General features: G+C 67.4%; 42 protein-coding genes and 1 pseudogene (1 of these 43 cut by a window edge). 21 read left to right on the top strand and 22 right to left on the bottom strand.

Going from position 1 to position 44,604, the window contains the following annotated elements; all coding sequences use genetic code 11:
• Positions 1-125 (bottom strand): annotated as a pseudogene (locus DDE23_RS17540) (electron transfer flavoprotein subunit beta/FixA family protein); the annotation flags it as partial.
• Between the two features lie 226 nt (positions 126-351).
• Here DDE23_RS17540 and DDE23_RS17535 point away from each other — a divergent pair.
• Complete coding sequence (locus tag DDE23_RS17535) at positions 352-1,218, top strand: hypothetical protein (protein ID WP_107753476.1); 867 nt, start codon at positions 352-354, stop codon at positions 1,216-1,218.
• On the opposite strand, the gene DDE23_RS17530 is transcribed toward DDE23_RS17535, so the two are convergent.
• The 7 genes from DDE23_RS17530 to DDE23_RS17500 all read right to left on the bottom strand — a co-directional run bounded on the left by DDE23_RS17530 (position 1,215) and on the right by DDE23_RS17500 (position 9,240).
• Positions 1,215-1,787: a cob(I)yrinic acid a,c-diamide adenosyltransferase gene (locus tag DDE23_RS17530; RefSeq protein ID WP_107753474.1), complete on the bottom strand. Its 573-nt coding sequence runs from the start codon at positions 1,785-1,787 to the stop codon at positions 1,215-1,217. The two genes, DDE23_RS17535 and DDE23_RS17530, sit on opposite strands and share 4 nt — an antisense overlap.
• A gap of 3 nt (positions 1,788-1,790) precedes the next feature.
• The gene (locus tag DDE23_RS17525; RefSeq protein ID WP_107753500.1) at positions 1,791-1,994 is read right to left on the bottom strand and encodes a twin transmembrane helix small protein; all 204 of its coding nucleotides are present in this window, start codon (positions 1,992-1,994) and stop codon (positions 1,791-1,793) included.
• Positions 1,995-2,078: 84 nt separating this feature from the next.
• A complete protein-coding gene (locus DDE23_RS17520) occupies positions 2,079-2,915 on the bottom strand; it encodes an SDR family NAD(P)-dependent oxidoreductase (protein ID WP_107753472.1) in 837 nt (278 codons plus the stop codon).
• Positions 2,912-4,306 carry a sigma-54-dependent transcriptional regulator gene (locus DDE23_RS17515; protein ID WP_107753470.1) on the bottom strand — a complete coding sequence of 465 codons (1,395 nt, stop codon included), beginning with the start codon at positions 4,304-4,306 and terminating at the stop codon, positions 2,912-2,914. Before DDE23_RS17515 ends, DDE23_RS17520 begins: the two co-directional genes overlap by 4 nt.
• Positions 4,303-4,602, bottom strand: coding sequence for an Hpt domain-containing protein (locus DDE23_RS17510; RefSeq protein ID WP_157958062.1), 300 nt, complete (start codon positions 4,600-4,602; stop codon positions 4,303-4,305). The genes DDE23_RS17515 and DDE23_RS17510 overlap by 4 nt, the downstream gene beginning before the upstream one ends.
• Before the next feature lie 225 nt (positions 4,603-4,827).
• Positions 4,828-6,720: a propionate-CoA ligase PrpE gene (gene prpE, locus DDE23_RS17505; RefSeq protein WP_107753466.1), complete on the bottom strand. Its 1,893-nt coding sequence runs from the start codon at positions 6,718-6,720 to the stop codon at positions 4,828-4,830.
• A 225-nt stretch (positions 6,721-6,945) separates the two neighbouring features.
• Entirely contained in the window at positions 6,946-9,240 is a 2,295-nt protein-coding gene (locus DDE23_RS17500) for an NADP-dependent malic enzyme (protein WP_107753464.1), read from the bottom strand.
• Positions 9,241-9,377: 137 nt separating this feature from the next.
• Here DDE23_RS17500 and DDE23_RS17495 point away from each other — a divergent pair, with 137 nt between their 5' ends.
• The 7 genes from DDE23_RS17495 to DDE23_RS17465 all read left to right on the top strand — a co-directional run bounded on the left by DDE23_RS17495 (position 9,378) and on the right by DDE23_RS17465 (position 16,210).
• Complete coding sequence (locus DDE23_RS17495; RefSeq protein ID WP_107753462.1) at positions 9,378-10,466, top strand: cupin domain-containing protein; 1,089 nt, start codon at positions 9,378-9,380, stop codon at positions 10,464-10,466.
• A gap of 209 nt (positions 10,467-10,675) precedes the next feature.
• A complete protein-coding gene (locus tag DDE23_RS17490) occupies positions 10,676-11,080 on the top strand; it encodes a cytidine deaminase (RefSeq protein WP_107753461.1) in 405 nt (134 codons plus the stop codon).
• Entirely contained in the window at positions 11,080-12,381 is a 1,302-nt protein-coding gene (locus DDE23_RS17485; RefSeq protein WP_107753459.1) for a thymidine phosphorylase, read from the top strand. The genes DDE23_RS17490 and DDE23_RS17485 overlap by 1 nt, the downstream gene beginning before the upstream one ends.
• Positions 12,378-13,589 carry a phosphopentomutase gene (locus DDE23_RS17480; RefSeq protein WP_107753457.1) on the top strand — a complete coding sequence of 404 codons (1,212 nt, stop codon included), beginning with the start codon at positions 12,378-12,380 and terminating at the stop codon, positions 13,587-13,589. Before DDE23_RS17485 ends, DDE23_RS17480 begins: the two co-directional genes overlap by 4 nt.
• Positions 13,586-14,584 (top strand): adenosine deaminase, encoded by a 999-nt coding sequence (locus DDE23_RS17475; RefSeq protein WP_107753455.1) that lies wholly within the window; start codon positions 13,586-13,588, stop codon positions 14,582-14,584. Before DDE23_RS17480 ends, DDE23_RS17475 begins: the two co-directional genes overlap by 4 nt.
• The gene (gene upp, locus DDE23_RS17470; protein WP_107753453.1) at positions 14,581-15,213 is read left to right on the top strand and encodes a uracil phosphoribosyltransferase; all 633 of its coding nucleotides are present in this window, start codon (positions 14,581-14,583) and stop codon (positions 15,211-15,213) included. Before DDE23_RS17475 ends, upp begins: the two co-directional genes overlap by 4 nt.
• A gap of 67 nt (positions 15,214-15,280) precedes the next feature.
• Positions 15,281-16,210, top strand: a complete 930-nt coding sequence (locus DDE23_RS17465) for an SPOR domain-containing protein (RefSeq protein ID WP_107753451.1) — start codon at positions 15,281-15,283, stop codon at positions 16,208-16,210.
• Here DDE23_RS17465 and DDE23_RS17460 read toward each other — a convergent pair whose 3' ends face one another.
• From DDE23_RS17460 to DDE23_RS17450, 3 genes are all read right to left on the bottom strand, one after another.
• Complete coding sequence (locus tag DDE23_RS17460) at positions 16,211-16,645, bottom strand: PACE efflux transporter (protein WP_107753449.1); 435 nt, start codon at positions 16,643-16,645, stop codon at positions 16,211-16,213. It abuts the gene before it with no gap.
• Positions 16,646-16,767: 122 nt separating this feature from the next.
• Entirely contained in the window at positions 16,768-17,790 is a 1,023-nt protein-coding gene (locus DDE23_RS17455) for a hypothetical protein (RefSeq protein ID WP_107753447.1), read from the bottom strand.
• 108 nt (positions 17,791-17,898) lie between these two features.
• The gene (locus DDE23_RS17450) at positions 17,899-19,521 is read right to left on the bottom strand and encodes an AMP-binding protein (RefSeq protein ID WP_107753445.1); all 1,623 of its coding nucleotides are present in this window, start codon (positions 19,519-19,521) and stop codon (positions 17,899-17,901) included.
• An 80-nt stretch (positions 19,522-19,601) separates the two neighbouring features.
• Between DDE23_RS17450 and DDE23_RS17445 the strand changes: the two genes are divergently transcribed.
• Both DDE23_RS17445 and DDE23_RS17440 read left to right on the top strand, forming a co-directional pair.
• Entirely contained in the window at positions 19,602-20,513 is a 912-nt protein-coding gene (locus tag DDE23_RS17445) for a DMT family transporter (RefSeq protein ID WP_107753443.1), read from the top strand.
• 143 nt (positions 20,514-20,656) lie between these two features.
• Complete coding sequence (locus DDE23_RS17440) at positions 20,657-21,352, top strand: Hint domain-containing protein (protein WP_157958061.1); 696 nt, start codon at positions 20,657-20,659, stop codon at positions 21,350-21,352.
• A 141-nt stretch (positions 21,353-21,493) separates the two neighbouring features.
• Here the strand turns inward: DDE23_RS17440 and DDE23_RS17435 are convergent, their stop codons facing one another.
• From DDE23_RS17435 to DDE23_RS17395, 9 genes are all read right to left on the bottom strand, one after another.
• On the bottom strand, positions 21,494-23,689 hold the full coding sequence (locus DDE23_RS17435; RefSeq protein WP_107753440.1) for a 3-hydroxyacyl-CoA dehydrogenase NAD-binding domain-containing protein: 2,196 nt from the start codon (positions 23,687-23,689) through the stop codon (positions 21,494-21,496).
• Entirely contained in the window at positions 23,686-24,180 is a 495-nt protein-coding gene (locus DDE23_RS17430) for a cupin domain-containing protein (RefSeq protein WP_107753438.1), read from the bottom strand. Before DDE23_RS17430 ends, DDE23_RS17435 begins: the two co-directional genes overlap by 4 nt.
• Positions 24,180-25,391, bottom strand: a complete 1,212-nt coding sequence (locus DDE23_RS17425) for an acetyl-CoA C-acetyltransferase (protein WP_107753437.1) — start codon at positions 25,389-25,391, stop codon at positions 24,180-24,182. The genes DDE23_RS17430 and DDE23_RS17425 overlap by 1 nt, the downstream gene beginning before the upstream one ends.
• A gap of 10 nt (positions 25,392-25,401) precedes the next feature.
• Entirely contained in the window at positions 25,402-26,040 is a 639-nt protein-coding gene (locus DDE23_RS17420; protein ID WP_107753435.1) for a glutathione S-transferase family protein, read from the bottom strand.
• Between the two features lie 331 nt (positions 26,041-26,371).
• Positions 26,372-27,526: an acyl-CoA dehydrogenase family protein gene (locus DDE23_RS17415; protein WP_238150037.1), complete on the bottom strand. Its 1,155-nt coding sequence runs from the start codon at positions 27,524-27,526 to the stop codon at positions 26,372-26,374.
• A gap of 30 nt (positions 27,527-27,556) precedes the next feature.
• Entirely contained in the window at positions 27,557-27,769 is a 213-nt protein-coding gene (locus DDE23_RS17410; protein ID WP_107753433.1) for a hypothetical protein, read from the bottom strand.
• The gene (locus DDE23_RS17405) at positions 27,769-28,215 is read right to left on the bottom strand and encodes a GFA family protein (protein WP_107753431.1); all 447 of its coding nucleotides are present in this window, start codon (positions 28,213-28,215) and stop codon (positions 27,769-27,771) included. Before DDE23_RS17405 ends, DDE23_RS17410 begins: the two co-directional genes overlap by 1 nt.
• Before the next feature lie 20 nt (positions 28,216-28,235).
• Entirely contained in the window at positions 28,236-30,014 is a 1,779-nt protein-coding gene (locus tag DDE23_RS17400) for an acyl-CoA dehydrogenase C-terminal domain-containing protein (RefSeq protein ID WP_107753429.1), read from the bottom strand.
• A gap of 32 nt (positions 30,015-30,046) precedes the next feature.
• Entirely contained in the window at positions 30,047-30,439 is a 393-nt protein-coding gene (locus DDE23_RS17395) for a MerR family transcriptional regulator (RefSeq protein WP_107753427.1), read from the bottom strand.
• A 227-nt stretch (positions 30,440-30,666) separates the two neighbouring features.
• Between DDE23_RS17395 and DDE23_RS17390 the strand changes: the two genes are divergently transcribed.
• Positions 30,667-30,972 carry a hypothetical protein gene (locus tag DDE23_RS17390; protein ID WP_107753425.1) on the top strand — a complete coding sequence of 102 codons (306 nt, stop codon included), beginning with the start codon at positions 30,667-30,669 and terminating at the stop codon, positions 30,970-30,972.
• A gap of 381 nt (positions 30,973-31,353) precedes the next feature.
• Positions 31,354-33,363, top strand: coding sequence for a M3 family metallopeptidase (locus DDE23_RS17385; RefSeq protein WP_107753423.1), 2,010 nt, complete (start codon positions 31,354-31,356; stop codon positions 33,361-33,363).
• Here DDE23_RS17385 and DDE23_RS17380 read toward each other — a convergent pair.
• A complete protein-coding gene (locus DDE23_RS17380; RefSeq protein WP_107753421.1) occupies positions 33,335-34,060 on the bottom strand; it encodes a helix-turn-helix transcriptional regulator in 726 nt (241 codons plus the stop codon). The two genes, DDE23_RS17385 and DDE23_RS17380, sit on opposite strands and share 29 nt — an antisense overlap.
• 72 nt (positions 34,061-34,132) lie before the next feature.
• On the opposite strand from DDE23_RS17380, the gene DDE23_RS17375 reads away from it, so the two are divergent.
• The gene (locus tag DDE23_RS17375) at positions 34,133-34,735 is read left to right on the top strand and encodes a glutathione S-transferase family protein (RefSeq protein ID WP_107753420.1); all 603 of its coding nucleotides are present in this window, start codon (positions 34,133-34,135) and stop codon (positions 34,733-34,735) included.
• Between the two features lie 73 nt (positions 34,736-34,808).
• A complete protein-coding gene (locus DDE23_RS17370) occupies positions 34,809-35,300 on the top strand; it encodes a DUF1993 domain-containing protein (RefSeq protein ID WP_107753418.1) in 492 nt (163 codons plus the stop codon).
• A gap of 354 nt (positions 35,301-35,654) precedes the next feature.
• Here the strand turns inward: DDE23_RS17370 and DDE23_RS17365 are convergent, their stop codons facing one another.
• A complete protein-coding gene (locus DDE23_RS17365) occupies positions 35,655-36,617 on the bottom strand; it encodes a cation diffusion facilitator family transporter (protein ID WP_107753416.1) in 963 nt (320 codons plus the stop codon).
• Positions 36,618-37,031: 414 nt separating this feature from the next.
• Here DDE23_RS17365 and DDE23_RS17360 point away from each other — a divergent pair, with 414 nt between their 5' ends.
• From DDE23_RS17360 to DDE23_RS17330, 7 genes are all read left to right on the top strand, one after another.
• Positions 37,032-39,002, top strand: a complete 1,971-nt coding sequence (locus DDE23_RS17360) for an AMP-binding protein (RefSeq protein ID WP_238150036.1) — start codon at positions 37,032-37,034, stop codon at positions 39,000-39,002.
• 11 nt (positions 39,003-39,013) lie between these two features.
• Positions 39,014-39,835, top strand: a complete 822-nt coding sequence (locus DDE23_RS17355; RefSeq protein WP_107753413.1) for an ABC transporter ATP-binding protein — start codon at positions 39,014-39,016, stop codon at positions 39,833-39,835.
• The gene (locus tag DDE23_RS17350; RefSeq protein WP_107753411.1) at positions 39,828-40,814 is read left to right on the top strand and encodes a branched-chain amino acid ABC transporter permease; all 987 of its coding nucleotides are present in this window, start codon (positions 39,828-39,830) and stop codon (positions 40,812-40,814) included. The genes DDE23_RS17355 and DDE23_RS17350 overlap by 8 nt, the downstream gene beginning before the upstream one ends.
• Positions 40,815-40,818: 4 nt before the next feature.
• The gene (locus tag DDE23_RS17345; protein ID WP_107753409.1) at positions 40,819-41,895 is read left to right on the top strand and encodes a branched-chain amino acid ABC transporter permease; all 1,077 of its coding nucleotides are present in this window, start codon (positions 40,819-40,821) and stop codon (positions 41,893-41,895) included.
• A 57-nt stretch (positions 41,896-41,952) separates the two neighbouring features.
• Positions 41,953-43,242 (top strand): ABC transporter substrate-binding protein, encoded by a 1,290-nt coding sequence (locus DDE23_RS17340; protein WP_420330170.1) that lies wholly within the window; start codon positions 41,953-41,955, stop codon positions 43,240-43,242.
• Positions 43,243-43,306: 64 nt separating this feature from the next.
• The gene (locus DDE23_RS17335; protein ID WP_107753407.1) at positions 43,307-44,131 is read left to right on the top strand and encodes an ABC transporter ATP-binding protein; all 825 of its coding nucleotides are present in this window, start codon (positions 43,307-43,309) and stop codon (positions 44,129-44,131) included.
• Positions 44,132-44,192: 61 nt separating this feature from the next.
• Positions 44,193-44,604, top strand: the 5' portion of a protein-coding gene (locus DDE23_RS17330) for a phenylacetate--CoA ligase family protein (RefSeq protein WP_107753405.1). 809 nt of this gene lie beyond the right edge of the window; 412 of the gene's 1,221 nt are visible here — the first part of the coding sequence; the start codon lies at positions 44,193-44,195; its stop codon lies off the right edge, out of view.

Raw genomic sequence — 44,604 nt, 5'->3', positions numbered from 1 at the left:
GCGATCTCGTCGAAGGGGTTCATCGACATCTTCACGTTCGCAAGGTCAACACCAGACCCGTCCGCCTTCACGCGAACCTTCACGTTGTAGTCGATAACCCGCTTCACGGGCACCAGGATTTTCATGGGCGTCCTCTCCCTTTCTCGTGGTCCGTCCGGCCGGGGCCGACGGGCGCATGGCTGCTGCCCCGTTTCCTAGCCTCTCTGCGGCGCGGAAAACAGGGGAAAAACGACCCTCGACCGCCGAGGGACGCCGCGTCGGCCTGCTGTTAGCGGCATCGTGAGCGGGCGCGGTTGAACCGGGTGCGGGGCCGGGGCGACCCATGGCAACGCAAGCCGAAAGGGACTTCCGATGGCGACCCTGACCGAAAGCGACCTCGACCACGCCCTGCGGGTGCTGCAGGGCTTCGCCCCCGACCGCCTCGGTCCGCTGGCGCTGATCTGCACCTGTGACCAATGCCTGCCGCCCGAGGTTCTGCTCTGCCTGGAGACACGGCCGCTTGCCGCCATCCCGCCCGAGGCGGTGAGCCACTGGTTCGCCGCGGCGGCCGCGCATCACGCCGACGGGCGGCCGATCGGTCCTCTGTCCACGGATCGCGCCCAGGATCACGCGGCCGAGGGATTTGCCATGCTGGTCAAGGTGCTTGAGGCGCTGGCGGCCGAGATGCTGCAGGCGGGGCCGGGCCTGTCGGCGCTGCGCCGCGACTGGTGGTTCGTCGAGCCCGCCGCCTGGACCCGGCGGTTGCTGGCCTGCGGCCTGCCGGGGGCGCTGCCGGAACCGGCGCGCCGGGCGCTCGACCGCGCCTTGATGGCGCTGGTGGACGAGGCGCTGGCGACGGGGTCGGCCCGGCTGCTCGACACGCTCGAATACCTCGGCACTTTCGGCCGGGGCCTGCCGGCGCTGATGGCCTGGGTCGAGGATCAGCCGCTCAGGGCGCAGCTGTCGTTCTGGGCGCAGGTTCTGGCCGGGCGCGCCTGCGCCCCCGACGCCCGCGCCGGTCGCAGTTGGGAGGATTTCCGCACCGCCACGCGGATCATGCCCCGAGCGATGGCCGAGCGGATGAACCTGGCGGTGATGAACCCGCGGCTGGGGGATCTGATGTTCCGCGCGGCGCTGCGGCTCAGGGATCCGATGAGCCGCGAGATGGCCGAATGCGGCTATGTGCTGTGGGAGAATTCGGTGGCGGCGATGCGTCTGCCCGCCGGGCCCCGCGGTTAGCGGTTCTTGCCCGGCACCCAGAGCACATCGCCCGCGCCGTTGCCGTTGGCCGCGCGCGAGGCGACGAAGAACCAGTCGGACAGCCGGTTGAGGTATTTCACCGCCGCGGGGTTGGTGTCGCCTTCGCGCGCCAGCGCCACGGCCAGCCGCTCGGCCCGGCGGCTCACGGTCCGGCACAGGTGCAGATGCGCGGCCAGCGCCGAGCCGCCCGGCAGGACGAAGCTGCGCAGCGGCGCAAGCGCCGCGTTCATCGCGTCGATCTCGGCTTCCAGCCGGTCGACCTGCGCGTCGATGATCCTGAGCGGGGGGTATTCGGCCGTCGCATCGCCCGCCAGATCGGGGCGGCACAGGTCCGCGCCCAAATCGAAGAGGTCGTTCTGGATGCGCATCAGGGCCGCATCCATCTCGCCCCCGGCATGGAGCCGGGCCATGCCGACGGTGGCATTCGTCTCGTCCACGGTGCCGTAAGCCTCGACCCGCAGGTCGTCTTTCGGCACGCGAAAGCCGTTACCCAGCGCGGTATCGCCCTTGTCGCCGGTGCGGGTGTAGATCTTGTTCAGCACAACCATCTGTCAGCCCCTCGACCGCAGCCAGGCATAGGTGACGATCAGCACCACGGCGACGAATTGCGCGCCGAGCCGCCAGCGCATGATCTTGTTGGCGTTGCGCTTGTTGAACTCGCCGCCCTTGGCGAAGCTCCCGATGCCGAACATCAGGATGGCCAGCACGATCAGCGAGGCGATCGCGGCGGTGATGAACAGGGGGTCGGTCAGCAGCATGGGGCCCTCCGGGGTCTGGGTGCCGTCAGCCTTTCGTTTAGCGCAGCGCGCGGACAAAGGCAGCAGGCAAAGCGCCGCGCCCTATTGCCGCGCAAGAAAGCGCGCGACCCAGCGTTCAGGGAACAGACGCATGACGACGCCCATCACCCTGGTGGGCGTCGTCACCTTGTAGCTGGGGCGGGGCGAGGGATGGTCAAGGGCGGTGATGAGCGCCTTGGCCACCGCCTCGGGGCCCAGTTCCCAGCGGTCCTTGGGGCCGGGCTGGTAGAGGCGGCGCAGAAGGTCGCCTTCGTATTGCGCGCGGCGCGGGCTGGCGCGCCAGTCGACCCAGCGCTCGAAATGCGGGATCGAATTGACCCGGATCTTCGAGGTGACGGGGCCGGGCTGGATCAGCACCACCTTGATCGGCGTGTCCGACATCTCCAGCGCCAGAATGCGCGTCAGCCCCTCCAGCGCGAATTTGCTGGCGCCGTAAGCGCCGCGCCAGCGGTAGGGGACGAAGCCCAGCACGCTGGAACAATTGACGATCCGCCCGTGGCCCTGCGCCCGCATCACCGGGATCACCCGGCGCGTGAGTTCATGCCAGCCGAAGACATTGACCTCGAAAATCTCGCGCAGGGCCTCGGTCGGCAGATCCTCGACCGCGCCGGGGCAGGCGTGCGCCCCATTGTTGTAAAGCGCGTCCAGCGTGCCGCCGGTGGCAGTCAGAACCTCGGCCAGCCCGGACTCGATACTGGCGGGATCGGCGTAATCGAGGCGCGGGCTCTCGAACCCTTCAGCGCGGAGGCGGGCGCAATCCTCTTCCGACCGGCACGAGGCAAAGACCCGCCAGCCGCGCGCGCGCAGCGCCTGCGCGCAATGATAGCCGATCCCGGACGAGGCACCGGTAATCAGGATCGAACGGCTGGCAGGGGTCATTTCTTGCGGTCGGCCTTTTCCCACGCTTCCCGCTTGCGATAGAGGGTCGAGGCCGAGACGTCCAGTTCGCGCGCCGCCTTCGGCACCGAATCGCCATGGCGGGCCAGCGCATCCTCGATGACGATCCGCTCGATCTGGGCCAGCGTGCGGCCGCTCAGATCCAACATCGTCACCTGAGGCCGTTCCTCGGGTGCCGGGGCCGGGGTCGGTCGGTCGGCCAGCAGATCGGGCGGCAGCATCTCGACCGTGACCTGTGGCCCCTCGTTCAGCACGACAACGTTGCGCAGGACGTTGATCAGCTGGCGCACGTTGCCCGGCCAGGGCAGCGAGCGGAACAGGTCCTTCACCCGCGGCGCCAGCGAGGTGAAGACATGCCCCTCCTCGCGCGCCATCTGCACGATCAGCCGCTCGGAAATCTCGATCACATCCTCGCCGCGGTCGCGCAGCGGTGGCAGATGGACCGGCACGACGTGCAGGCGGTAATAGAGATCCTCGCGGAAGCGGCCGCGGCGGACCTCTTCCAGCGGGTTGCGGTTGGTGGCGCAGATGATCCGCACATTGACCTTGCGGGGCTTGGTCGCGCCGACCGGCGTGATGGTCGAGGTCTGCAGGAACCGCAGGAGCTTGGTCTGCAGGTTCAGGTCCATCTCGCAGATTTCATCGAGGAACAGCGTGCCCCCGTCCGCTGCCGCCGCCGCGCCGATCTTGTCGTTGATGGCGCCGGTGAAGCTGCCGCGCAGATGGCCGAAGACCTCGGATTCCAGCAGGTCCACCGGGATCGCGCCGCAGTTCAGCGCCACGAAGGGACCGCCCGCCCGGGCCGAGGTCTGGTGCACCGCCTCGGCGCAGAGTTCCTTGCCGGTGCCGCTTTCGCCGGTGATGAACACCGTCGCCATCGAGCGCGCGACGGAGCGGATCTTGTCGTACACCTCCAGCATGGTCGGCGAATGGCCGATGAAGGGCGCCAGCACCGGCACCGCCGAGACATCGCGCGGCGCCTGCGGCCGGTGGCGCAGCGCCTTGCGCGCGTTCTCGATCGCGGCCAGCAGGCGCTGGTCGTCGAAGGGTTTGACCAGGAATTCATGCGCGCCCGCGCGCATCATCTCGACCGCCTTGTTGATCGAGCCATTGGCGGTGATGACGATGACGCAGGTCTGCGGCGCCTCGCGCAGGATGTCTTCCATCACCTCGAGCCCGGTGCGGTCGGGCAGCATCAGGTCCAGCAGCACGATCTGCGAATTGAGCCGGTGGAAGGCGGCCATGCCCTCGGCCGCGGTGCCGCAGCATTCGACGGCATAGCCCGCCCGCATCAGCGCCGCCCGGTAGATCATTTGCAGCGAGGGCGTATCCTCGACCAGGAGGATCGTTTCGGAATCTGGTTTCAAGGTCATGGGCGAGGCGTGTCCGCGACAACCTCAGCCAGAGAGATCAGCACCGCCGAGATTTCGGCCTTGAGCGGCGCTGTCACCGCGGCCAGCGCGACGGTGGAAAGACCCTGGGCCACCGCATCGACGCTGCGCGCCATATCTGCCAGGCGCGCGGCACCGACGGTCGCGGCCAGGCCCTTGAGTTCGTGCGCGGCACGGCCGACCTCGTAAGGCGTGCCGTCCTCCAAGACGGCCCGCAACCGCGCGAAATCCGCCTCGAGCTGCGCGCCGAGGGCGGCACGCAACGTTTCATCACCCATGGCGAAGAGGGCTTCTAACACAGCCCTGTCAAGGGCCGGCGGCATGGTGTCTGGCGAGCCCATGAGAAAGCAGTCTTCCATAGTCGTTTGTTATTACTCTTTTTACCGATACACGCCTTAGATTGCGGCGGAACGGGGACACAATCAAGGGATGAAATCCACCAACGGATGCAAGACGCCCCGTCGGCGGTGCGGCGGGGCGTCGTGAACACGTGAAATTTTGCTTCAGCTACGGGCATATCCCAGTGTTTGGAGTGCCGTGCGAATTTCCTCCAGAATGGCCGGATCGTCGATCGTCGCCGGCATCTTGAAGGCCTCGCCATCGGCAATCTTGACCATCGTGGCCCGCAGAATCTTTCCCGAGCGGGTTTTGGGCAGCCGGTCGACGACGCAGGCCAGCTTGAAGGCCGCCACCGGACCGATCTGGTCGCGCACCAGCCCGACGCATTCCTTGACGACCTCGGCATGGGGGCGGTTGATACCCTTGTTGAGGCACAGGAAGCCCATCGGCAGCTGGCCCTTCAGCTCGTCCGCGACGCCGATCACCGCGCATTCGCCGACATCGGGATGCGAGGCCAGCACCTCTTCCATGGCGCCGGTCGACAGCCGGTGCCCGGCGACGTTGATGACGTCATCGGTGCGGGCCATGATGTAGACATAGCCGTTGTCGTCGATATAGCCCGCGTCGCCCGTTTCGTAATATCCCGGAAAGGTGTTGAGATAGGATTTGCGGAACCGCTCTTCGGCGTTCCACAGGGTCGGCAGCGTGCCGGGGGGCAGGGGCAGCTTGATGGCGATGGCGCCCAGCTGACCGGCGGGCAGCGGGTGACCGCCCTCGTCCAGCACCTGCACGTCATAGCCCGGCATGGCGACGGTGGGCGAGCCCACCTTGACCGGCAGCAGCTCGATCCCCATGGGGTTGCCGGCGATGGCCCAGCCGGTCTCGGTCTGCCACCAATGGTCGATGACCGGCACGCCCAGATGCTGCTGCGCCCATTCGATGGTGGCGGGATCGGCCCGTTCGCCGGCGAGGAACAGCGCCTGCAGGTTCTTCAGGTTGTATTCCTTGATGAAACTGCCCGAGGGATCCTCGCGCTTGATCGCGCGCAGCGCGGTCGGCGCGGTGAAGAAGCTCTTCACCTTGTGGTTCTGGATCACCCGCCAGAAGGTCCCGGCATCGGGGGTGCCGACGGGTTTGCCCTCGAAGACGATGGTGGTGGCCCCGGCAATCAGCGGCCCGTAGCAGATATAGGAATGCCCCACGACCCAGCCCACGTCCGAGGCGGCCCAGAACACGTCGCCCGCCTCGATCTTGTAGAGGTTGGTCATGGTCCAGTTCAGCGCCACCAGATGCCCGGCGGTCGGCCGGATCACGCCCTTGGGCTGGCCGGTGGTGCCCGAGGTATAGAGCACATAGGCCGGGTGATCGCCCGAGACCGGGACGCATTCGGCGGGCTCGACCCCATACTGGAAGGTGTGCCAGGCGACGTCCCGGCCCTCGATCAGCTTGGCCACTTCCTGTTCGCGCTGGAAGATCACCGTGAAGGCGGGTTTGTGCTTTGCGCCGTCGATGGCGGCATCCAGCAGCGGCTTGTAATGCACCACGCGGCCGGGTTCGAGGCCGCAGGAGGCGGCGATGATCGCCTTGGGCTTGGCGTCGTCGATGCGCACCGCCAGCTCATGCGCGGCAAAGCCGCCGAACACGACCGAATGGATGGCGCCGAGACGGGCGCAGGCCAGCATCGCCTCCAGCGCCTCGGGGATCATCGGCATGTAGATGATGACGCGGTCCCCCTTTTCCACGCCCTTGGCCCGGAGCGCCCCGGCGAGGCTGGCCACCCGGTCGCGCAGCTCGCGATAGGTGATGCCCTTGGTGGAATGGGTGATCGGGCTGTCGTGGATGATCGCCAGCTGTTCGCCGCGCCCGGCCTCGACATGGCGGTCGACCGCGTTCCAGCAGGTGTTGACCTGCGCGTCCTTGTACCATTCGTAGAGGGGGGCATTCTCGGCGAAGAGCGCGCGCGACGGGGCCGACACCCAGTCGATCGCCTGCGCCTGTTCCATCCAGAACCCTTCCGGGTCGGTGATCGAGCGGCGATACACGTCTGCGTAGCTCATGAAAACATCCTCCTCATCCTGCGCCTGAATTACGCCTCTCGCAGCGCGTCACGCAACTCTGTTACCGAATGTCAGCAAGGATGCAGGTGCAGAAATTTGCAGAACAGGACCGAATGTCGCAGCAAACCTTTGCAAATCTGGCCGAGATCGGCCCTGAAAGCCAAGAGGAGAGGCAGGTTTGCAAACCGGCCTCTCCTCTGTCTTTGCAGCTGTCGCGGCCTCGACTCAGCCGTAATGCGACACCGGGGTCCCGGCGATGGCCGCCACGTTCAACAGGCCGCGGGCGGTGATCGAGGGGGTGACGATATGCGCCCGGTTGCCCATGCCCATCAGGATCGGCCCGACCTCCAGCCCCTGCGCGCGGGTCTTGAGGATGTTGCGCACGGCGCTTGCCGCGTCGGTATTGGCGAAGACCAGCACGTTGGCCGCCCCCTCCATCCGCGATTGCGGCATGATCCGCTCGCGCACCGCCGGGTCCAGCGCCGAATCCACATGCATCTCGCCCTCGTATTCGAAGTCGAGGCCCATCTGGTCGAGGATCTCCAGCGCGTCCCGCATCCTGCGGCCCGAGGTGGTGTCCATCGTGCCGAATTGCGAATGCGAACACAGCGCCACTTTCGGCACCACGCCAAAGCGCCGCGCATGGCGGGCGGCGCCGATCACGTTGTCGGCGACCTGCTGCGGGGTCGGTTCGGGGTTCACCTGGGTGTCGGCGATGAACAGCGGCCCGGCCTCGGGCAGGATCATCAGGCTCAGCGCGCCGACCGGGCGCAGCCCGTCACGGGCCAGCACCTGCCGGACGTAGTTCAGATGCCACGAGAATTGCCCGAAGGCGCCGCAGATCAGGCTGTCGGCCTCGCCCCGGTGCACCATGATCGCGCCGATGGCGGTGGTATTGGTGCGCAGGATGGCGCGTGCCGTATCCGGGGTGACGCCGCGCCGGGCCATCAGCCCGTGGTACGTCTCCCAGTAATCGCGGTAGCGGGGGTCGTTTTCCGGGTTCACCACCTCGAAATCGCGGCCCGGCTTGATCGGCAACCCGTAACGCTCCAGCCGCCGCTCGATCACCTCGGGGCGGCCGATCAGGATCGGCACCTCGGTGGTTTCCTGCAACACGGCCTGGGCCGCGCGCAGCACGCGCTCATCCTCGCCCTCGGCAAAGACCAGCCGGCGCGAGGCGGCGCGGGCGGCCTGGAACACCGGCCGCATCAGCAGCGCCGAGCGGAACACCGAATGGTCGAGGCTGTTCTTGTAGGCCGCGAGATCCTCGATCGGCCGGGTGGCGACGCCCGTCTCCATCGCCGCCTTCGCCACGGAGGAGGCGACGACGCCGATCAGCCGCGGGTCAAAGGGCTTGGGGATCAGGTAGTCGCGCCCGAAGGTCAGCGTCTCGCCCTGATAGGCCGCCGCCGTCTCGGCCGAGGTCGTGGCGCGGGCGAGTTTCGCGATCCCCTCGACGCAGGCCACTTCCATCTCGTCGTTGATGGTCGTGGCGCCGACATCCAGCGCGCCGCGGAAGATGAAGGGGAAGCACAGGACGTTGTTGACCTGGTTGGGGAAATCCGACCGTCCGGTGGCCATGATCGCGCCCGGGGCCACGGCGTGCACCTCGTCCGGCATGATCTCGGGCGTGGGGTTGGCCAGCGCGAAGATGATCGGATCGGCGGCCATCTGCGCCACCATCTCGGGGTTCAGGACCCCCGGGCCGCTGAGGCCCAGGAACAGGTCGGCGCCCTCGATCACCTCGGCCAGGGTCCGCTTGTCGCTGGACTGGGCGAAGGCGGCCTTTTCCGGGTTCATGTCCTCGGTCCGGCCCTCGTAGACCAGCCCGTGGATGTCGCACAGCCAGACATTCTCGCGCTTGACGCCGAGTTTCAGCAGCATGTTGAGGCAGGCGATCCCCGCCGCCCCGCCGCCGGTCGAGACGACCTTGATATCGGCGAATTCGCGGTTCGAGAGTTTCAGCGCATTGACCGCCGCGGCGCCCACGACGATGGCGGTGCCGTGCTGGTCGTCGTGGAACACCGGGATCCCCATCCGCTCGCGGCAGATCCGTTCAACGATGAAGCAATCGGGCGCCTTGATGTCCTCAAGGTTGATGGCGCCGAAGGTCGGTTCCAGCGCGCAGACGATATCGGCCAGCTTGTAGGGGTCGGGCTCGTTCAGCTCGATGTCGAAACAGTCGATATTGGCGAATTTCTTGAAGAGGACCGCCTTGCCCTCCATCACCGGTTTTGACGCCAGCGCGCCGATATTGCCCAGCCCCAGCACGGCGGTCCCGTTCGAGACGACGGCGACCAGATTGCCGCGGCTGGTATAGCGCGCGGCGGTCGAGGGGTCGGCCTTGATCTCGAGGCAGGCCTCGGCCACGCCCGGCGAATAGGCCAGGCTCAGGTCGCGGCCGTTGGCGAGCGGCTTGGTCGCCCGGATCTCCAGTTTCCCGGGCTTGGGGAATTCGTGGTAGAACAGCGCCGCGGCCCGCAGCGCCTGCCTCGCCTGTTCCTTCTGAGACTCGCTCATCGGCACCTCCTCAAATTTGGTTCAGCCTTAAACCATTTCCGGAAAAACGCCAGTGTCCGCTTGCGGCTGGTGGCGTAAACACGCTCTGGACTTCGGCCCCGGCGCTGCGCAGACTGCCCGCGACAAGGGGGTGAGCCATGACCGAAACCCGGGCCGAGATCCGCCTGCCGACGCAGGAATTGCGCAACGACCTGCCGTTCTATACCCGCGAGCTGGGCTTCCGGCTGGACATGATCTATCCGGCCGACGACCCGTCGGTCGCCGTGCTGTCGGGCCATGGGCTGCGGCTGAGGATCGAGAAGGGCGCGCCCGAGGCCCCCGGCACGCTGCGGCTCTTGACCGACGATGCCGCCCGGCTGGCCGGGCCGCGCGTGCTGACCGCGCCGAATGGCACGCGGGTCGAGATCGACGATCTGAACCCGCCGCTCGTGCTGCCCGAAACCGACCATGCCTTCGTCGTCCGCCGCCTGGCGGATCAGGCGCCCTGGGTGGTGGGGCGCGCGGGGATGCAGTACCGCGACCTGGTGCCCTCGCGGCTGGGGGGCGCGATGATCGCCAGCCATATCCGCATTCCGGACGGCGGGCCGGTGCCGGACATGGTGCATTTCCACCGCGTCGGCTTTCAGCTGATCTTCTGCGTCAAGGGCTGGGTCGATGTCCTTTACGAGGATCAGGGCGGCATGCGCCGCCTCAAGGCCGGCGATTGCTTCATCCAGCCGCCCGAGATCCGCCACCGGGTCTGCGAGGCCTCGGACGGGATCGAGGTGATCGAGATTGGCGTCCCGGCCGACCATATCACCGAAATCGACCACGTGATGACCCTGCCCACGCCGCAGCAGCGCCCCGACCGCGAGTGGCAGGGCCAGCGTTTCGTCCATAACATCGGCGCCGAGGGCCGTTATCATCCCTTCCGCCTCCCCGGGTTTCAGGCCCGTGATACCACGATTGACCAGAATACGCGCGGGGTTGCATCGGTCATGGTTGCACGCCCCGATGGCGGCCCGACCGTCTGGACGCGGCACCGGGGCGACATCCTGTTCACCTATGTCATGGCGGGCGGCCTGACGCTGGAGGGCGAGGGCAAGGAGCCCTTCCGCCTGGCCGAGGGCGATGCCTTCGTGATTCCCCCGGGCCTCGCCACCCGCTACGCCGATCCGACCCCGGATCTGGAACTGCTGGAGGTCACGCTGCCCGGCAAGCCGGACACCGAAATCCTGCCGGAGTGACTCTTTCCCGGCGCCCGCCCTTTCATTCTGCCCCAAATACGCCCTTGCCCGCGTGACACGGGCGCCTCGGCCAAGGGTCCGCGCCTGCCCGGCCCCCCCCCTCGCCCGCCTCTCCGCCGAGGCCGCGGCGGGGGCGCGAGCGAGGGGTTGCATCGCCCGGCGGGCTGGGCAAAGCTGGATCAAACGGTCAAACTTAGCCGGGAATCCCCATGAATCCTCCCCAGGACCTGCTCGAAGCCGCTCTCGCCGTCCGTGAGAGGGCCTATGTCCCCTATTCCCGCTTCAAGGTCGGCGCCGCGATCCGGGCCGGGTCGGGGGTGATCTATCCCGGCTGCAACGTCGAGAACGTGGCCTATCCCGAGGGCACCTGCGCCGAGGCCGGGGCCATCGCGGCGATGATCGCGGGTGGTGACACGCGCATCGCCGAGATCGTCGTTGTCGCCGATTCCGAGACGCCCACCACGCCCTGCGGGGGGTGCCGCCAGAAGATCCGCGAATTCGCCGGGCCCGAGGCGCGGATCACCATGGCCACGCTCGACGGGTCGGCCATGACCATGACCATGACCGACCTGCTGCCCGGCGCCTTCGGTCCCGAACACATGGACCGGGCCTGATGGATTCCCGCGCGGTCATCGAATCGGTACGCGACGGGCGGGCCTCGCCCGAGGGGATGGCCTGGTTCGCGCGCGGGCTGGCCAGCGGCAAGGTCACCGATGCCCAGGCCGGGGCCTTTGCCATGGCGGTCCTGCTCAAGGGCGTGCCCGAGGATTGCCGCGTCGCCCTGACCCGCGCCATGCGCGATTCGGGCGATGTGCTGACCTGGGATCTGCCCGGACCGGTGGTCGACAAGCATTCGACGGGCGGGGTGGGGGATTCGATCAGCCTGCTGCTGGCCCCGGCGCTGGCCTGCTGCGGCGCCTATGTGCCGATGGTCTCGGGCAGGGGGCTGGGGCATACCGGCGGTACGCTCGACAAGCTGGAAGCGATCCCGGGGTACAATGTCGACGTCTCCGAGCCCCGGCTGCGGGCCCTGATGCGCGAGACGCGCTGCGCCATCGTCAGCGCCTCCAACCGCATCGCCCCCGCCGACAAGCGGCTTTACGCCATCCGCGATGTGACCGGCACGGTGGAAAGCCTCGACCTGATCACCGCCTCGATCCTGTCCAAGAAGCTGGCGGCGGGCTTGCAGGTGCTGGTCCTCGACGTGAAACAGGGCTCGGGCGCGTTCCTGCCCGGGGTCGATCAGGCCCGGGCGCTGGCCCGCTCGCTGGTCGATACGGCGAACGGGGCGGGCTGCCGGACTTCGGCGCTTATCACCGACATGGACCGCCCGCTGGCCCTGACCGCCGGCAATGCGCTGGAGGTGGCCGAGGTGATGGACACGCTGACCCTGCGGGCGCCTTCCGCCCGGCTGCTGGACCTGACCTGCGCGCTCTCGGGCGAGGTGCTGTTCCTCGCCAAACTGGCCCCCAGCGCCGAGGCGGGCGCGGCGAAGATCCGCGCCGCCATCGAGGACGGCAGCGCCGCCGAGCGGTTCGGCCAGATGGTCGCGGCGCAGGGCGGCCCCGCCGATTTCGTCGAGCGTTACGCGAACCTTCTGCCCGAGGCGCCGGTGATCCGCGAGGTTCCGGCGCCCGGCCCCGGCATCGTCGCCGCCATCGACACCCGCGCCGTCGGCACGGCGGTGGTGCATCTGGGCGGCGGGCGGCTGGCGGGGGGCGACGCGGTCGATCCGCGCGTCGGCTTCTCGGCGCTGGCCGAGCCCGGCGCCTCGGTCGGCCCGGGCGCGCCGCTGGCCATGGTCCATGCGGCCAGCGAAGCGGCGGCCGAAGCGGCCATCGCCACGCTGCAACAGGCCTATCGTCTGGGCGAGGCGCCCGCGCCGGTGGCTCTGGTGCAGGAGCGGGTGGCATGACGCGCGCGTTCCTCGTGGTCCTCGATTCCGTTGGCTGTGGCGGGGCGCCGGATGCGGCGGCCTTCTTCAACAACGGCCATCCCGATACCGGCGCCAATACGTTGGGCCATATCGCCGAAGCCTGCGCTGCGGGCCGGGCCGAGGAGGGGCGCAGCGGCCCCTTGCGCCTGCCGGTGCTGGACGGGCTGGGGCTGGGCCGGGCGATTGCCGCGGCCTCGGGCCTGCAGGCGCCGGGGCTGGGGGCTAAGCCGCAGGGGCGCTGGGGTGCCGCGACCGAAGTGTCGAAGGGCAAGGACACGCCGTCCGGCCATTGGGAACTGGCGGGCGTGCCGGTGCCCTGGGACTGGACCTATTTCCCCAAGACCGAACCGGCCTTCGACGACGCGCTGGTGGCCGAGGTCTGCCGGCTGGCGGGGACCGGGGGGATCCTGGGCAATTGCCACGCCGCGGGGCTGGCGATCATGGAGCAGCTCGGCGCCGAGCATCTGAGGACCGGCTGGCCGATCTGCTACACCTCGGCCGACAGCGTGTTCCAGATCGCCGCGCATGAGGAGGCTTTCGGTCTGGAGCGGCTGATCCGGCTCTGTCAGGACCTCGCGCCCCTCCTGCACGCGCGCCGCGTCGGCCGGGTCATCGCCCGGCCCTTCGTCGGCGAGCCGGGCGCCTTCAAACGCACCGGCAACCGCCGCGATTTCGCCATCGAGCCGCCCTCGCCCACGCTGATGGACTGGGCGCAGGCCGACGGGCGGGTGGTCCATGCCGTGGGCAAGATCGGCGATATCTTCAGCCACCGCGGCATCACCCATCTGCACAAGGGCAAGTCGGACGCCGATCTGGTGGCGCATATGCTGCGGCTGGCGGATCAGGCCGAGGAGGGCTCGCTCACCTTCGTCAATCTCGTGGAATTCGACAGCCTCTATGGCCATCCCCGCGATGTCTCGGGCTATGCCCGGGCGCTGGAGAGCTTCGATGCCAGGGCGGCGGAGTTCCTGGCCCGGCTGCGTCCCGGCGATATCGCCCTCTTCACCGCCGACCACGGCAACGACCCGACCTGGACCGGCACCGACCACACCCGCGAACGGGTGCCGGTGCTGGTGCATGGCGCGGGCGCGGGCGAGATCGGGCTTTGCGCCTTTACTGATGTTGCGGCTTCGGTCGCCACCCACCTTGGGCTTCGGGAAACCGGGCCCGGAAGGAGCTTCCTGTGAGCGAAAAGATCGACCCCGCCCTGCCCAAGGTGGAACTGCACCTGCATTTCGAAGGCGCGGCGCCGCCCGCCTTCATCCGTGGGCTGGCCAAGGAGAAGAACCTCGATATCTCGAAGATCTTCACCGAGGACGGCGGCTATGCCTATCGCGACTTCTGGCATTTCCTGGAGGTCTACGAGGCCGCGACCTCGACCCTGCAGACGCCCGAGGATTTCCACCGCCTGTGTCTGGCGGTGCTGGAGGACCGGGCGCGGGACGGGGTGGTCTATGCCGAGACCTTCCTGTCGCCCGATTTCTGCGGCGGCGGCGATGTGTCGGCCTGGCGCGAATACCTGCACGCGATCGAGGAGGCCGCGGCCATCGGCCAGCGCGATTTCGGCATCACGCTGAAGGGCATCGTCACCGCCATCCGCCATTTCGGGCCCGAGAAATCCCGCCCCGCGGCGATCTGCGCGGTCGAGACGAAGGGCGATTTCCTGACCGGCTTCGGCATCGCCGGGGATGAAAAGATGCACCATCCGAAGGATTTCACCTGGGCCTTCGACTGCGCGCGCGAAGCGGGGCTCCGCCTGACCGCGCATGCCGGCGAATGGGGCGGGGCGAAATCCGTCCGGGATGCGCTCGATTACCTCAAGCCCGAACGCATCGGCCATGGCGTGCAGGCCATCGACGATCTGGCGCTGGTCGACCGGCTGGCCGAGGATCGCGTGGTGCTGGAGGTCTGCCCGGGCTCAAACGTGTTCCTCGGCGTCTATCCGAGCTTTCCGGCGCATCCCGTCGACAAGCTGCGCGAGCGCGAGGTGATCGTCACGCTGTCGACCGACGATCCGCCCTTCTTCCGCACCACGCTGGTTCAGGAATACGAGGCGCTGGCCAAGGCCTTTAGCTGGACAGAGGCGGATTTCCGCGCCATCAACGCCGATGCCGCCCGTGCCGCTTTCTGCGATGCGGCGACCAAGGACCGCATTCTCCAGATCATCGAGGGCCGCGCATGACCGAAATGTTGACCGTCGTCACCCATCCGCTGGTGCAGCACAAGCTCAGCATCATGCGCGACAAGGACACGTCCACCTCCAAGTTCCGGCAGCTCTTGCGTGAGATCTCCATGCTGCTGGCCTATGAGGTGACGCGCGACCTGCCGATGACCACGGTCACCATCGACACGCCGCTCTGCCCGATGGACGCGCCGATGCTGGAGGGGCGCAAGCTGGCGCTGGTGTCGATCCTGCGGGCGGGCAATGGCTTGCTGGACGGGATCCTGGAGCTGATCCCGGCGGCGCGGGTCGGGTTCGTCGGCCTCTACCGCGACCCCGAGACGCTGCAACCCGTTGAATATTACTGCAAGCTGCCGCCGGATCTGGACCAGCGCTGGACCATCGTCGTGGACCCGATGCTGGCCACCGGCAATTCCTCGGCCGCGGCGGTGGATCTGCTGAAAAAGGCGGGGGCGAAGAACATCCTCTTCATGTGCCTGCTGGCCGCGCCCGAGGGCGTCCAGCGCATGCACGAGGCGCATCCCGATGTGCGCATCGTCACCGCGGCACTGGACAGCCATCTCAACGATCACGGCTATATCGTCCCCGGACTAGGGGATGCGGGCGACCGGATGTTCGGGACTAAATAAGGGGCGTTTACCCTTTACTCTGCCGAATCGGCGTAGCATCCTTCCGGCGGGCAACAGGGGGTTCGCCATGGGTATCAGGATGCTTTCGGCTGCGGCGCTGGCCGCCCTGGTCTGCGCCACCGCCGCCGGGGCGCAGAGCGCGCGCATTCCGGCCGAGGTTCCGCCTGCGGGCTATTCCGACTCGCAATATGTCGATTCGAACGGCTGCGTCTTCGTGCGCGCCGGGTTCAACGGCACGGTGACCTGGGTCCCGCGCTATGGCAACGACCGCCAGCCGATGTGCGGCTTCATGCCGACCAATGGCGCAGGCGCCACGCAGGTGGCCGAGACCGCGGTGCAGCCCCCCGCCGCGCCGCCGCCGGTGACCGTGTCCGCGCCGCCCGCGCAGGTCGGCAGCGGCATCCGCGTGCGGACCTCGGGCGGGGTCGAGGCCGAAGTGCTGGCGCCGCCTCGCAGCCGCAGCCGGGCACCCGCCACCGCTTATGCCGCGCCGCGCGCGCCGGTCCTGCCGGAGCCCGCCGCGCCACAGGTCACCTTGTCGGACAGCCAGGGATACGCCACCGGGCGTCGGCGCGACGGGCTGGGCCGGGCCTTCTGCGGCCTCAACCCCTGCGTCACCGCCGGCATGCCGGGCTTCATGCATGGCGCCAATGCGACCGAGCCGCGGGCGCGAAGCCCGCAGCCGACCGTCTCGACCATGGGCACCTCCGCCGCGGTTGACAGCCGCCCGCAGGCTGGCGGCGGGCTGCAGACCGGCGGCGGGCGGATGACCAACGGCCAATATGTACAGGTGGGCGTCTATGGCTCGGCCTCGAACGCCAGCGCGGCGGCGGCCAATCTGCAGGCCAACGGCATGCCGGTGGCGATGGCCCGCGCGGTGGCGGGCGGCAGCGAATACCGGGTGATCCTGGCCGGGCCCTTCGCCGATGCGGGGCAGGTCAGCGCCGCCCTGCGCCATGCCCGCGCGCTGGGCTACAGCGACGCGTTCATCCGCTGATCAGGCCTCGGCCTTCCGCTGCCATTCGGGCAGCGGAAAGAGCCGGTCATAGCCCCAGTTGAAGCCGAAGGCATAGACCAGGTAGAACAGCGCGAAGGACAGGTCCATCACCAGCGCCTGCCAGAGCGTGACGCCCAGATACCACGCTATGAAGGGCAGCAGCACCAGCAGCAGCCCGCCCTCGAACAGCAGCGCATGCAGGATCCTGAGCGGCAGGGTCTTCAGGGTGGTGCCCCGCGTCCGGCTGAGCGTCAGGTCGAAGACCCAGTTGTAGAGCAGGTTCCACAGCGTCGCCAGCGTGGCGCTGACCACGCCCACGACGCCGATATCGTGCATCGGCATGCCGAAGGCGGCGGCCCCCAGCGGCACGACGAGCAAGAGCGCGATCAGCTCGAAACTGACGGCGTGGCGGAAACGATCGAGGGGGGAACGCATGGCAACCTCCGATGCGGCTGCCGGGTCGTCCCGGCCAGAAGCCCGTCAGGGGGAGGTCGTCCTCGCCTTGCCGATATAGGCAGGGCGGGGCCGGCGTCAAGTCCGGGGCGGCTTGGGCGGGATCAATGGGCGCAGATCGCCTGAACCGTCAGCCATTCGCCGTCGCTCAGCAGGCGCTCGGCGGCACGGGGCTGGGCGGGCCGGTCGGCCAGTGCCTGGGACAGGGCCTGACGGCCCTCGGGCAGGGACATGGCATAGGGCAGGGGCGAGACGCCGATCTGGTCCAGCGCCTCGCCCAGGGCGGTGGCGCGGGGCAGGGCGGCGGGGCGCTGCAGCCGCTGGATGGCGTAGCCACGCAGCGAGTCCTCGGGCAGGGTGCCGGTGGTCAGCAGGGTCAGCGTGGCCCGCGTGCCCGCCGCCGACAGCAGATCCAGCAGCGGATCGGTGGCGGCGCGGGCCTGCGCCTCGGCCAGCAGGTAGCCCGCCAGCGCCTCGGGACTGTCCAGCCGCGAGACCAGCGCATCGCCCAGCACGATCAGCTGGCCCGGCAGATGCGCCGCCTCCAGCCCGGGGATCCCGGTCATCACCACCACCCGCCAATCGCTGCCCAGCACGCGGTTGCGCAGCGTGGCCAGCGATTGCCGCCCGTCGGGATCGGCGCAGACCCGTTCGCTGGAGGCGCTTTCGAAGATCATGTCCAGCGCCTCGCGGCCGATCTGCACGCGCGCGGCCTCGGGGACGATGGCGGCGGTGCGGGCGACCAGCACGCCCGGCAGCCAGAGGAACCCGGCCAGCGCCAGCGCCACCACGCCCGCGCCCAGACCCAGCCTGAGCCAGCGCATCGGCGGCTTGGGGCTCAGCGCGGCGCGGATCGTTTCCAGCGCCTCGATCAGCAGGGCGTCGTCCAGTTCCAGCGTCTCGCTGTCGCCGTCGCTGAGGGGGGTATAGACCGCGGGCCGCGTGCCCTTGTTCATCCGCACCACGGCGGGCAGCGACCAATGGCTCAGCGCCTGGCCGGATTTGGTATCGGCGATAATCAGGCTGGAATCGCCCAGCGACACGACAACATCGCGCCGCTGTTCGTCAGGGCCCGCCCGCCAGACGCCCGACCCTTCCAGCCGCGCGTATTTATCAAGCGCCGTCATGCCTCAACTGCCGCCCGGTTTTTGTTCTTTGGCTTTGGTGCCCATGCTACCCGAGGAGGCCCCGCCGCGCCAGTGCCGGGCGCTCATTCGGCGCCCGGCCCGCCCGGATCACAGGGTTTTGGCCAGCGCGCGCAGTTCGAACTTCTGGATCTTGCCGGTCGAGGTTTTGGGAAGCTCGTGAAAGATCACCCGCTTCGGCGTCTTGAACCCGGCCAGACGCTCGCGGCAGAAGGCGATCAGCTCGGCCTCGGTCGTGGCCATCCCCTCCTTCAGCTCGACGAAGGCGCAGGGCACTTCGCCCCATTTGTCGTCCGGTTTCGCCACCACCGCGCAGAGCGAGACCGCCGGATGGTGGGCCAGCGCGCCCTCCACCTCGACGGAACTGACGTTCTCGCCGCCCGAGATGATGATGTCCTTCGAGCGGTCGGCGATCTTGATGTAGCCATCCTCGTGCATGAAGGCGATGTCGCCCGAGTGGAAATAGCCGCCCTTGAAGGCTTCCTGCGTGGCCTCGGGGTTGCGGAAATAGCCTTTCATCACCCCGTTGCCCCGGTGCATGATCTCGCCCAGCGCGGCGCCGTCGCGGGCCACCGGCTGCATGGCCCCGTCCAGCACGGTGATCTCCTCCATGAAGGGCATTTTCACCCCGGTCCGTGCCTTGACCGCCGCGCGCTGGTCGGCGGGCAGCGCCTCGAACCCCTCGTGCCAGGTGCATTCGGTGGCCGGGCCATAGGTCTCGGTCAAGCCGTAGACCTGGGTCACGTTGAAGCCCAGCGGCTCGATGGCGGCCAGCGTCGCGGCGGGGGGCGGGGCGCCGGCGGTGAAGACCTCGACCACATGGTCGAAGGGCAGGCGGTCTTCGGGTTTGGCGGCGACGATTGTGTTCAGCACGATCGGCGCGCCGCCGAAATGGGTGGCGCCCTCGACCGCGATGGCCTGATAGACGCCTTTCGCGGTGATGTCGCGCAGGCAGATGATGGCACCGCCCAGCGCCGGGATCATCCAGGGATGGCACCAGGCGTTGCAGTGGAACATCGGCACGATGGTCAGGTAGCGCGGGTAAAGCGTCATGCGCCAGCTGATCGGTTGGGACAAGGTGGCGAGATAGGCGCCCCGGTGGTGATAGACCACGCCCTTGGGCCGCCCGGTGGTGCCACTGGTATAGTTCAGCGCCAGCGATTCCCATTCGTCCTCGGGCATGATCCAGGCGAAATCGGCGTCACCCGAGGCGACCAGATCCTCATAAACCATGTGCCGCCCGCTGGGGGCGACGCCCGCCTGCGGGTCCGGGACTTCAACGATCTTCGGCCCGCCGCCGATGATGATGCAGGCGCGCTCGGCCAGTTCGACCAGCGCGCTGTCGACCAGCGCCACCTTGGCCCCGCCGTGTTCGAAGATATAGGCGACCGTATCCAGATCGAGCCTTGTGTTGATCGCGTTCAGCACCGCCCCCGCCGCCGGGACGGCGAAATGCGCCTCGGCATGGCTGGGCACGTTGGGCAACAGCGTCGCCACCACATTGCCGGGCTTCACCCCCAGTTTCGCCAGCGCCGAGGCCAGTTTCGTCACCCGCGCATGGTAGTCCGCATAGGTCCAGCGCTGGTTGCCATAGACCAGCGCCTCGCGCCCGGCGAAAAGGTCGGCGGCGCGCGCCAGATGCGAGAGCGGCGTGAGCGGGACATAATTCGCCCGGCATTTCCCAAGCCCCGATTCGTCTGCCAGCCATCCCATGGAGTTCCCCCTTGCCAAGGTGTTGCGCTTCTGCTTCGCCATTGTGGCGGCAGTTCGCGCCGTCGGAAAGGGGCCACGGCATGTCTGCCACCACGCTCAATCGAACGCGCGCGGCGCTGCTGGCGGTGCTGGGCTATGCCCTGCTGATCGGCTTTACCGACAATTTCGTGCGCCTCGTGGCCGAGGAGGTCGGGCTTTGGCAATTCCACGCCCTGCGCACCGCCATGGCCGTGGTGCTGTTCGCGCTGGGCGCCCGGCTGTTCGGGCTGCAACTGGCGCCAAAGCGCTGGGGGCCGATGATCGCCCGCTCGGCGATCCACGCGGCCGCGATGCTGGTCTATTTCGGTTGCCTCGCCTTCCTGACCGTGGCCCAGACCGCGGCCGGGCTTTTCACCGCGCCGATCTTCGTGCTGCTCTTTTCGCGCTTCCTGTTTGGCCATGCTCTGGGGCCGGTCCGCATCGCCGCCGTGGCGCTGGGCTTTGTCGGCGTGGTGCTGGTGCTGCAACCCGGCTCGCAATCGCCGCTGGGCTGGGCCAGCCTGTTCCCGGTGGTGGCAGGCGCGCTCTATGCGCTGGGCAACCTCGCCACCCGCGAATGGTGCGAGGGCGAAAGCGCGGCCTCGCTGACGCTGGGGTTCTTCGTGGCGCTGGGGCTGGCGGGGCTGGCGGGGATGGGGATCCTCGCCCTCTGGCAACCCGCGGTGCCCGAGGGGGCGGCGGGATTCATCCTGCGCGGCTGGGTCATGCCCTCGGGCATGGTGCTGTTCTGGACCTTCGTGCAGGCCTTGGGTTCGACCCTGGCGGTCAGCCTGATGGTGCGGGCCTATCAGCTGGCCGATGCAAGCCGCGTTTCGGTCTTCGAATATGTGATCCTGCCGATCTCGGCGCTATGGAGCTGGATCCTCTGGGGGCAGACCATCACCCTGATCGCGGTGCTGGGCATGGGGCTGATCGTCGGCGCCGGGGCGATGATCGCGCTGCGCAACCGCTGAGGCTTCGGCCAATTGTGGCGGGATGCGTCGGGGGTGAATAGCAATTACCTCAATTTTTCCCTTTTTGGTCCCCGTCTTCGCCACGGGCGCCCCGCCATATGGTCCCATCGAAACGCAAAACGCGTCCGATGGAGGGACCGACAATGTTGCATTCTCTGATTGGTGGTTCGGTAGGTGTTGGGAAGTGTGTCCCGTTTTCGTTCGCGGATCGCGGCAATCTCTGGCCGTCGACCCCGGTTGACGGGTTTGCCCCGGCGCAGGCCCAGCACGATGCCGCGGGTATCGCCCAGGGGCTGATCGCGGGCACGCTGGTCGCCACCGAAACCGGCTGGCAGCCGGTCGAGGATCTGCAACCCGGCGACCGCATCGTGACCTTCGATCACGGGATGCGCCCGCTGCGCGCCGTGCGGATCAGCACGCTCTATACCGCCGCCGAGGCTGCGCCGCAGCGCCTCTGGCCGCTGGCGATCCCGGCCGGGGTGATGGGCAACCGCTCGGACCTGCGGGTGCTGCCCGACCAGCCGGTGCTGATCGAATCGGACGCGGCCGAGGCGCTTTACGGCGACGCTTTCCTCATGCTGCCGGTCGGGGTGCTGGACGGCTATCGCGGCATCACCCGGGTTCCCCCGGCGCGGGAAATGACCGTGGTGGCGCTGGAATTCGACAATGACGAAGTGGTCTATGTGAACGGCACGCTGCTGGCACAATGCCCGGCGCCCGAGGTGGCGACGACCGAGGGCCAAATCGCGCGCCTGCGCGGCGCCACGCCGCTGCGCTATCAGCGGCTGACCGAACAGCAGGGCCGCCGCCTGATCGAGGCCATGCATCTGGGGGCCTGAGGCCGCCCTGCGTTTCCTCCCTCCATGGAACGCCAAACGCGCGGCATCCTGCGATGCCGCGCGTTTTTCGTGGGGCGGGGATGCCCCGCCGTCCGAGGCTCGTAGGGTGGGATTTCATCCCACCCCGTGCCGACCCCGGCCTTACGCCGCGACCGTCACCGCTTTCGGCCCGTAGAAGGTCTCGCCCGTCTCGGCCATCTTGCGCAGCAGCGCCGGGGCCTTGAACCGCGCGCCGAACTTCGCTTCCAGCCCGTCGCAGATCGCTACGGCCTGTTTCGCGCCGATGATGTCGAGCCAGCCGAAGGGACCGCCCGACCACGGCGCGAAGCCCCAGCCGAGGATGGCGCCGACGTCGCCCTCGCGGATGTCCTCCAGCACGCCCTCTTCCAGCGCCCGGACCGCTTCCAGCACCTGCGCCATCATCAGCCGGTTCTGGACTTCCTCCAGCTCGGCGCCTTCCAGCGCCGGATACTTGTCGTTGAAGCCCTGCCAATAGCCCTGACGCTTGCCGGTCTCATCGTAGTTGAAGAACCCGGCCTTCGACTTGCGACCCAGACGGCCCTCGTCGACCATCCAGAACACCACCTCGTCCACCGCGCCATCGGGGTAATCGTTGCCCATCGCCGCCTTGGTCGCCTTGGCGATCTTGGCGCCCAGATCCAGCGAGGTCTCGTCGACCAGCGTGATCGGCCCCACCGGGAAGCCCAGCAGCTGCGCCGCGCGGTCCACCATCGGCAGCGGCACGCCCTCGGCCGCCAGCCGCATCCCCTCGTTGATGTACGGAATGATGCAGCGGTTGGCGTAGAAGAAGCGCGCGTCGTTCACCACGATCGGGGTCTTGCGGATCTGGCGGACGTAATCCAGCGCCTTGGCCACGGCGCGCGGGCCGGTCTTGGCGCCCTTGATGATCTCGACCAGCAGCATCTTGTCCACCGGCGAGAAGAAGTGGATGCCGATGAACTGCTCGGGCCGGCTGGAGGCCGCGGCGAGCGAGGTGATCGGCAGGGTCGAGGTGTTGGAGGCATAGATCGCCGTCTCCGGGATCACGGCTTCGGCCTTGGCGGTGACTTCCGCCTTGACCTTCGGGTCCTCGAACACCGCTTCGACGATCAGGTCGCAGCCCGCAAGATCCGCGTAATCGGTGGTGGTCGTGATCTGGCCCAGCACCTTGGTCTTCTTCTCCTCGGTGACCTTGCCGCGCTTCATCCCCTTGTCGAGGATGCCGGTGGAATAGGCCTTGCCCTTCTCGGCCGCCTCGAGGGTCGAATCCAGCAGCACCACCTCGATCCCGGCCACGGCGCTGACATAGGCGATCCCCGCCCCCATCATGCCCGCGCCCAGCACGCCCACTTTCTTCACCTTCTCATCCGGCACGTCGGGCCGGTTCGCGCCCTTCTCCAGCGCGCCCTTGTTGACAAAGAGCGAGCGGATCATCGCGCTGGACGAGGGGTTCATCAGCACGCTGACGAAATGCCGCGCCTCGATCTTCAGGGCGGTGTCGAAGGGCACCTGCAGCCCCTCATAGACCGCGCTCAGCAGCGCCTTGGCCGCCGGATAGGCGCCCCAGGTCTGGGCATGGACCATGACCGAGGCCCCGACGAAGGTCGGGAAGCCCGCCGCCGAATAGGGCGTGCCACCCGGCACCTTGTAGCCCTTGGTGTCCCAGGGCTTCACCAGATCCGCGTCCTTGGCGCCCAGCACCCAGGCCTTCGCCTTGGCGAGCAGTTCGTCGGCCGGAACCACCTCGTCGATGACACCGGCGGCCTTGGCCTTCTTCGGATCGTTGGCCTTGCCTTCCAGCAGCAGGGGCGCCGCCATCATCGCGCCCAGCTTCCAGCTGAGCCGCGTGGTGCCACCGGCGCCGGGGAAGATGCCGACCTTGATCTCGGGCAGGCCGATCTGCGCCTTGGGATTGTCGGCGGCAAAGATGCGGTGGGTGGAGAGCGGCAGTTCCAGCCCGATCCCCATGGCGGTGCCGGGCAGCGCGGCGGCGGTGGGCTTGCCGCCCTTCTGGGTCTTGCGGTCCATGCCGGCCAGCTCGATTTTCCGCAACAGCGCATGCATCGACATGATCCCGTCGAACAGCCCCTGCGCCGGGTTGTCGCCCGCATTGCTGCGCATGTCGGCCAGCACGTTCAGGTCCATGCCGCCAGCGAAATCCGCCTTGCCCGAGGTGATGACGATGCCCTTCACCGCCGGGTCCGCATGGGCCTTGTCGATGGCCTGATCCAGCTCGCCCAGGCCCTCGAAGGACATGACGTTCATCGTCTTGCCCGGCACGTCCCAGGTGATGACGGCCACGCCGTCCGCGTCCACGTCGTAATGGAATTCGGTCATTTCTGGTCTCCCTTCGGCAGGTCGCGGGGCCCAGCCCAGGCGCTGCCGTCGTGATAGGTGAAGCGGGCGTTGCCGCCCTCCATGTGAATCTGCATGTCGACCTCGGTATAGGTCGCGATCTCGCGTTCGGCTTTCGAGCCGACGACGAGGAACGAGGCCTCGCCGCCCGAGCGGTTGACGAAATGGTGCCCCTCGGCCACGCCCGCCTTCCAGGCGGCGCAATCGCCGGGACGCATCAGTGTCTCGCCGCTGTCTTCGCAGAGGATCAACTCGCCCGTCAGCACGATGGCGAATTCGTCTTCCCGCAGGTGCCAGTGACGCAGCGAGGCCACCGCGCCGGGTTGCAGATAGACGATGTTCACCCCGAACTGCGTCAGCCCCGCCGCCTGCCCCAGACGGTGCGACGAGCGCCCCGCCATCTGGGCATTATAGGGCTCGGGATAGACCGAGCCGGTGCGATAGGGCGTCTGGGCGATGTCGATCTTCGGCATCAGACGCGCTCGATGATCGTGGCGGCCCCCATGCCCGACCCGATGCAGAGCGTGGCAAGGCCGGTGCCCTTGCCGGTACGCTCCAGCTCGTCGAGCAGCGTGCCGAGGATGATCGCCCCGGTCGCGCCCAGCGGGTGGCCCATGGCGATGGAGCCGCCGTTCACGTTGACCTTGGCATGGTCCACGTCGAAGGCCTGCTCGAACCGCAAGACGACCGACGCGAAAGCCTCGTTCACCTCGAAGAGGTCGAGGTCGCTGATCGACATGCCCGATTCCCGCAGGATCTTCTCGGTCACCGGCACGGGGCCGGTCAGCATGATCGTCGGATCGGTGCCGATCTTGGCCGTGGCGCGGATCCGGGCGCGCGGCTTCAGCCCGTATTTCTCGCCGAATTCCTTGTTGCCGATCAGGATCGCGGCCGCGCCATCGACGATGCCCGAGGAATTCCCGGCATGGTGGATATGGTTCACATATTCCAGCTCCGGGTATTTCATCAGCGCGATCTTGTCGAAACCGGGCATCACCTCGCCCATGTCCTTGAACGAGGGCTTCAAGGCGCCGAGGCTCTGCATGTCGGTCTCGGGCCGCATGAATTCGTCGCGGTCGAGGATGGTCAAGCCGTTCATGTCCCGGACGGTGATGACGGATTTGTCGAACCGCCCCGCCGCCCAGGCCGCCGCCGCCCGCTTCTGGCTTTCCACCGCCATGGCATCGGCCATGTCGCGGGTGAAGCCGTATTTGGTGGCGATGATGTCGGCGCTGATCCCTTGGGGTACGAAGTAATTGTCGATGGCGATCTGCGGATCGACGGCGATGGCGCCGCCGTCGGTGCCCATCGGCACCCGGCTCATGCACTCGACCCCGCCCGCGACATAGGCCATGCCGGCCCCGCCGCGGATCTGGTTGGCGGCCATGTTCACCGCCTCCAGCCCCGAGGCGCAGAACCGGTTGATCGAGACGCCGGGCACTTGCTCGTCGAAATCGGAGGCCAGCACGGCAGTCCGCGCCAGACACGCCCCCTGCTCGCCGATCTGGGTCACGTTGCCCCAGATCACGTCCTCGATGGCGCGGGTGTCCAGATCGTTGCGCTCTTTCAGCGCGTTCAGGGCGATGGCCGAGAGGCGCGCGGCCGTGACCTCGTGCAGGCTGCCATCCTTGCGGCCCTTGCCGCGCACCGTGCGGGCGGCGTCATAGATATAGGCGTCGGTCATGGGTGTCTCCTCAAGCCTTGGCCCGGTCGGCAGGCGATCCGGGCATCATGTCATAGGGATGTTTCCAGCCGGGCAGCGCCGAGAGGCGGTCCAGCCAGCGGTCGATGTGGGGCCAGTCCGCGCGGGAAAAGCCGTAGGGTTCCGGGTAATAGAGATAGCCACAGCAGGCGGTGTCGGCGATGGTGACGTCACGGCCGACGATCCAGTCACGTCCCGTCAGATGCGCATCGAGCGTGGCATAGGCGGCTTTCAGGCGTCCCTGCATGAAGGGGATGACCTCCTTCGGGCGCTTCTCCTCGGGCAGGAAGTTCATCAGGAAGCGGGTCATCCCTGCTTGGCTGCTTAGCTTGTGGTTGTCCCACAGGATCCAGCGCATGACCTCCTCCTCCTCGCCCGGCGCGCCGCCCAGCCTGCCGGTCGCCTTGACGACATGGTACTGGATCGCGCCCGACTGGCTGAGGACCAGATCCCCGTCCACGAGCAACGGCGCCTCGCCCATCACGTTGAGCGCCCGGTACTCCGGCGTCCGCGTCTCGCCACCGAAGAAATCGACATAGCGCGGCGTCCAGTCATAGCCCGAAAGCGCCATGGTCAGCGCCGCCTTGTAGGAATTCCCGGATTCGCCGAAGCAATAAAGCTGTGCGGTCATGCGCGCGTCCTTTCGGGCGTTGTGAAGGGGGAGAGGTCAAAAAGGGCGTATTTGAAGCAGAATGAAGGGGCGCGGTCAGGCTTTGTTAACCATGCGCCGGTTATCCTTTGCCCACGGTACAGGCTGGCGAGCCGATGACCGTGCAGAGTGAAGCCACCCCGACTCGCTGGAGAGCTTATGGCACAGGCGGGGAGGGGTGTGCTGCTTTGCGCGGATTCCGTTTCATTCTGCTTGAAATACGCACGGGGTTTCCAAAGGGGGGCGTGCCCCCCTTTGGGCAGGGGGTGCGGGGGGCGGCAGCCCCCCGCTCTTTCCCTGACCGGCGTGCCGCTCACAGCGACCTCCCGATCAATTCCTTCATGATCTCGTTGGTGCCGCCATAGATCCGCTGCACGCGGGCATCGGTCCACATCTCGGCCACCGCGTATTCCTGCATGAAGCCGTAGCCGCCATGCAGCTGGACGCATTCGTCCAGCACCTGGCATTGCAGGTCACTGAGCCAGTACTTGCTCATCGCCGCCATCTCGACCGTCAGTTCCCCCTTCAGATGCGCCACCATGCAGGTGTCGAGGAAGCTGCGCGCGACCAGGGCATTCGTCTTGCATTCGGCCAGCTTGAAGCGGGTGTTCTGGAACTCGATGATCGGCTTGCCGAAGGCTTCGCGTTCCTTGCAATAGGCGATGGTGCGGTCCACCGCGCCCTCGATCGCCCCCACGGCGCCGAGGGCGATGATCAGCCGCTCCTGCGGCAGCTGCTGCATCATCTGGTAGAAGCCCTGCCCCTCGGTCCCGCCCAGCAGGTTCTCGGGCGGCACCGGCACCTCGTCGAAGAAGAGTTCCGAGGTATCGGCGGCCTTCAGCCCCACCTTCTCCAGGTTGCGGCCGCGGCGGAAGCCCTCGGCGCCCTCCGTTTCGACCACCATCAGCGACATGCCCTTGGCCTTGGCGCCGGGGTCGGTCTTGGCCGCGACCACGATCAGGTTGGCGTGCTGGCCGTTGGTGATGAAGGTCTTCGATCCGGTCAGCCGGTAGCCATTGCCATCCTTCACCGCCCGCGTCTTCAGGTTCTGCACATCCGAGCCGCCCGAGGGTTCGGTCATCGCCAGCGCCGCCACCAGCTCGCCCGTCGCCATCTTCGGCAGCCAGCGGCGTTTCTGTTCCTCGGTGCCATAGGCGTGGATGTAATGGGCGACGATGCCGGAATGGATGCCGGCGCCCCAGCTGGCCAGATTGGCGCGCGCGGCCTCCATCAGGATCACCGCCTCGTGCCCGAAATCGCCGCCGGCGCCGCCGTATTCCTCGGGGATCGAGGCGCAGAGCAGCCCCATCTCGCCGGCCTGCCGCCAGGTGTCGCGGTCCATCTCGCCCTGCTTGCGCCAGCGGTCGAACTGCGGCGCCCATTCGCGGGTGATGAAGTCGCGCGTCATCTCGGCGAGCATCTGGTGCTCGTCATTCATCCACGGCGAGGGCAGCATCGGAAATGTCATCGGCAGGCCCCTCCCAAGGCCGGGCAATCGTTATTTCTTGCGCGCTTCCAGCTCGGCGTTGAACAGCCGCAGCCGGTGCGCGAGGTTCTCGTGATGCGTCACGCTCTCGAAATTCTCGAACAGGAACGAGAGCGCCTCGCCCTCGTCCAGCCCCGCCTCGGCAGCGAAGCGTTTCAGCTTGCGATAGCCGTCCTCGCTCATGGCGACGGGGAAGCGGCGGGTCAGGCGCAGGCGTTTGGGCATTACTCCTCCGGGGCCTGATAGCTGCGGACCCCGGCGACCAGCGCCGGGTCGGTGATCGTCGACGGCCCGTGGGTCAGCGTCCCGAGCCAGCCCACGCGCGATTCCACGCTCGTATTGCAGACCGGATCGAAGGGCGTGCCGGGCGCGAGCGTACCGGCCATGAATTCGATCGTCTCGCCCGAGCGGTAATAGAGGGGCGTTCCGCAGGTCGCACAGAACCCCCGCCAGGCGACGGTGGAGGAGGCCCATTCGGCGGGCGTCCCTTGCCAGGTCACGCGGTCGGCCTGAACCTCGACAAGAGGGGCGAAGGCATTGCCGGTGGCGCGCTGGCACATCCGGCAATGGCAGACGCAATCCTTGGCCGGGCCCGCCGTCACCCGATAGCGCACGGCGCCGCATTGGCAGCCGCCCGTAAAGGCCGGGTGATCGGTAAAGCCCCTGTCCATCGCATCCCCTCCCCGGGTTGTCAGAACGCCTCGGCTTCCAGCGCCATGACCGGCTCGGCACCCGACAGGATCCGGGCCAGATGCATGCCCGTGGCGGGCAGGCGCCGGGCCATATAGTAGCGGCCGGTCTTGATCTTCGTCTCGTGGAACGTGGCGTCAGCGCTGCCCGCCGCCAAGGCCTCGGACGAGGCTTTCGCCATCAGCGCCCACATATAGCCCAGGCAGACATGCCCGAAGAGGTGCATGAAGTCCGACGACCCCGCCAGCGCCGCGTTCGGGTTCTTCATGCCCTGCTGCATGAAGAACATCATCGCCGCCTGCAGGTCCTTCGAGGCGGCTTTCAGCGGCTCCAGGAACGGGGCTTTCAGCGCCTCGTTGCCCTCGTTCTCCTTGATGAAGCTCTTCACCATCTCGAAGAAGGCCATGGCGGGCTTGCCTCCCTCTGCCGCGAGCTTGCGGCCCACCAGATCCAGCGCCTGCACGCCGTTCGCACCCTCGTAGATCATGGCGATGCGGGCGTCGCGGGCGAACTGGGACATGCCCTGTTCCTCGATATAGCCGTGCCCGCCATAGACCTGCTGCGCCTCGACCGTCATGGCAAAGCCGATGTCGGTCTGGAAGCCCTTGATGACCGGGGTCAGAAGGGAGATCAGTCCTTCGGCCTCCTTGTCGCCCAGCCGGTGGCCGCGGTCGATCAGATGCGCACCCCAGAAGGTGAAGGCGCGGGCGCCCTCGACGAAGCTCTTCTGGTCCATCAGCATCCGGCGGATGTCGGGATGCACGATCAGCGGATCGGCGTTGCCGCCCGGGTTCTCGGCCCCGGTGACGGCGCGGCCCTGCAGGCGGTCGCGGGCGTAATCGAGGGCGTTCTGATAGGCGGCCTCGGCCTGGGCATAGCCCTGCAGGCCGACGCCCAGACGGGCCTCGTTCATCATGACGAACATGGCCTTCATGCCCTTGTGCAGCTCGCCGATCAGATAGCCGGTCGCGCCGTCATAGTTCATGACGCAGGTGGCATTGCCGTGAATGCCCATCTTCTCTTCGATCTTGCCGACCGAGACGGCGTTGCGGGCGCCGATCTTGCCTTCGTCATCGACCATGAATTTCGGCACGATGAACAGGCTGATGCCCTTGGTGCCCTCGCCGCCGCCCGGGGCCTTGGCCAGCACCAGATGGATGACGTTTTCCGACATGTCGTGATCGCCGGCCGAGATGAAGATCTTCTGCCCGGTGATCTTGTAGCTGCCGTCGTCCTGCGGCTCGGCCTTGGTGCGGATCAGGCCCAGATCGGTGCCGCAATGCGGCTCGGTCAGGTTCATCGTGCCGGTCCAGTCGAGGCTGACCATCTTCGGCAGCCACTTGGCCTTCTGCTCCTCGGTGCCCGCGGCGAGGATCGCGTTGATCGCGCCATGGGTAAGGCCCTGGTACATGTTGAAGGCCATGTTCGAGGACACGAACACCTCGCCCACCGCGGTGCCGATGACATAGGGCAGGTTCTGGCCGCCGTATTCCTCGGGCAGGTCGAGGCCGTTCCAGCCGCCGTCCTTGATCTGCTCGAAGGCCTCCTTGAAGCCGGTCGGCGTGTAGACGATACCGTTTTCCAGCCGGCACCCCTCGGTGTCACCGACCGAGTTCAGGGGGGCGAGGACGCTTTCGGCCAGCTTGCCCGCCTCGTCGAGGATCGCGGCGGTGAAGTCGCGCTCCAGCTCGGCATAGCCGGGAATGCCGGTCTCGGTGGCCTTGAGCACGTCATGCAGCAGGAATTGCATGTCCTTCACGGGGGCGGTGTAGCGGGGCATCGGGTCTCTCCCTGAAACGGATAGGATAACGGTTATTCGGCGGCGGGCCGGAAGGCCGCGAGCATCTCGGCCCCGGCCTCGAGCTGGCTGCGCAGCTCGTCGATCGCCTCGGTCAGTTCGTCGCGCTGCTGCTCCATCTGCGCCAGACGCTCGCGCGCGGCGGCGACGGTGCGCTTCAATTGCTCGCCCTTCTGGTCGCCGCGGTCGTAGAGGTTGAGAAGCTGCCGCATTTCCTCCAGCGCGAAGCCGAAACGCTTGCCGCGCAGGATCAGCGTCAGCCGGCCCCGGTCGCGGCGCGTGTAAAGGCGCTTCTGCCCGTCGCGGATCGGGCTGATCAGCTCTTTCGATTCGTAGAACCGCAGGGTGCGCGGGGTCACGTCAAAGGCCTCGCACATCTCGCGGATCGTCAGAAGTTCCTGGTCCATACCATACCTCGCAGTGCCGGGTTGACGTACCGGCAAGGCAACACATAGCGCGATTTGGCGCAGATTGAAGGAAGCTTTACGTTAACGTAAGTCGAGACGCTGCGTCACGAGGTGACCTTTACGTCAGGTCGCGGGGGCGAGGCTCAGGCAGGGGCCGGGCGCGAGGTGTCTTGACCCGACTCACCGCGGGGGACATTAGCGGGATCAGGGCATCCGGGGGCTGGAACATGGCCGGGGACCTGGGCAGGACGACGAGCAGGCGCCCGTTCCCGAGGATGGTGATTTTCCCTGTTAAGACGGTCGCTTACCCGACGCTGATCCCGGAGGCCCAAGCGCTGCCCGGACCGGCGACGGCCTGGATGGGGATCGACGTGGCGCTGCCGATCGGCATCGGCGTGTCGGGCACCGGACGACACCTGGCCCGAGATTCGCAGCCGACCGAGAGCCGCCGCCTGCAGGTCACCCTGTTCACGGCGGTGGCGCTGCTGCACCACAATGGCTCACGCCCCCCGGCATCCATCACGGTCAGGTGATGAAGGTCCCGCCGCCGCCTTGTCGAGAGGGGGAGGGGTTTCGCCCTCGTTGCCCGCTGTCGCGGGCGCCTCGGGCGACCAGCGGCGCGGCGTGCCGCCGCGCCGAAGCAGGGGGGCTTTCTGCCCCCCTCTTGGCCCAAGGGCCAATTCACCCCCCGAGGATATTTGAGGAACAAAGAAGGCGGCTTAACGCGCCCTTAACTTTCATCTTTGTTCTGAAAATATCCTCGGGGGCTTCTCAAGGGGGTGGAAAACCCCCTTGAGCGGGGGGTGCGGGGGGCTGGCCCCCCGCATGGCCCCGGCACGGCGCAGGCGTGGGGCGCGTTGAAACCGGGTGCGGGCAGGTGCATATCTGGGGAAATGTTCTGACAGGAAGCCCCGATGACCAATCCGCTGCTCTCCGACTGGCACGGCCCCTTCGGCCTGCCGCCCTTCGATGCGATCAAGGACGCGGATTTCGCGCCCGCTTTCGAGGCGGGGCTGGCCCGGGGCCGGGCTTCCGTCGCGGCGATTGCCGAAAATTCCGAGGCGCCGAGTTTCGCCAACACGATCGAGGCGCTGGAGCAGGCCGATGCGCTTCTGGACAAGGTGGGAGGCGTGTTCTTCAACCTTTCGGGGTCGGATTCCAACCCGGCGCGGGAGGCCTTGCAGCGCGATCTGGCGCCGAAGCTCTCGGCCTATTCCAGCGAGATCACCTCGAACGCGGCGCTCTGGGCGCGGATCGACGACCTCTGGCAGCGGCGCGAGGCGCTGGGCCTCGACCCCGAACAGGCGCGGGTGTTGATGCTCTATCACCGGATGTTCGTCCGGGCCGGGGCGGCGCTGGACAAGGCGGGGTCCGACCGGATGGCGGCGGTGAAATCGCGGCTGGCCAGCCTGGGGACCGAGTTCACCCAGAACCTGCTGGCCGATGAGCGCGACTGGTTCATGGTGCTGGAAGATCTGGCCGGCCTGCCCGATTTCGTCGTCGATTCCGCCCGGGCTGCGGCGACGGAGCGGGGGCTCGGGGGCCATGTCATCACCCTGAATCGCTCGCTGATCGTGCCTTTCCTGCAATATTCCACCCGCCGCGACCTGCGCGAAAAGGCCTACGAGGCCTGGGGCAAGCGCGGCGCCAACGGCGGCGCCACCGACAACCGGGCGATTGCCGCCGAGACGCTGGCGCTCAGGCACGAGCGCGCCGCGCTGCTGGGCTATGCCAATTTCGCCGCCTTCAAGCTGGAGCCCGAGATGGCGCGCAGCCCCGACAAGGTGCGCGACCTGTTGATGCGGGTCTGGGAGCCCGCCGTGGCCAAGGCGGGCGAGGATGCGGCGGCGATGGAGGCACTGCTCCATGCCGATGGCTTCGCCGGGCCGCTGGAGCCCTGGGACTGGCGCTTCTACGCCGAGAAGCGGCGCAAGGCGCTGCATGATTTCGACGAGGCGGCCTTGAAGCCCTATCTCTCGCTCGACGCGATGATCGAGGCGGCGTTCGACGTGGCGCATCGGCTGTTCGGCCTGACTTTCACGCCCCTGGACGTGCCGCTCTATCATCCCGACGCCCGCGCCTGGGACGTGACCCGCGACGGGCGGCACATGGCGGTGTTCATCGGCGATTACTTCGCCCGGCCCTCGAAACGCTCGGGCGCCTGGATGTCGACGTTCCGCGATCAATCGGCGATGGCGGGCGAGGTGCGACCCATTGTTGTGAACGTCTGCAACTTCGCCAAGGGGGACCCGGCGCTTCTGTCCTGGGACGATGCGCGGACGCTGTTCCACGAATTCGGCCATGCCCTGCACGGGATGCTGACCGATGTGCGCTACAAGTTCATCTCCGGCACCTCGGTGGCGCGGGACTTCGTGGAACTGCCCAGCCAGCTTTACGAACACTGGCTGGAGGTGCCGGAAGTCATCGAGACCCACGCGAAGCACTGGCAGACGGGCGAGCCCATGCCGCTCGACCTGCGCGAGAAGCTGAAGGGCGCGGCGACCTGGGATCAGGGATTCGCGACGGTGGAATTCCTCGCCTCGGCGATTGTCGATCTGGAGTTCCACGACGGCCCGCCGCCCGCCGATCCGATGCAGAAACAGGCCGAGATCCTGGAATCCATCGGCCTGCCGCACGCCATCCGCATGCGCCACGCGACGCCGCATTTCGCCCATGTCTTTGCCGGCGACGGCTATTCCTCGGGCTATTACAGCTACATGTGGTCCGAGGTGATGGACGCGGACGCCTTCGCCGCCTTCGAGGAAGCGGGCAGCGCCTTCGACCCCGAGACGGCGAAGAAGCTGGAAAGCTTCATCCTGTCCAAGGGCGGGTCGGAGGAGGCCGAGGCGCTCTACCTCAAGTTCCGCGGCGCCATGCCGGGGGTCGAGGCGCTGCTCAAGGGGCGGGGTCTGATCGCCGCCTGACCTCGGCCATGTAGCGGGCCTGACGCAGGGCCCGGTAGTCGCGCAGCATCGACACCCGGCGGGGGCGGAAACTCTCGCCGCCGGGTTCGGCGTGCTCGATCCGGCTGACGTGGAACACGCGGAAATCCTGCCGCAAGCGGCAGAAGGCCAGCAGCATCAGCGAGCGTTCGGAATAGGACAGCGACAGCGGCCAGACCGGCCGCTCGCTGACCCGCTCCTGCAGGTCGCGGTAGCGGATCACCAGCGAGGTTTCGTCCCAGCAAGCCTGCCGCAGCAGCCCCAGATCGACGGTGACGGGCGGTCGCTCGCCCGGCGGATACCAGGCGTGCAGCACCGGATGCATCGCCTGCCGCGCCTGTCGGTCGGGCAGCGTGGCGGCGATGCGGGCGACGGCGTTGCGCCCGGCCTTGGCCAGCGCCGGGTCGCCCATCTGGTCGAGCGCGCCGAGCGCCAGCACCAGCGCCTCGATCTCCAGCCGCGAGAAGCTTTGCGGCGGCAGGGCCGGGTCCTCGGTCAGCGTGTAGCCCAGGCCCGAGGCGCCGTCGATCAGCGCACCGCCCGCCCGCAAGGTGGCGATGTCGCGGTAGAGCTGACGCTCGGACACGCCGGTTTCCTCGGCCAGACGCGCGGCGGTGACCGGCGGTTTCAGGCGGCGCAGCGCCTCCATCAGGCGCATCAGGCGGTCGGTTCGGGCCATGCAACTTCCTGCCGCAATCTGTCAGGGGGGCCAGCCTATACCCCGGGCATCGCAATGCCAAAGGAGGTTCTCATGGCCACGCTGTATCACTCGTACAATTCCCGCTCCTCGGCGCTGGTGACGCTGATCGACGAACTGGGTGCAGAGGTTGAGATCCGCGAGGTGACGATCCCGCGGATCGACGGCTCGGGCGGGCGCGACCCCGCCAATCCGCACCCCGAGGGCAAGGTGCCCTATCTGGTCGACGGCGACGAACAGGTGCGCGAACGGGGCGCGATCATGATCTATCTTACCGACAAATTCCCCGATGCCGGGATGGGACCGCTGGCCGGGCAGAAGGGGCGCGGCGCCTATCTGTCCTGGCTTGCCTATTACCAGGGGGTCATCGAGACGGTGCTGCTGCTCGATTACGCGCAGATCGACCACCCGGCGCTGCACGCGGCGATCCGCGACAAGGCGGTGATGTTCGCGCAGCTGGAAGCGGCGCTGGCCAAGGGACCCTGGCTGCTGGGCGAGCGCTTCTCGGCGGCGGATCTGCTCTGCGTCAGCCCGTTCCTGTGGTTCCCCGATTTCATCCCCGACATGCCCCTGATCCGCGACTGGGTGGCACGCTGCGGCGCGCGCCCCTCGATCCAGCGGACGCTGGCACGGGATGCGGCGGTGGCGGCGGCCTGAGCGGGGCACGGCCGGGGCTTGACGGAGAGGGGCGGCGGGTGATCTCTGGCATCAGACGCGCGCAGGAGGATTCATGTACGCCGCTTCCATCCCCGTTTTCACCCGCTTCCTGACCGCGCTTTCGGGCGTGCTGGCCAAGGCCGAAAGCCATGTCGAGGCCCAGGGCATCAAGCCCGAGGCCCTGCTGGGCTTCCGGCTCTATCCCGACATGCTGCCCTTCACCCGGCAGGTGCAGCTGACCACCGATTTCGCGACCCGCGGGGCCGACCGGCTGTGCGGGCGCGAGGTGCGCAGCTTCCCCGATACCGAGACGAGCTTCGCCGAGCTGCGCGCCCGTCTGGCCGCGGCGGAGGATTACCTCGGCGGTTTCTCCCCCGCGGATTTCGAGGGGGCGGAGACGCGCGAGGTGGTGCTGACGCTGAGGATCGGCGAGATGCGGATGCCGGGCGCGCACTTCCTGGAAGCCTATGCCAAGCCGCAGTTCTTCTTCCACATGACCACCGCCTACGACATCCTGCGCCACAATGGCGTGGCGCTGGGCAAGCGGGATTTCATGGGGGCGTGACCTGTCAAGGGCACGGGGGAGGGGTTTCACCCTCGTTGCCCGCGCCTTCGGCACGAGCGCCTCGGGCGACCAGCGGCGCCGCGTTCCGCGGCGCCGAAGCAGGGGGGCCTTCTGCCCCCCTCTTGGCCTGAAGGCCAATTCACCCCCCGAGGATATTTCCAGAACGAAGATGAGGGTTAAGAAACCCCTAATGCCCCTCTTTGTTCTCTAAATATCCCGGGGGGTCCGGGGGGCTGGCCCCCCGGGGTTTCCACGCGCGCTGACCTCTCCGCGGCGGGAGGCGCGCGGGGTGGGCGGGTGGGAGCGTGCCTCCCGCCGCCTTGCGCCACCAGAAAAGCTGACGCGAAGGCGGGTTCAACCGCTGCTGGACGCGCCGTCGATCGGCACGGGTTCATGGCCGCGGGCGATGCGGCCCGAGCCGGGGCCGACCGGGTCAAGGTGGATGATCACCTCGGCGCCGGGGATCGCCTGTTCCAGCGCGTGTTCCAGCGCATCGGCCACCGCATGGGCGGCGTTCAGCGTCTGGCGGCCGTCCAGTTCCACATGCATCGAGATGAAGGTCCGGCTGCCGGCCATGCGGGTCTTGACCTCGTGATGGCCGGCAAGGCCCGGCCAGTCGTTGACGATGACCTCGATCCGGCGCAGCACCTCGGGGGGCGCGGCATGGTCCATCAGCGCGTCCCAGGCGCCGCGGCCGATGGCGAGGCCGCTGCGCGCCAGCCAGGCCGCCGCCAGCAGCGCGATCAGCGAATCGATCCGGGCCAGCCCCCAGAGCGCCGAGCTGCCGAGCGCGATCAGCACCCCGCCGGTGGGCAGCAGGTCGCCGAGATAATGCAGCGAATCGGCAGCGACGACGCGGTTGCCGGTGACCCGGGCCACATGGCGCTGCCAGAGGACGAGCCCGCCGGTCAGCACCATGGCCACGACCATCACGGCGATGCCCGCGCCCTCGGCCTGAACCGGCGAGGCATCGCTGGCGAAGAGGCGGCGCAGCGCCACCACGGCGATCATCGTCGAGGACAGCAGCACCAGTGCCGATTGCAGGAGCGCGGCCAGATCCTCGGCCGAGCTATGGCCGAAGGTGTGATCGTCGTCGGCGGGCCTTGCGGCATAGGCGATGGCGGCCAGCGCGCCGACCGAGGTCATGACATCGAGCGCGTTGTCGGCGAGCGAAGCGGCGATCGACAGCGCCCCGGTCGCGATCATCGCCCAGAGCTTCAGCGCCACCAGCGTCACCGCCACCGTCACCGAGGCGATCCCCGCGGAGAGGTTGAGCCGCTGGTTGCGGCGGGAATCGGCGGCGTCGGGGGGCGTCATGGGCAGGATCATGCGACGGGGTTAGGCCCAGGTCCAGTCCGCTGCAACGCAGAATCTGGGGATAAGCCGGGGCGGGGATCCGGGTGCGGCAAGGGCTTGCCCAGCCATGTCCCCCGCCGCAGGATGGCCCGGACCGAACGGAGGCCGCCATGTCCGACCTGCCCTATCTGCCGACCTGCCCGGCCGCCCTGCCGCCGGGCGTGCCGGGTCTGGCGTGCGTGGCCTTGGCGACGCCGAGTCTGGCGCCAACTGCGGGGCGGCTCGCGCCGAGGGGGGCCGCCCACCGGCGTAACAACCGGCGTAACAATTCGTAAGGATTGCGACAAACTGCGGCAATACTCGCCCGCCACCAATCGGGCGTCGCGCAGGACCGGCGGGGAGGCCGGGACCAGCGCCAGGGGAGGAGAACGACAGGTGACCACGACCGCACCCGAGGCCGCGCTGCATTCCGTGCCCGCGCTGCTGGCCCGCAATGCCAGTCAATACGCCCGCCTGACCGCCTATCGCGAGAAGGAATTCGGCATCTGGCAGGCCTGGACCTGGGCGCAGGTGGCCGATGAAGTCCGGGCCATGGCGCTGGGCTTTCTGGCCCTGGGCATGGCGCGGGGCGATCACGTCGCGATCATCGGCCGCAACCGTCCGGCGCTTTACTGGTCGATGGTGGCCGCGCAATCGGTGGGGGCGATCCCGGTTCCGCTCTATCAGGACGCGGTGACCGAGGAGATGGCCTATGTCCTCGACCATTGCGGCGCGCGCTTTGCCATCTGCGGCGATCAGGAGCAGGTCGACAAGGTGATCGAGGTGCAGGAAAGCGTCTCGGGGATCGAGCAGATCCTCTACCTCGACCGCCGCGGCATGCGCAAATACGACCACGCGCAGATGAACTGGCTGATGGATGTCCAGTCCGAGGGGCGCGCGGCCGAGACGCGGCTGGCGCCGGAACTGGCGCGGCGTCTGGCCGAGCAGGATTACGACACGACCTGCGTGATGCTCTATACCTCGGGCACCACCGGCAAGCCCAAGGGCGTGGTGCTGTCCAACCGCAACATCATCGAGACGGCCAAGGCGTCCTGCAGCTTCGACAAGCTGGGGTTCAAGGACGAGATCCTGGCCTATCTGCCGATGGCCTGGGTTGGCGATTTCATCTTTTCGATGGGGCAGGCCTATTGGGCCGGGTTCTGCGTCAACTGCCCGGAAAATGCGACGACCATGATGTCGGACCTGCGCGAGATCGGGCCGACCTATTTCTTCGCGCCCCCTCGCGTGTTCGAGACGATGCTGACGCAGGTCATGATCCGCATGGAGGATGCGAGCCCGGCGAAAAAGCGCCTCTTTGACCGTTACATGGCCCATGCCCGCAAGGTCGGCGGCGCCATTCTGGACGGAAAGCCCGTGTCGGGCGGCGACCGGCTGAAATACCGCATGGGCGAGATGCTGGTTTACGGCCCGCTGAAGAACACGCTCGGGCTGTCGAACATCCGCGTGGCCTATACCGCGGGAGAGGCGATCGGGCCCGAGATCTTCGATTTCTACCGCTCGCTGGGGATCAACCTGAAGCAGCTTTACGGCCAGACCGAAGCCTCGGTCTTCATCACCCAGCAGCCCGATGGCGAGGTGCGCTCGGATACCGTGGGCGTCCCGAGCCCCGGGGTGGAGGTGCGGATCGCCGAGTCGGGCGAGGTCTTCTACCGCTCGCCGGGGACTTTCGTGGAATATTACAAGAACGCCGAAAGCACGGCCTCCACCAAGGATGCCGAGGGCTGGGTGGCCACCGGGGATGCCGGGTTCTTCGAGGAAGGCACCGGGCACCTCAGGATCATCGACCGGGCCAAGGACGTGGGCAAGATGGCCGACGGGCGGCTCTTTGCGCCGAAGTATGTCGAGAACAAGCTGAAGTTCTATCCCAACATCCTGGAGGCGGTGGTCTTCGGCTCGGGCCGCGACCGCTGCACGGCCTTCATCAACATCGACCTGACGGCGGTGGGCAACTGGGCCGAGCGCAACAACATCGGCTATTCCAGCTATCAGGAACTGGCCGGGCACCCGCAAGTTCTGGCCCAGATCCAGAGCCATGTCGAAGAGGTCAACGCCTCGGTCGCGCAGGACCCGATGCTGTCCGGCTGCCAGATCCACCGCTTCCTGGTGCTGCACAAGGAACTCGACGCCGATGACGGCGAGATGACCCGCACCCGCAAGGTCAAGCGCCGCTTCATCGAGGAGAAATTCGCCGACCTGATCGCCGCGCTCTATTCCGATGCGACCAGTGTCTACACCGAGACGGAAGTCACCTACGAGGACGGCCGCAAAGGCGCGCTGAAAGCCACGCTGGAACTGCGCGATGCGGCGGTCGTGGCGCTCGCCGGGCAGCGGATGGCGGCGGAATAAGGGACAGGGACATGCTGGATCAACCCGCAGAGGGCTACGTCACCGCGGACGGCCGCCAGATCGGCCCGGTGGTGCTGGAACTGAAGAACATCACCCTGCGCTTTGGCGGGGTGGAGGCGATCAAGAACATCTCGTTCGATATCCGCGAGGGCGAGATCCGGGCGATCATTGGGCCGAACGGGGCGGGCAAGTCGTCGATGATGAACGTCATCTCGGGCTTCTATGTCCCGCAGGAGGGCGAGATCCTCTACAAGGGCTACAAGCGCCGCAAGATGCCGCCCTATCAGGTGGCCCGCACCGGCATCGCCCGCACCTTCCAGAACATCGCGCTGTTCGAAGGCATGTCGGTGCTGGACAACATCATGACCGGCCGCATCAACCTGATGAAATCGGGGTTCCTGAAACAGGCGCTCTGGTGGGGTCCGGCGTCGCGCGAGGAAGACGAGCACCGCGCGAAGGTCGAGAAGGTCATCGACTTCCTGGAGATCCAGCATATCCGCAAGACCCCGGTCGCGCGCCTGCCCTACGGGCTGAAAAAGCGGGTCGAACTGGCGCGGGCGCTGGCGGCGGAACCGCAGATCCTGCTGCTGGACGAGCCCATGGCCGGGATGAACGTCGAAGAGAAAGAGGACATGTCCCGCTTCATCCTCGACGTGAACGACGAATTCGGCACGACCATCGTGCTGATCGAACACGACATGGGCGTGGTCATGGACCTGTCCGACCGGGTGGTGGTGATGGATTACGGCAAGAAGATCGGCGACGGCACGCCTGATGAGGTGCGGGGCAACCAAGACGTGATCGACGCCTATCTGGGGGTGGCCCATGAGTGACAACGTTCTCTTCGCCATGGAGGCGGCGCTCAACGGCGTCACCGTGGGCATCATGTATTCGCTGGTGGCGCTGGGGTTCGTGCTGATCTTCAAAGCGTCCGGCATCTTCAACTTCGCGCAGGGCGTCATGGCGCTGTTCGCGGCACTGACGCTGGTTGGCCTGCAGAACGGCCAGATCCCCTTCGCGCCGATCATCAACGCGGCCTTCGGCACCTCGATCCACAATTTCGGCTGGAACCTGCCCTCGGTGGTGGCGATCCCGCTGACCGTGCTGGTGATGATCGGCATGGCCTGGCTGATCGAGCGGATCGTGCTGAAGCATCTGGTCAATCAGGAGCCGATCATCCTGTTCATGGCCACCATCGGGCTGGCCTTCTTTCTGGAGGGGCTGGGCGACATCATGTGGGGGGCCGAGGTCAAGCGCCTCGATGTCGGCATCCCGCAGGGCATGTCGTCGTGGGTGGACGAGACGACCTACAACCTCTTCGGCTATGGCTTCTTCATCGACACGCTGAGCCTTTACGCGCTGGGCATCGCCGCGGTGCTGGTGACGGGGCTGGTGCTGTTCTCGCAATACACCAAGCAGGGCCGGGCACTGCGCGCGGTGGCCGATGACCACCAGGCCGCGCTGTCGGTCGGCATCTCGCTGCGCTTCATCTGGGTGCTGACCTGGTCCATCGCCGGGATCGTCGCGCTGGTCGCGGGGATCATGTGGGGCTCGAAGTCGGGGGTGCAGTTCTCGCTGTCGCTGATCGCGCTCAAGGCCCTGCCGGTGCTGATCCTGGGCGGCTTCACCTCGATCCCCGGGGCCATCGTCGGCGGGCTTCTGATCGGCGTGGGCGAGAAGCTCTTCGATTTCCTGATGCAGCCGGTGATCGGCGGCGCCACCGAGAACTGGTTCGCCTACATGCTCGCCCTCGTCTTCCTGCTGTTCCGTCCGCAGGGTCTGTTCGGCGAACGCATCATCGAGAGGGTCTGAGACTATGCTTTACCGTGAAGCGGGCGATTTCAAGACGTCCTACGCCAGCGACAACCAGACCTTCCCGATCCGGTTCGACCGCTATGCCTATTGGGTGGTGATGGCGGTGGCCTTTCTGGTCCTGCCGATGGTCATGAACGATTACTGGGCCAATTCCATCGTCGTGCCCTTCATGATCTACGTGATCGCGGCCTTGGGGCTGAACATCCTGATCGGCTATACCGGCCTGCTGTCGCTGGGCACCGCCGCCTTCATGGCCGTGGGCGCCTATGCCACCTTCAAGCTGACCACCGCCTTTCCGGCGATGCCGATCTATCTGGTCTTCCTCCTGTCGGGGCTGGTGACCTCGGCGGTGGGCGTGCTGTTCGGCCTGCCCTCCCTCAAGATCAAGGGCTTCTACCTGGCGGTGGCGACGCTGGCGGCGCAGTTCTTCCTGATCTGGCTTTTCACCCGCTATGGCTGGTTCTTCAACTATTCCTCGACCGGCCAGATCTCGATGCCCGAACGCTCGATGTTCGGCGTCACCATCACCGGGGCCACGGCCAGTTCGACGGCGGTCTATTTCACCTGCCTGATCTTCACCGTGGCCATGGCCTGGCTGGCGCGCAACCTGACGCGCGGGCAGATGGGCCGGACCTGGATGGCGATCCGCGACATGGACATCGCCGCCGAGATCATCGGCGTGAACCCCCTGATCGCCAAGCTCAGCTCCTTCGCCGTCTCGTCCTTCTTCGTGGGCGTGGCCGGGGCGCTGATGTTCGGGGTCTATCTGGGCGCGGTCGAGGCGGGCGAGGCTTTCGGCATCAACAAGAGCTTCCTTGTCCTCTTTATGGTCATCATCGGCGGGCTGGGCTCGATCCTGGGGTCCTTCCTGGGCGCCGCCTTCCTGGTGGTGCTGCCGGTCCTGCTGAAGATCCTGCTGGTCGACAACCTCGGCTGGCCTGCCGACCTCGCGCGGCATCTGGAGATCATGATCATCGGCGCGCTCATCATCGTCGTGCTGATCGCCGAGCCGCATGGCATGGCGGCGCTGTGGCGGACGATCAAGGACAAACTGCGGCTTTGGCCCTTCCCGCACTAGGCGGGGCCCGAGAGTTCGAAGACCAACGAAACCGTCATCGACTGGGAGGAGAAACCAATGAAGATGACCACGTTCGCGGCATTGCTTGCCGCCACGACCGGCCTCGCGGCGCCCGCCGTCGCGCAGGATCTGCACTTCCCGATGCTGAACTATCGCACCGGGCCCTTCGCCCCCGGCGGCATTCCCTTTGCCGACGGGTATCAGGACTACCTGACGCTCATCAACCAGCGTGACGGCGGCATCGGAGGGCTGCCGATCCGCATGAGCGAATGCGAAACCGCCTATAACACCGAGCGCGGCGTCGAATGCTACGAATCGATCCGCGGCGACAACCCGCTGATCCTGCAGCCGCTGTCGACCGGCATCACCTATCAGCTGATCCCGCGCGTCACCGCCGATGGCGTGCCGCTGCACACGATGGGCTACGGCCGGACCTCGGCCATGGAAGGCGAGACCTTCCCCTGGGTCTTCAACTATCCCGCCAACTACTGGGACGGTGCCTCGGTCGCGATCAACTACCTGCTCAGCCAGAACGGGGATTCGCTGGACGGCAAGAAGATCGTCCTTCTTTACCACAACTCGGCCTATGGCCGCGAACCGATCCCGACGCTGGAATCGCTCGCCGCCAGCAACGGGTTCGAACTGGTGCTGATCCCCGTCGACTCGCCCGGTCAGGAGCAGTCCAGCCAGTGGCTGCAGATCCGCCGCGAGCGCCCGGATTACGTGATCATGTGGGGCTGGGGCGTGATGAACGCGGTCGCCATCCAGGAGGCCGCCAACATCCGCTTCCCGATGGACCATTTCATCGGCATCTGGTGGTCGGGCTCGGAGAACGACGTGGTGCCGGTGGGCGCGGGCGCCGACGGCTATACCGCGCTGACCTTCCACGGCGTCGGCCGCGACTATCCGCTCTATGACGACATCCAGACCTATGTCGTGGACCGCGGGATGGCCGCCGGCAACGGTGACCAGATCGGTTCGGCGGTCTATTCCCGCGGGCTCTATGCCGCGATGCTGGCGGTCGAGGCCGCCCGTACCGCGCAGGAACTGGCGGGCCATGCCCAGATCAACGCCGCCGAAATGCGGGCGGGCATGGAAGCGCTGAGCATCACCGAAGAGCGTCTGGCCGAGCTGGGCCTGCCGAACTTCTCGGCGCCCTTCGACGTCAACTGCCAGAACCATGGCGGCGGCGGCGCGGCGATGATGCAGCAATGGGACGCCGACACCCAGACCTGGAGCCTGATTACCGACTGGATCCAGTCCGACCGGACCCTGATCGGCGAACTGGCGACGGCTGACGCCGCGGCCTACGCGACCGAGAACAACATCACCCCGGGCTGCCTCTGAGCCCGGAACGGCGGGCGCCTCCGGGCGCCCGCCACCCCCAACCCGATTGATGACGGATCCCGCCATGTTCGATGCCAAGCCCCAGGCCGAGACGCTGCTCGATGTCAAGAACATCGAGGTGATCTACAACCATGTGATCCTGGTGCTGAAAGGGGTCAGCCTGGCGGTGCCCAAGGGTGGCATCACCGCGCTTCTGGGCGGCAACGGCGCGGGCAAGTCCACCACGCTCAAGTCGATCTCGGGCCTCCTCAAATCCGAACGCGGCGAGATCACCAAGGGCTCGATCAGCTACAAGGGCAAGGATCTGGCGGGCCGCGACCCGGCCGATCTGGTCAAGTCCGGCGTCATCCAGGTCATGGAGGGGCGCCATTGCTTCGAACACCTGACGGTCGAGGAGAACCTGCTGACCGGCAGCTACACAAGGACCGACGGACGCGGCGCCACCGCCGCCGATCTGGAGATGGTCTATGAATATTTCCCCCGCCTGAAGACCCGCCGCAAGTCGCAGGCCGGCTACACCTCGGGCGGTGAACAGCAGATGGTGGCCATCGGCCGGGCGATGATGGCCCGGCCCGAGATGATCCTCCTGGACGAGCCCTCGATGGGCCTTGCGCCGCAGCTGGTCGAGCAGATCTTCGAGATCGTGCGCCGCCTCAACGAGGAACAGGGCGTGACGATCCTCTTGGCCGAGCAGAACACCAACGTGGCGCTGAAATACGCCCATACCGGCTATATCCTTGAAAACGGCCGCGTCGTCATGGACGGCACCGCGCAGGCCCTGCGCGAGAACCCGGATGTGGCCGAATTCTACCTCGGCATGTCGGACAAGGGGCGCAAGTCGTTCCGCGACGTGCGCAGCTACCGCCGCCGCAAGCGCTGGCTGGCCTGAGACCGCAGACGCAAACGACCTGCCCGCGACGGGCACAAGACGGGAGGCCCCAGTGGGAGCCATGGGAAAGCACTTCGACACGCTCGAGACCCGCTCGGCCGACCAGCGCGCCGCCGACCTTGCGCGGGATCTGCCGCGGCTGATCGCCCGGGCGCAGGGCACCGCCGGGCTGGGCGCGGTCCTGGCGGGCGTCGATGCCGCGGCCATCACCGATGCCGCGGCGCTGGCCGCCCTGCCGGTGCTGCGCAAATCGGCGCTGGTCGCGGCGCAGGCGGCCTCGGCCCCGTTCGGCGGCTATGCCGCGCTGAAGACCGCCGAGTTCGACCATGTCTTCCAGTCGCCGGGCCCGATCTATGAACCGGGTCGTGCCAGCGCCGATTGGTGGCGGCTGGGGCGGTTCCTGACCGCCTCGGGCATCGGGCGCGGCGATATCGTGCAGAACTGCTTTTCCTACCACCTGGTCCCGGCCGGGA

The sequence above is a fragment of the Pararhodobacter aggregans genome (assembly GCF_003075525.1).
Classification (GTDB): domain Bacteria; phylum Pseudomonadota; class Alphaproteobacteria; order Rhodobacterales; family Rhodobacteraceae; genus Pararhodobacter; species Pararhodobacter aggregans.
Note: the sequence above shows the minus strand (reverse complement) of the source record. Positions and strands in the feature narration are given on the sequence as shown.

Bases quoted from the DNA above. Each gene is read 5' to 3' on its own strand.
- DDE23_RS17425 (WP_107753437.1), bottom strand. From the start codon at position 25,391: ATGACCGACGCCTATATCTATGACGCCGCCCGCACGGTGCGCGGCAAG.
- DDE23_RS17335 (WP_107753407.1), top strand. From the start codon at position 43,307: ATGTTCGATGCCAAGCCCCAGGCCGAGACGCTGCTCGATGTCAAGAAC.
- DDE23_RS17515 (WP_107753470.1), bottom strand. From the start codon at position 4,306: ATGACCTTGAAACCAGATTCCGAAACGATCCTCCTGGTCGAGGATACG.
- DDE23_RS17380 (WP_107753421.1), bottom strand. From the start codon at position 34,060: ATGGCCCGAACCGACCGCCTGATGCGCCTGATGGAGGCGCTGCGCCGC.
- DDE23_RS17450 (WP_107753445.1), bottom strand. From the start codon at position 19,521: ATGGGATGGCTGGCAGACGAATCGGGGCTTGGGAAATGCCGGGCGAAT.
- DDE23_RS17440 (WP_157958061.1), top strand. From the start codon at position 20,657: ATGTTGCATTCTCTGATTGGTGGTTCGGTAGGTGTTGGGAAGTGTGTC.
- DDE23_RS17480 (WP_107753457.1), top strand. From the start codon at position 12,378: ATGACGCGCGCGTTCCTCGTGGTCCTCGATTCCGTTGGCTGTGGCGGG.
- DDE23_RS17415 (WP_238150037.1), bottom strand. From the start codon at position 27,526: ATGACATTTCCGATGCTGCCCTCGCCGTGGATGAATGACGAGCACCAG.
- DDE23_RS17535 (WP_107753476.1), top strand. From the start codon at position 352: ATGGCGACCCTGACCGAAAGCGACCTCGACCACGCCCTGCGGGTGCTG.
- DDE23_RS17340 (WP_420330170.1), top strand. From the start codon at position 41,953: ATGAAGATGACCACGTTCGCGGCATTGCTTGCCGCCACGACCGGCCTC.
- DDE23_RS17485 (WP_107753459.1), top strand. From the start codon at position 11,080: ATGGATTCCCGCGCGGTCATCGAATCGGTACGCGACGGGCGGGCCTCG.
- DDE23_RS17350 (WP_107753411.1), top strand. From the start codon at position 39,828: ATGAGTGACAACGTTCTCTTCGCCATGGAGGCGGCGCTCAACGGCGTC.
- DDE23_RS17445 (WP_107753443.1), top strand. From the start codon at position 19,602: ATGTCTGCCACCACGCTCAATCGAACGCGCGCGGCGCTGCTGGCGGTG.
- DDE23_RS17410 (WP_107753433.1), bottom strand. From the start codon at position 27,769: ATGCCCAAACGCCTGCGCCTGACCCGCCGCTTCCCCGTCGCCATGAGC.
- DDE23_RS17510 (WP_157958062.1), bottom strand. From the start codon at position 4,602: ATGGGTGATGAAACGTTGCGTGCCGCCCTCGGCGCGCAGCTCGAGGCG.
- DDE23_RS17460 (WP_107753449.1), bottom strand. From the start codon at position 16,645: ATGCGTTCCCCCCTCGATCGTTTCCGCCACGCCGTCAGTTTCGAGCTG.
- DDE23_RS17375 (WP_107753420.1), top strand. From the start codon at position 34,133: ATGGCCACGCTGTATCACTCGTACAATTCCCGCTCCTCGGCGCTGGTG.
- DDE23_RS17495 (WP_107753462.1), top strand. From the start codon at position 9,378: ATGACCGAAACCCGGGCCGAGATCCGCCTGCCGACGCAGGAATTGCGC.
- DDE23_RS17420 (WP_107753435.1), bottom strand. From the start codon at position 26,040: ATGACCGCACAGCTTTATTGCTTCGGCGAATCCGGGAATTCCTACAAG.
- DDE23_RS17430 (WP_107753438.1), bottom strand. From the start codon at position 24,180: ATGCCGAAGATCGACATCGCCCAGACGCCCTATCGCACCGGCTCGGTC.
- DDE23_RS17530 (WP_107753474.1), bottom strand. From the start codon at position 1,787: ATGGTTGTGCTGAACAAGATCTACACCCGCACCGGCGACAAGGGCGAT.
- DDE23_RS17395 (WP_107753427.1), bottom strand. From the start codon at position 30,439: ATGGACCAGGAACTTCTGACGATCCGCGAGATGTGCGAGGCCTTTGAC.
- DDE23_RS17400 (WP_107753429.1), bottom strand. From the start codon at position 30,014: ATGCCCCGCTACACCGCCCCCGTGAAGGACATGCAATTCCTGCTGCAT.
- DDE23_RS17355 (WP_107753413.1), top strand. From the start codon at position 39,014: ATGCTGGATCAACCCGCAGAGGGCTACGTCACCGCGGACGGCCGCCAG.
- DDE23_RS17370 (WP_107753418.1), top strand. From the start codon at position 34,809: ATGTACGCCGCTTCCATCCCCGTTTTCACCCGCTTCCTGACCGCGCTT.
- upp (WP_107753453.1), top strand. From the start codon at position 14,581: ATGACCGAAATGTTGACCGTCGTCACCCATCCGCTGGTGCAGCACAAG.
- DDE23_RS17385 (WP_107753423.1), top strand. From the start codon at position 31,354: ATGACCAATCCGCTGCTCTCCGACTGGCACGGCCCCTTCGGCCTGCCG.
- DDE23_RS17455 (WP_107753447.1), bottom strand. From the start codon at position 17,790: ATGACGGCGCTTGATAAATACGCGCGGCTGGAAGGGTCGGGCGTCTGG.
- DDE23_RS17345 (WP_107753409.1), top strand. From the start codon at position 40,819: ATGCTTTACCGTGAAGCGGGCGATTTCAAGACGTCCTACGCCAGCGAC.
- prpE (WP_107753466.1), bottom strand. From the start codon at position 6,720: ATGAGCTACGCAGACGTGTATCGCCGCTCGATCACCGACCCGGAAGGG.
- DDE23_RS17405 (WP_107753431.1), bottom strand. From the start codon at position 28,215: ATGGACAGGGGCTTTACCGATCACCCGGCCTTTACGGGCGGCTGCCAA.
- DDE23_RS17390 (WP_107753425.1), top strand. From the start codon at position 30,667: ATGGCCGGGGACCTGGGCAGGACGACGAGCAGGCGCCCGTTCCCGAGG.
- DDE23_RS17490 (WP_107753461.1), top strand. From the start codon at position 10,676: ATGAATCCTCCCCAGGACCTGCTCGAAGCCGCTCTCGCCGTCCGTGAG.
- DDE23_RS17500 (WP_107753464.1), bottom strand. From the start codon at position 9,240: ATGAGCGAGTCTCAGAAGGAACAGGCGAGGCAGGCGCTGCGGGCCGCG.
- DDE23_RS17365 (WP_107753416.1), bottom strand. From the start codon at position 36,617: ATGACGCCCCCCGACGCCGCCGATTCCCGCCGCAACCAGCGGCTCAAC.
- DDE23_RS17465 (WP_107753451.1), top strand. From the start codon at position 15,281: ATGGGTATCAGGATGCTTTCGGCTGCGGCGCTGGCCGCCCTGGTCTGC.
- DDE23_RS17520 (WP_107753472.1), bottom strand. From the start codon at position 2,915: ATGACCCCTGCCAGCCGTTCGATCCTGATTACCGGTGCCTCGTCCGGG.
- DDE23_RS17435 (WP_107753440.1), bottom strand. From the start codon at position 23,689: ATGACCGAATTCCATTACGACGTGGACGCGGACGGCGTGGCCGTCATC.